At 70.2% G+C, this 56571-nt stretch carries 50 protein-coding genes and 3 pseudogenes; 25 read left to right on the top strand and 28 right to left on the bottom strand.

Annotated features, from left to right (window positions below):
• Positions 1-36 precede the first annotated feature (36 nt).
• Positions 37-1059: an Lrp/AsnC family transcriptional regulator gene (locus ACZ4UV_RS10890; protein ID WP_451017399.1), complete on the bottom strand. Its 1023-nt coding sequence runs from the start codon at positions 1057-1059 to the stop codon at positions 37-39.
• Positions 1060-1165: 106 nt separating this feature from the next.
• On the opposite strand from ACZ4UV_RS10890, the gene ACZ4UV_RS10885 reads away from it, so the two are divergent.
• The 9 genes and pseudogenes from ACZ4UV_RS10885 (at position 1166) to ACZ4UV_RS10845 (ending at position 10011) form a co-directional block, all read left to right on the top strand.
• Positions 1166-2251, top strand: coding sequence for an urea transporter (locus ACZ4UV_RS10885; protein WP_451017400.1), 1086 nt, complete (start codon positions 1166-1168; stop codon positions 2249-2251).
• Between the two features lie 44 nt (positions 2252-2295).
• Entirely contained in the window at positions 2296-3258 is a 963-nt protein-coding gene (locus ACZ4UV_RS10880; RefSeq protein ID WP_467837391.1) for a dihydrodipicolinate synthase family protein, read from the top strand.
• Positions 3259-3306: 48 nt separating this feature from the next.
• A pseudogene (gene mmsA / locus ACZ4UV_RS10875) lies at positions 3307-4312 on the top strand (CoA-acylating methylmalonate-semialdehyde dehydrogenase); the annotation flags it as partial.
• A gap of 64 nt (positions 4313-4376) precedes the next feature.
• A complete protein-coding gene (locus ACZ4UV_RS10870) occupies positions 4377-4805 on the top strand; it encodes an aldehyde dehydrogenase family protein (RefSeq protein WP_467837389.1) in 429 nt (142 codons plus the stop codon).
• 108 nt (positions 4806-4913) lie between these two features.
• Positions 4914-5198 carry a tautomerase family protein gene (locus tag ACZ4UV_RS10865; RefSeq protein ID WP_451017402.1) on the top strand — a complete coding sequence of 95 codons (285 nt, stop codon included), beginning with the start codon at positions 4914-4916 and terminating at the stop codon, positions 5196-5198.
• A 240-nt stretch (positions 5199-5438) separates the two neighbouring features.
• Positions 5439-6731 (top strand): PucR family transcriptional regulator, encoded by a 1293-nt coding sequence (locus tag ACZ4UV_RS10860; protein WP_451017403.1) that lies wholly within the window; start codon positions 5439-5441, stop codon positions 6729-6731.
• 289 nt (positions 6732-7020) lie between these two features.
• Entirely contained in the window at positions 7021-8244 is a 1224-nt protein-coding gene (locus tag ACZ4UV_RS10855) for an acyl-CoA dehydrogenase family protein (RefSeq protein ID WP_451017404.1), read from the top strand.
• 77 nt (positions 8245-8321) lie between these two features.
• The gene (locus tag ACZ4UV_RS10850) at positions 8322-8897 is read left to right on the top strand and encodes a flavin reductase family protein (RefSeq protein ID WP_467837386.1); all 576 of its coding nucleotides are present in this window, start codon (positions 8322-8324) and stop codon (positions 8895-8897) included.
• Positions 8898-9237: 340 nt separating this feature from the next.
• Positions 9238-10011, top strand: a complete 774-nt coding sequence (locus tag ACZ4UV_RS10845; protein WP_467837384.1) for an SDR family NAD(P)-dependent oxidoreductase — start codon at positions 9238-9240, stop codon at positions 10009-10011.
• Positions 10012-10555: 544 nt separating this feature from the next.
• Here the strand turns inward: ACZ4UV_RS10845 and ACZ4UV_RS10840 are convergent.
• Genes ACZ4UV_RS10840 through ACZ4UV_RS10825 form a run of 4 tightly spaced genes read right to left on the bottom strand, consistent with a single transcriptional unit; the run spans position 10556 to position 14626 of the window.
• On the bottom strand, positions 10556-11323 hold the full coding sequence (locus ACZ4UV_RS10840; RefSeq protein WP_451017407.1) for an SDR family NAD(P)-dependent oxidoreductase: 768 nt from the start codon (positions 11321-11323) through the stop codon (positions 10556-10558).
• 38 nt (positions 11324-11361) lie between these two features.
• Positions 11362-12366, bottom strand: a complete 1005-nt coding sequence (locus tag ACZ4UV_RS10835; RefSeq protein ID WP_451017408.1) for a transketolase family protein — start codon at positions 12364-12366, stop codon at positions 11362-11364.
• A complete protein-coding gene (locus ACZ4UV_RS10830; protein WP_467837381.1) occupies positions 12363-13253 on the bottom strand; it encodes a transketolase in 891 nt (296 codons plus the stop codon). Before ACZ4UV_RS10830 ends, ACZ4UV_RS10835 begins: the two co-directional genes overlap by 4 nt.
• A gap of 20 nt (positions 13254-13273) precedes the next feature.
• On the bottom strand, positions 13274-14626 hold the full coding sequence (locus ACZ4UV_RS10825; RefSeq protein WP_451017410.1) for an MFS transporter: 1353 nt from the start codon (positions 14624-14626) through the stop codon (positions 13274-13276).
• A gap of 206 nt (positions 14627-14832) precedes the next feature.
• Here ACZ4UV_RS10825 and ACZ4UV_RS10820 point away from each other — a divergent pair, with 206 nt between their 5' ends.
• Entirely contained in the window at positions 14833-15507 is a 675-nt protein-coding gene (locus ACZ4UV_RS10820; protein ID WP_467837379.1) for a GntR family transcriptional regulator, read from the top strand.
• A gap of 342 nt (positions 15508-15849) precedes the next feature.
• On the opposite strand, the gene ACZ4UV_RS10815 is transcribed toward ACZ4UV_RS10820, so the two are convergent.
• The 3 genes from ACZ4UV_RS10815 to ACZ4UV_RS10805 form a co-directional block, all read right to left on the bottom strand.
• Positions 15850-16551, bottom strand: coding sequence for a LuxR C-terminal-related transcriptional regulator (locus ACZ4UV_RS10815; RefSeq protein WP_451017411.1), 702 nt, complete (start codon positions 16549-16551; stop codon positions 15850-15852).
• Positions 16552-16689: 138 nt separating this feature from the next.
• A complete protein-coding gene (locus ACZ4UV_RS10810) occupies positions 16690-18198 on the bottom strand; it encodes an MFS transporter (RefSeq protein WP_451017412.1) in 1509 nt (502 codons plus the stop codon).
• 107 nt (positions 18199-18305) lie between these two features.
• A complete protein-coding gene (locus ACZ4UV_RS10805) occupies positions 18306-19355 on the bottom strand; it encodes a lipocalin family protein (protein WP_467837377.1) in 1050 nt (349 codons plus the stop codon).
• 251 nt (positions 19356-19606) lie between these two features.
• Between ACZ4UV_RS10805 and ACZ4UV_RS10800 the strand changes: the two genes are divergently transcribed.
• Positions 19607-20272 carry a TetR/AcrR family transcriptional regulator gene (locus ACZ4UV_RS10800; protein WP_467837375.1) on the top strand — a complete coding sequence of 222 codons (666 nt, stop codon included), beginning with the start codon at positions 19607-19609 and terminating at the stop codon, positions 20270-20272.
• An 89-nt stretch (positions 20273-20361) separates the two neighbouring features.
• Here the strand turns inward: ACZ4UV_RS10800 and ACZ4UV_RS10795 are convergent.
• The 4 genes and pseudogenes from ACZ4UV_RS10795 to ACZ4UV_RS10780 all read right to left on the bottom strand — a co-directional run.
• Positions 20362-20649 (bottom strand): annotated as a pseudogene (locus ACZ4UV_RS10795) (carboxylesterase family protein); the annotation flags it as partial.
• 74 nt (positions 20650-20723) lie between these two features.
• Positions 20724-20858, bottom strand: coding sequence for a hypothetical protein (locus tag ACZ4UV_RS10790; protein ID WP_451017414.1), 135 nt, complete (start codon positions 20856-20858; stop codon positions 20724-20726).
• A 130-nt stretch (positions 20859-20988) separates the two neighbouring features.
• The gene (locus ACZ4UV_RS10785; RefSeq protein WP_316769071.1) at positions 20989-22233 is read right to left on the bottom strand and encodes a DUF3500 domain-containing protein; all 1245 of its coding nucleotides are present in this window, start codon (positions 22231-22233) and stop codon (positions 20989-20991) included.
• 24 nt (positions 22234-22257) lie between these two features.
• On the bottom strand, positions 22258-22953 hold the full coding sequence (locus ACZ4UV_RS10780; protein WP_316769073.1) for a FadR/GntR family transcriptional regulator: 696 nt from the start codon (positions 22951-22953) through the stop codon (positions 22258-22260).
• Positions 22954-23028: 75 nt separating this feature from the next.
• On the opposite strand from ACZ4UV_RS10780, the gene ACZ4UV_RS10775 reads away from it, so the two are divergent.
• A complete protein-coding gene (locus ACZ4UV_RS10775; RefSeq protein ID WP_316769075.1) occupies positions 23029-23898 on the top strand; it encodes a fumarylacetoacetate hydrolase family protein in 870 nt (289 codons plus the stop codon).
• Positions 23899-24075: 177 nt separating this feature from the next.
• Here the strand turns inward: ACZ4UV_RS10775 and ACZ4UV_RS10770 are convergent, their stop codons facing one another.
• A complete protein-coding gene (locus ACZ4UV_RS10770; RefSeq protein WP_316769077.1) occupies positions 24076-24204 on the bottom strand; it encodes a hypothetical protein in 129 nt (42 codons plus the stop codon).
• Positions 24205-24621: 417 nt separating this feature from the next.
• On the opposite strand from ACZ4UV_RS10770, the gene ACZ4UV_RS10765 reads away from it, so the two are divergent.
• Entirely contained in the window at positions 24622-25395 is a 774-nt protein-coding gene (locus ACZ4UV_RS10765) for an IclR family transcriptional regulator (protein WP_316769078.1), read from the top strand.
• A 437-nt stretch (positions 25396-25832) separates the two neighbouring features.
• Here the strand turns inward: ACZ4UV_RS10765 and ACZ4UV_RS10760 are convergent, their stop codons facing one another.
• The 5 genes from ACZ4UV_RS10760 to ACZ4UV_RS10740 form a co-directional block, all read right to left on the bottom strand.
• Positions 25833-26273 carry a type 1 glutamine amidotransferase domain-containing protein gene (locus ACZ4UV_RS10760; RefSeq protein ID WP_451017415.1) on the bottom strand — a complete coding sequence of 147 codons (441 nt, stop codon included), beginning with the start codon at positions 26271-26273 and terminating at the stop codon, positions 25833-25835.
• Positions 26274-26714: 441 nt separating this feature from the next.
• Complete coding sequence (locus ACZ4UV_RS10755) at positions 26715-27332, bottom strand: TetR/AcrR family transcriptional regulator (protein WP_316769079.1); 618 nt, start codon at positions 27330-27332, stop codon at positions 26715-26717.
• Positions 27333-27341: 9 nt separating this feature from the next.
• Entirely contained in the window at positions 27342-29681 is a 2340-nt protein-coding gene (locus tag ACZ4UV_RS10750; protein WP_467837372.1) for a bifunctional 3-(3-hydroxy-phenyl)propionate/3-hydroxycinnamic acid hydroxylase, read from the bottom strand.
• A gap of 154 nt (positions 29682-29835) precedes the next feature.
• The gene (locus ACZ4UV_RS10745; RefSeq protein ID WP_316769081.1) at positions 29836-31095 is read right to left on the bottom strand and encodes a DUF3500 domain-containing protein; all 1260 of its coding nucleotides are present in this window, start codon (positions 31093-31095) and stop codon (positions 29836-29838) included.
• Between the two features lie 356 nt (positions 31096-31451).
• Complete coding sequence (locus ACZ4UV_RS10740) at positions 31452-31745, bottom strand: putative quinol monooxygenase (RefSeq protein ID WP_467837370.1); 294 nt, start codon at positions 31743-31745, stop codon at positions 31452-31454.
• Positions 31746-32705: 960 nt separating this feature from the next.
• On the opposite strand from ACZ4UV_RS10740, the gene ACZ4UV_RS10735 reads away from it, so the two are divergent.
• The 4 genes from ACZ4UV_RS10735 to ACZ4UV_RS10720 are packed head-to-tail and all read left to right on the top strand — an operon-like array spanning position 32706 to position 36612.
• The gene (locus tag ACZ4UV_RS10735; protein ID WP_316769085.1) at positions 32706-34001 is read left to right on the top strand and encodes a CaiB/BaiF CoA transferase family protein; all 1296 of its coding nucleotides are present in this window, start codon (positions 32706-32708) and stop codon (positions 33999-34001) included.
• Between the two features lie 17 nt (positions 34002-34018).
• Positions 34019-34921, top strand: a complete 903-nt coding sequence (locus ACZ4UV_RS10730; RefSeq protein ID WP_316769088.1) for a fumarylacetoacetate hydrolase family protein — start codon at positions 34019-34021, stop codon at positions 34919-34921.
• The gene (locus ACZ4UV_RS10725; protein WP_388915813.1) at positions 34918-35739 is read left to right on the top strand and encodes an enoyl-CoA hydratase-related protein; all 822 of its coding nucleotides are present in this window, start codon (positions 34918-34920) and stop codon (positions 35737-35739) included. The genes ACZ4UV_RS10730 and ACZ4UV_RS10725 overlap by 4 nt, the downstream gene beginning before the upstream one ends.
• A gap of 36 nt (positions 35740-35775) precedes the next feature.
• Positions 35776-36612: an SDR family oxidoreductase gene (locus tag ACZ4UV_RS10720; RefSeq protein ID WP_316769092.1), complete on the top strand. Its 837-nt coding sequence runs from the start codon at positions 35776-35778 to the stop codon at positions 36610-36612.
• A gap of 500 nt (positions 36613-37112) precedes the next feature.
• Here the strand turns inward: ACZ4UV_RS10720 and ACZ4UV_RS10715 are convergent, their stop codons facing one another.
• Together ACZ4UV_RS10715 and ACZ4UV_RS10710 are read right to left on the bottom strand one after the other, a co-directional pair.
• Complete coding sequence (locus tag ACZ4UV_RS10715) at positions 37113-38933, bottom strand: acyl-CoA dehydrogenase (protein WP_316769094.1); 1821 nt, start codon at positions 38931-38933, stop codon at positions 37113-37115.
• Between the two features lie 504 nt (positions 38934-39437).
• Positions 39438-40502: a lipocalin-like domain-containing protein gene (locus ACZ4UV_RS10710; RefSeq protein WP_316769096.1), complete on the bottom strand. Its 1065-nt coding sequence runs from the start codon at positions 40500-40502 to the stop codon at positions 39438-39440.
• Between the two features lie 367 nt (positions 40503-40869).
• Between ACZ4UV_RS10710 and ACZ4UV_RS10705 the strand changes: the two genes are divergently transcribed.
• Complete coding sequence (locus ACZ4UV_RS10705) at positions 40870-41535, top strand: TetR/AcrR family transcriptional regulator (protein WP_451021707.1); 666 nt, start codon at positions 40870-40872, stop codon at positions 41533-41535.
• A 135-nt stretch (positions 41536-41670) separates the two neighbouring features.
• Here the strand turns inward: ACZ4UV_RS10705 and ACZ4UV_RS10700 are convergent, their stop codons facing one another.
• The 6 genes and pseudogenes from ACZ4UV_RS10700 to ACZ4UV_RS10675 form a co-directional block, all read right to left on the bottom strand.
• Positions 41671-42348, bottom strand: coding sequence for a response regulator transcription factor (locus ACZ4UV_RS10700; protein ID WP_316769100.1), 678 nt, complete (start codon positions 42346-42348; stop codon positions 41671-41673).
• Complete coding sequence (locus ACZ4UV_RS10695; RefSeq protein ID WP_316769102.1) at positions 42345-43679, bottom strand: sensor histidine kinase; 1335 nt, start codon at positions 43677-43679, stop codon at positions 42345-42347. The genes ACZ4UV_RS10700 and ACZ4UV_RS10695 overlap by 4 nt, the downstream gene beginning before the upstream one ends.
• Before the next feature lie 90 nt (positions 43680-43769).
• Positions 43770-44612 carry an ABC transporter permease gene (locus tag ACZ4UV_RS10690; RefSeq protein WP_316769104.1) on the bottom strand — a complete coding sequence of 281 codons (843 nt, stop codon included), beginning with the start codon at positions 44610-44612 and terminating at the stop codon, positions 43770-43772.
• Entirely contained in the window at positions 44609-45544 is a 936-nt protein-coding gene (locus tag ACZ4UV_RS10685) for an ABC transporter ATP-binding protein (protein WP_451021706.1), read from the bottom strand. Before ACZ4UV_RS10685 ends, ACZ4UV_RS10690 begins: the two co-directional genes overlap by 4 nt.
• A gap of 294 nt (positions 45545-45838) precedes the next feature.
• Positions 45839-46528: pseudogene (locus ACZ4UV_RS10680) on the bottom strand (siderophore-interacting protein).
• Between the two features lie 134 nt (positions 46529-46662).
• Positions 46663-47085 carry a DUF6069 family protein gene (locus tag ACZ4UV_RS10675; protein WP_316769108.1) on the bottom strand — a complete coding sequence of 141 codons (423 nt, stop codon included), beginning with the start codon at positions 47083-47085 and terminating at the stop codon, positions 46663-46665.
• Between the two features lie 379 nt (positions 47086-47464).
• Between ACZ4UV_RS10675 and ACZ4UV_RS10670 the strand changes: the two genes are divergently transcribed.
• Positions 47465-48691, top strand: coding sequence for a sensor histidine kinase (locus tag ACZ4UV_RS10670; RefSeq protein ID WP_467837364.1), 1227 nt, complete (start codon positions 47465-47467; stop codon positions 48689-48691).
• Positions 48688-49335 carry a response regulator transcription factor gene (locus ACZ4UV_RS10665; RefSeq protein ID WP_316769112.1) on the top strand — a complete coding sequence of 216 codons (648 nt, stop codon included), beginning with the start codon at positions 48688-48690 and terminating at the stop codon, positions 49333-49335. Before ACZ4UV_RS10670 ends, ACZ4UV_RS10665 begins: the two co-directional genes overlap by 4 nt.
• A 254-nt stretch (positions 49336-49589) precedes the next feature.
• Here the strand turns inward: ACZ4UV_RS10665 and ACZ4UV_RS10660 are convergent, their stop codons facing one another.
• A complete protein-coding gene (locus ACZ4UV_RS10660; RefSeq protein WP_467837361.1) occupies positions 49590-49922 on the bottom strand; it encodes a nitroreductase/quinone reductase family protein in 333 nt (110 codons plus the stop codon).
• 535 nt (positions 49923-50457) lie between these two features.
• On the opposite strand from ACZ4UV_RS10660, the gene ACZ4UV_RS10655 reads away from it, so the two are divergent.
• Positions 50458-50832, top strand: coding sequence for a DoxX family protein (locus ACZ4UV_RS10655; protein ID WP_316769116.1), 375 nt, complete (start codon positions 50458-50460; stop codon positions 50830-50832).
• Between the two features lie 601 nt (positions 50833-51433).
• On the opposite strand, the gene ACZ4UV_RS10650 is transcribed toward ACZ4UV_RS10655, so the two are convergent.
• Positions 51434-51805 carry a CoA transferase gene (locus ACZ4UV_RS10650; RefSeq protein ID WP_467837359.1) on the bottom strand — a complete coding sequence of 124 codons (372 nt, stop codon included), beginning with the start codon at positions 51803-51805 and terminating at the stop codon, positions 51434-51436.
• Between the two features lie 132 nt (positions 51806-51937).
• Between ACZ4UV_RS10650 and ACZ4UV_RS10645 the strand changes: the two genes are divergently transcribed.
• The 4 genes from ACZ4UV_RS10645 (at position 51938) to ACZ4UV_RS10630 (ending at position 56313) form a co-directional block, all read left to right on the top strand.
• Positions 51938-53191, top strand: coding sequence for a DUF3500 domain-containing protein (locus ACZ4UV_RS10645; protein ID WP_316769120.1), 1254 nt, complete (start codon positions 51938-51940; stop codon positions 53189-53191).
• Between the two features lie 267 nt (positions 53192-53458).
• Positions 53459-54664 (top strand): acyl-CoA dehydrogenase family protein, encoded by a 1206-nt coding sequence (locus ACZ4UV_RS10640; RefSeq protein WP_316769122.1) that lies wholly within the window; start codon positions 53459-53461, stop codon positions 54662-54664.
• 114 nt (positions 54665-54778) lie between these two features.
• The gene (locus tag ACZ4UV_RS10635; protein WP_316769123.1) at positions 54779-55492 is read left to right on the top strand and encodes a GntR family transcriptional regulator; all 714 of its coding nucleotides are present in this window, start codon (positions 54779-54781) and stop codon (positions 55490-55492) included.
• Positions 55493-55608: 116 nt separating this feature from the next.
• A complete protein-coding gene (locus ACZ4UV_RS10630) occupies positions 55609-56313 on the top strand; it encodes a GntR family transcriptional regulator (RefSeq protein ID WP_467837356.1) in 705 nt (234 codons plus the stop codon).
• Positions 56314-56571 lie beyond the last annotated feature (258 nt).

The raw sequence follows: 56571 nt of genomic DNA, 5'->3' as shown, positions 1-56571 counted from the left end.
GGGGCAAGCGCTGCCTCGCAACGGAGTTCGCCCACCTCATGAGGGTCGTCCGCTCGGCGCGGCGCGTTGTTGCCGGAGCATGGGGGCGAGCACCCCGCTGCGTTTGAACGAGGTGATGACCAGGCGGGTGTCGACGGCATGGGCGGTGGCCAGCGCCGGAGAGGTCGTCACGAAGTCGTAGAGCTCGCGACGGTCGCGGGTGATGATGTCGGCGAACAGCTGGTGTTCGCCCATGATCGCGGCGGCGTACCGGATGCGCGAGTCGTCGGCGAGCAGAGCGCCGATCCGGTCGACGTCATGCGGGCCGGCCTTGATCCACAGCACCGCCTCGGTGCCGAGGCCGAGGTGGTGCGGTTCCACCACCGCGCGAATCGTCAGCCGGCCGTCGCGTCGCAGCGCCTCGAGCCGTCGGCGCGCCGTGGATTCGGCGACCCCGAGCAGGCGCGCCAGCCGGTCGGTCGGGATGCGGCCGTCCTTTGCCACGGCCTGCGCGAGCGCTCGGTCGGCGCTGCTGAGTGCCTGCGGTGCGCTGTCCGCCGACTGCGGTGGCGGGACGAAGGGACGCAGCGCTTCGATCTCTTGGGGCCGCAGGAGGTCGGGGTGCCACTGGAAGCCCGTGCGGAAGTACTTCATCACCGGCAGTGTCGACATGGCGACCAGGCCGGGCGTTCCGGGCAGGTCGTCGTGGAGCAGCGTGGGGAGAGCGCCGGGAGCGGTGCACACCTCGGTCACGCAGTCGGCCGGTCCGGTCAGCGTGTAGGTGAACGTCGTGTCGGGGCGGTGCGCGAGCGCCGTGGCGGTGAGGCGGATCGTGTGCGCGGTCCCGCTGATGCTCAGGATCGAGGCCGTTCCGGGGGTCTCCCATCCTGAGATCACCACGGTGCCCGATTCCAGGAGAGCGGTACCCCGTCGGCTGATCGTGCGTTCCGGCTCACCGAGCGCCTCGGCGATCAGGCGCCATGGGGCTCGTCCGTCGATCTGCAGCGCCCCGACGATCCGCCGGTCCAGAGCATCGAGCGTCATCGGCCAACAATATGGCCAGATTCGCGATTTCGCCATCAGTCATTGCCGGTTTGCGCCAGGCGCAGCGAGTCTTTGGCGGCATCGATGCGCCGCGACCACCCCGCGTCGCACGGCGTTCTCACTCGATCCCCGGAGACGAACCATGGCAAGCACCGCCGACGGCACAGCCGCACTCTCCTTCACCACGCTCGCCCGCGAGGCGGTGACCGGCACGATGCCGTCACTCCGCCAGACCACGGACCGCCGGCCGTGGCTGCGGTTTCTCGATTCCTGTCTGCGCGGGATCGGTCAGGGAGGGCTGGTCGACAACCCCGTCGGCGGCCTGTTCTTCCTGGCCGCGATCGCGACGTTCTCACCGTGGATCGGTGCGGCCGCGGCGGTGGGCGTGCTCGCAGCGACGGCGACCGCCGAGTTCTTCGGCCTCGACCGCGCCCACATCGGCACCGGACTCTACGGCTACAACGGAGCCCTGGTGGGCACGGGCCTGGCCACCTTCCTGGGTCCCCAGTGGAGTCTCGCGGTCCTCGGCTGCGTCGTCGTCGGCGGGGCGCTGACGAGCCTGGTGATGGCGGCGCTCGTGGTGACCCTGCTCAAGACGTGGAACGTGCGCCCGACCGCGCTGCCGTTCAACGTCGTGCTCACCTTCCTGCTGATCGCACTGCTGCACAGCTCGCGTGGGCACGCCGGTCCGTTGGTGGCCGCCAAGAACGTCGGCGCCGTCGACCACGTCGACACCGTGCTGCGCGCGGCCCCCGACGGTCCAGGCGCGAACTCGGTGGCCAACGTCTACGAGGCGGTGCTCCACGGGATCGGTCAGCTCTTCTTCCTCGACAGCAACCTCGGCGGCTACCTGATCCTCGCCGGCCTGGTGATCTGCTCGCGTCGGACCGCCGCGCTCGCGGTGCTCGGCTCGGCGACCGCCGTGCTGACCTCGATGGCGCTGGGCATGGACGGCTTCCGCATCTACCTCGGCGTGCCCGGTGTCAGCGGATTCCTCACCTGCGCCGCGCTGGGCGCGGTGTTCCTGCGCCCCTCGATCCGTTCCTACCTGATCGGCACGGTGGCTGCCGCCGCCAGCGCGGTCTTCCTGGCCGCCCTGACTCCCGTGGTCACCGCCTGGGGACCGCCGGCGGCGTTCTCCCTGCCCTACTGCCTCGTCACCATCCTCGTCCTCTTCGCCAGCGGCGCGCAGCGCACGGCCTCGACGCCCTTGGCTCAAGCCGCGTGACCACCCGCCCCAGCCAGCCCCACCGACCTGCGAAGGAAGCCGCCGTGACCGACACCCCCGCCGACCACATCGACCTCTGGGTCGCGCTGCCCACGCCGTTCCTCGCCGACGGGGAGGTGGATCACGCCGGTCTCCGGCTCAACGTCGAGAAATGCGTCGAAGCGGGCCTGGACGGCGTGTACTGCAACGGCCTGATGGGCGAGGTGTGGGCCCTGGACCCCGACGAGCGCAAGGCGGTGCTCGAGACGATCGTCGAGGCCGGCTCCGGACGCGTCATGGTCAGCCCGGTCACCCGCGGCCGGACACCCGAGGAGACCCTGGACTACACCCGGCACGCCCAGCAGGCCGGCGCCACGCACGCCGTGCTGAGCGTCCCCGCGGACGCGGCTGGGGACGGCGAGCTGGTCGAGTCGCTCACCGCGGTGATCGGCGCGGTCGACATGCCGTACGTCCTGTTCAACCCCGGCCGCGACGGCAGCCGCGAAAGCCTCCTCACCCCAGGGGCCTTCGCGCAGCTGTGCCGGATCGAGAACATCCGCATTCTGAAGACGACCGCCACCGACGCCGAGAACAACCGGCTCCGGGAGATCGCGGTCGGCACCCACGTGCTCGTCTCCGACCCCCTCGAAGAGCACCTCTTCACCAACATGACCCGGTTCGGTCAGCGGGTCCTCTACTGCGACCCCGAGGGCTACCTCTACCAGTCCGCGCACAACCGGCCGATCCGCGAGTACGTCGACCTGTACCTGGCGGGCCACCATGACCTGGCCAGGCAGCGGTTCGACTCGCTGGCCCCGCTGCGCACGGTGTACCGCAAGTGGATCATCGGCCCGCTCGAGCACGGTGCGATGCCGAACGCGGCACTCAAGCGCTGGTGCGAAGCCGTCGGTATGGCCGGTGGACCGGTGCGTCCGCCCCTGACCGAGCTGAGCCCGGCCCAGCGCGACGAGTTCGACCGAGACCTCGCCGCGGCGACCCAGGCCGTCGCCGGACCGGTCCCTTCCTGACCCATCCCCCATGACAACCAGCCCCCGGAACAAAGGGACACCCGCTCGATGACGCACACCATCACGCACTGGATCAACGGTCGCTCACGGGCCGGCACCTCCTCGCGCTCCGGCGAGGTCTACAACCCGGCAACCGGGGAGGTGACCGCCCACGTGGCACTCGCCTCGGCCGACGAGGTCGACCACGCCGTCACAGCGGCGGTCGAGGCGTTCGCGACCTGGCAGCGGGTCTCGATCGCGAAGCGGTCGGCCATCCTGTTCCGGTTCCGTGAGCTGCTCGACACCCACGCCGACGAGCTGGCTCGATCATCGTCAGCGAGCACGGCAAGGTGCACTCGGACGCGCTCGGTGAGATCGCCCGCGGTCTTGAGGTCGTCGACCTCGCCTGCGGCATACCGCAGCTGCTCAAGGGAGACTTCAGCGAGCAGGCTTCGACCGGGATCGATGTCTACTCCTTCCGGCAGGCCCTGGGCCCGGTCGCCGTCATCTCGCCGTTCAACTTCCCGGCGATGGTGCCGCTGTGGTTCTTCCCGATCGCGATCACGGCCGGCAACACCGTCGTACTCAAGCCCAGCGAAAAGGATCCGTCGGCGGCCGATTTCCTGGCCGCCTCTGGCACCGGGCCGGACTTCCGGACGGTGTGTTCAACGTCGTACACGGCGACAAGGTCGCCGTCGACCGGCTGCTCGAACACCCCGACATCGCGGCCGTCTCGTTCGTCGGCTCGACCCCGGTGGCACGGCACGTCTACGAGACCGGGACGCGGCACGGCAAGCGCGTCCAGGCGCTCGGCGGCGCCCAGAACCACATGCTCGTCCTGCCCGACGCCGATCTGGACCTGGCCGCCGACGCCGCGGTCAGTGCGGGCTTCGGTGCGGCCGGTGAACGCTGCATGGCGATCTCCGTCCTCGTCGTCGTGGACCCGGCCGGTGACGAGCTGGTCAGCCGCATCCGCGAACGGATGGCGCGCATTCCGGTCGGTCCGGGCAACGCCCGGGAATCCGAGATGGGCCCACTGATCACCGCCGCGCACCGCGACAAGGTGGCGTCGTACCTGGAAGCAGGGCTCCGCGACGGCGCGACCCTGGCCGTGGACGGCCGCGAGCATCCCGTCACCGGTGCACTGCGACGCCGGTTTCTGGCTCGGCCCGACCCTTTTCGACAACGTGGCGCCCGGGATGCGCGTGTACGACGACGAGATCTTCGGCCCCGTGCTCTGCGTGGTCCGCGTCGGCTCGTACGACGAGGGGCTGGCGCTGATCAACGCCAACCCCTACGGCAACGGCACCGCGATCTTCACGAACGACGGCGGTGCCGCCCGACGCTTCCGCAGTGAGGTCCAGGTCGGCATGGTCGGCGTCAACGTGCCGATCCCGGTCCCGGTCGCCTACCACTCCTTCGGCGGGTGGAAGGCCTCGCTCTTCGGCGACACACACGCCTACGGCGAGGAGGGCGTGAAGTTCTTCACCCGCAACAAGGCCGTCACCGAACGCTGGCCGGATCACCGCCACCGCGGCCTGAACCTCGGCTTTCCGACCCACGCCTGATCCGTCATCGAGGCGAAGAGGGAGCCCCATGCCCTTGATCTACAACACACCCACGACAACCGGACCCCGGACGAGATCACAACTCTGCTCGGCGCCGTCCACACCGCGGTGGTCGACGCCTTCGAGGTCCCCGAGCGCGACCGCTACCAGATCGTCACCGTCCACGCCCCCGGTCACCTGGTCGTCCAGGACACCGGGCTCGGCATCCGCCGCACGCCGAGGGTGGTGGTCGTGCGGGTGGTCAGCAAGAGGCGCGGCCCCGAGAAGAAGCAGCGGCTCTACGAGCTGCTGGCCGCGAACCTGCGCGCTCGCGGCCTCCGACCTGGTCGTCGCCATCACCGAGAACGAGGCGGGAGGACTGGTCCTTCGGACACGGCCGCGCGCAGTTCGTGACCGGGGAACTCCCCAGCTGACCGGCCTGCACTCGGTCCCCGTATACCGAGACGGCCGTTCCGTCGACGGCCGCTGTCCGCCGACGCGCTCGACGTGGGGGATGCCGGTGACCGGGCTGCCCTGGATGCTGCGCGCCGGCGGTCGAGATGGTCCAATCTTCATATTCATACGAGAGCCGGCAAGCTTGAGCCACCTGGACTGGCACAGTCTCGTCGCAGGACGGCCGGACGGGAGGCGGCGTTGGGCGAGCACATCGGAGCGTGGGCGAGGCGGTTGCGCCCGGCCGTGAACGCGGGGGAGCCCACCTGCACGCGCGAAACGGTACGCCGTGCGACCGACCAGGTCGGTGACCTGCCGGTCGCGTGGGCGGTCGGGGTGGCCGCCGACATCGTCCAGGGCAACGCGTTCCCGGATCTGACCGGCGGCGGCCTGAAAGGCCCGCAGGTGCTGCGCTCCGCCATCGAGTCGATCGTCGTCTCGACGCTCCTCGCCATCGAGGCCGACGGCCACCCACCGGCCCGGCTCCCGCCCGAGGCGGAGGCGCAGATCGTGGACCTGGTCCACCGCCGGGTTCCTCTCGACCTGCTCCTCACCCATCAGCGCAGGATCCACTCACAGCTGGCCGACCACTTCATGGGCGGCTGCCGCTCCCTGGTACCGGTCCCCGATCTCGCGGCGTCGCTCGAACACGTGTCCCATGTGCTCTTCGAGTTCGCCGACACGTTCGCCACCATGACTGCCGAGTCGTACACCGCCGAGAACGAGCGGTTCCTGAGAAGCACCGCCGCAGCCAGGTACGAGACGGTTCTGGCGCTGCTGGCGGGAGAGGGCTCCGTCGACGCGGCGTCCCGGCAGCTGGCCTACCCCCTGACGAACGCCTACCACATCGGCCTGGTGCTGCATCCCGCGACCTCGCCGAGCCGTACCGCGGATCACCTGGACAAGGTGGCCCGGTCCCTGCTGCGCGGCATCGGCGCGGACGCTCACCTGGTGGTGCCGGTGGACCGGACCGAGGCATGGGCCTGGGGAGCGTTCAAGGCGAGGCCACCGCGTGAACAGCCGCCGCTGTCCGACGGGTCCGACGTGATGGTGGGCATGGCGTCACCACACCGAGGCGTCCAGGGCTTCCGGCGCACCCACGAGGAGGCCCTCGACGCGGCGCGGGTGGGGGCTTTGGGCATGCCCTCGACGGCGGACGCGAGTGTCGTCCGGTACGACGAGGTCCGGCTGCTCTCGCTGCTGATCGCGGACCCCGACAAGGCCGCTCGCTTCGTACGGGCCGAACTCGGCGCACTGGGATCGAGCGCGGGTTCCGCGCAGGTTCTCCGCCGGACGGTGCGGGTCTACCTCGACTGCCAAGGCAGTCCGCAGGAGGCCGCGAAGGAGCTGCAGGTCGCGAAGAACACGGTCATCTACCGGCTCAAGCGGGCCGAGGAGCTGCTGGGCCGCTCCGTCAGGGACTCCCAACTCGAGCTGCACGCGGCGCTCCGCCTCGCGGAGCTGTTTCCCGATCCGGACGACACCGGTCACTGACCGGCACACGTCACACATCCCGCCCGCCGCCACGGCCGTCGGGCACTTCGCCGCGCACGGGAGGTTCGGGCTGATCGGCCTCCGGCTCGCGCTGCTCGACCCGCGAGCACAGCGAGCCCGGCGACCGTGCCACCTTCTTGGACCCCGTTTTGGACCCCGGGTCCAATCGGCGTCGAAACCTTGGCGGGCCAGGCATAGAGGCCTGCGTCACACGCGGACTTCAATCAACAGCAGGACGACACGACCGGCCACCGCTTCGGCAGGTGAGCCACCGAGGCAAGGAGGCCTCATGACGACTCTCGATGACGTCACGACTTTTGGACCGCAGGCGCAGGCCGAAGTTCGCGAACGTCTCCTGCAGACCGCTCGCGACCTGCGGCCGCTCCTGCGTGAGCACGCCGACGAGTCCGAGCGCAACCGCCGCCTGGCCGAGAACACGGAGCGGACCCTGCGCGAGTCCGGGTTGTTCCAGGCCACGACGCCCCGCCGGTCGGGCGGGGCGGGCGGAGACGTCCGGACCCTTATCGAGCTTTCGGCCGAGATCTCTCGGGGGGACTCGTCCGCGGGCTGGGTCGCCTTCATCGCCAACACGACCGCGTTCGGTATGGGCCTCTTCCCCGACGACGTGCGCGAACTGGTGTACGGCCCGGACCCTCGCAACGTCGCGATCAGCCAGTTCGCGCCCGCCGGGACCGCCGAGAAGGTCGACGGTGGATACCGCATCAACGGCAAGTGGGGTTTCGCCTCGGGTTGCTACCAGGCCCAGTGGACGCTGAACGCGTTCCTGGTCCTCGACGCGGAGGGGCAGCCCTCGGAGGTGCGGTGGGCGCTGATGCCGCTGGCCGACATGCGGATCGAGGACACGTGGTACGTCGTCGGCATGGCGGGGACCGGCAGCAACACCCTTGTGGCCGAGGACCTCTTCGTCGAGGACCGCTGCACTCTGGACTACGAGACGTTCATGGGCACGGCTGTCTTCCCGATCTGGCACGAGGACGAGAGCAGCTACCGGGCGTCGCTGGCCACTCTCGCCTGTCTCGGCCTGTGCGGTCCGCTGTGGGGGATGGCCGAGGCCGCCTGGGACTTCACCATGGAGAACATCAACAAGGGCCGCCCCATCAGCTACTGGACCTACTCGGACCGCCGGGACGCGCCCAGCTACCGCCTCGCCCTTGCCGACGCGCGGGTCGCGATCGACGCAGGCAAAATGCACCTGCTCAGGTCCGCCGACGAGATGGACGACGCCGCCCGCGAGGGCCGGGTCCTCGACACGGCGGCCCGGGCGCGGATCCGCGGCGACTCCGAGATCGCGACGCGCAACTTCCGCCAGGCCGTCGCGCTCATGCTCGACATCGTCGGCACGAGCAGCTTCGCCCAGTCCAACCCACTGCAGCGCGTCTGGCGTGACCTGACCGTCGCCAGCGGCCACGGCCTGAACAACCCCCTGCTGAACCGGGAGGTCTACGGCCTGAGCCTCGTCGGTCGCGACACCGCGGAGGTCGGTCGGCTCTGAGGCCCAAGGGCCCGGCCCTCGCGGCCTGCCCTTGGGCCTCCACGGCGCGACTCCAGACGTCGAAAGGAACTTCCGCCATGACGACATTCGCCATGCCTTCGCCCGCCCACCCCCCGATCCACCTGACCGCGGCGGAGCGGGCAGAGTCACTGCCGGCCGAGACCTTCAGGTCGGCGTTCCGGATGCACCCCTCCGGCGTCGCCGTCGTGACCGCCGACCTGGGTGGGCGGTCGGTCGCGATCACGGTCAGCTCGCTGGCCTCCGTCAGCGCCGATCCGCCGCTGATCGTCTTCTCGGTGTCGTCGAAGGCCTCCAGCAGCTCGGTCCTGCGGCGAGCCGACAGCGCCGTCGTCCACATGGTGGGCAGCGACCAGCTCTGGCTCGCGCAGCTCGGGGCCACCAGCGGGGTCGACCGCTTCGCCGACACGAGTGCCTGGACGCGGTTGGCCACGGGGGAACCGGTCTTCACGGCGGCTCCGGCGTGGGTGCGGGGGAAGGTGGTCTCCCGTATCGAGGCGGGAGAGGCCTCGATCTTCGTCGTCCACGCGGTGTCGGCGGCCGTGCCCGCGGGCGCCGCCGAGCCCGGGTCGGCTCCGCTCGTCTACCACTCCCGTTCCTGGCACCGGCTCGATGAACGCTCGAAGCTGGCGTGACCCGGGCTGCGGTTCCCATGCCATGTCCGACGGACCCGCTCGCTCCCGCCGCGCCGGTTCACGGCGTGCCGGTGCGGCTGCGCGTCACCCCGCACGCTTGCTGCGGGGTCGGCGGGCGGCCGGGAGCGGACGGCGGCTTCGGTGCACAGGGCGTCGAGAGTGAAGGCGACGCCCCGGCGCTCGGGGGCCGCGCCCGTGAAGCCTCGGGCCAGCAGATCATCGACGCGCCTGGGAGCTTCCCGAAGGACCAGGCGGCCATTCTCCACCAGCCATCAAGGGCGAACGCCCCGTCAGCCACACCCGGTCCTCCTGGACCCCCCAACCTTCTTGAGGAACTCTCATGTCCAAAGTGATCGCCGTCTTCGGTGCCGGTACCGGCCTGGGCCTGTCCGTTGCCCGCCGCTTCGGCCGCGAAGGCTTCCGTGTCGCCCTGGTGGCCCGCCGCAAGGAGCGGCTCGACGCCCTCGTCGCACAACTCACCGACGAGGGCGTCGAGGCCGCCGCCTTCCCCGCCGACCTCTCCGATCCCGCCGGGATTCCCGCCCTGGTGGACGCCATCCGCGGCCACTTCGGCCGGATCGACGTCGTCGAGTACGGGCCGATCGGCGCCGACCAGGCCTTCGCCCCGGCCGCCCAACTGGACGCGGCCACCCTGGAAAGGATCTCCCCGGTGCTCCTCCTGACCCCGGTGGAGCTGTTCCGCGCCGTACTGCCGGAACTGACCGACCGAGGCGACGGCGCCCTCCTGATGACCACCGGCTACTCGGCCGTGCAGGGCGTGCCTCACCTCAGCGGCCCGGGCCCTGTGATGTCCGCCGCCCGCAACTACGTGTACTCACTCAACGGCGAACTCGCCGGCACCGGCGTCTACGCCGGCACCCTCACCATCGCCGCCGTGATCACCGGCAGCGAGGCGGCCGAGGCAACCGCCAAGGGCGACATCGAGCTTCCGAACGCCGGTGTGGGGGTCCCCGTCGTCCACCCGGACGAACTCGCCGGGTACTACTGGGACATGTACACCCGGCGTGACCGCGTCGAGCAGGCCTACCCGGCGGAGTTGACCCCGAAGTCGGTCGCGCCCGCGTTCACTCCGCAGGCCGACGCCACCGCGTAACCGCCAGGAACCGCACGGCGGTCACCGCCCGAAGCCGAGCAGGCCATGGGATCCTTGCGCGCCGGCCCGGCGCCTGCAGGGCGCCGATGGTCACGTGCCCCAGCCGGAGATCGTCACGAACCATCAGCGTCGCCTGTCCGCGTGGACGAGATGGTGCTCCCCTCCACTAAGGGGCTCACCCGCGGGAAGATCTCCGCGCACGTGGCCGAGACCCGCCACGACGAGGTTCCGTACCTGTTCCACGGTCACCAGACGGATCCCCAGGCGAAGTCGAAGCAGGCGAGCGGCGCCGGGACCATGCGCGCCCTCGCCTGCAGCCGCTGGCGGCCCCGCTCGGCCCGAGACCCCACTGCACGACGCCCTCGGCGACCGACCGGCCCGGTGACGGAGTGGGTGCCGCCGTCGTCCCGTGCGGCGGTCGGCGTCGGCGCGAACGCGTTCGCCAACATCGCCCCGGAGTCGGCCGAAGGGGTCTTGCCCTGGCGACCGTCGGCCGGAAAGTGCGCGCGGGGTCCGCGGGCCGGCCTTCCCCGTCGGGGCTCGGTCAATGGATGTGGGATCCGCCGTTGACGTCGTACGTCACGCCGGTGAGGTAGCCGGACTCCGGCCGGGCCAGGAAGGCGATGACGTCAGCCACGTCCTCGACCGCGCCGATGCGGCGGACCGGAACATCCGCGATCATCGCCGTCTTGCGCTCCTCGTCCAGCTTGCCCTGGGTGATGTCGGTGTCGATCAGGCCCGGGGCGACGGAGTTGACAGTGACTCCGGACGGGCCGAGTTCGCGGGCGAGAGCGCGGGCGAAGCCCAGCAGAGCGGCCTTGGCCGCCGAGTAGGCCACTCCCCCGAACACCCCGCCCCCGCGCTCGGCCGAGACGGACGACAGGAAGACGACGCGGCCGAACCCGCGCTCGGCCATCCCGCCGGCCACCCGGTGGGTCACCAGGAAGCTCCCACGGACGTTGACCTCGAGGATGCGGTCCCACTCGGCGGGCGTGACGTCGAGGAAGCGGGTCGGGGACGTGATCCCCGCGTTGTTGACCAGGGCGCCGACCGGCGGCAGCGCCGCTTCGACCGCCCCGATGGCGGCGTCGACGGCGTCGGCGTCGGTGACGTCCGCCGGAAGGCCCAGGGTTTGCACGCCGTGCCGGACGGTGACTTCCCGGGCGGTGTCCTCGGCAGCCTCCTTGTCCAGGTCGAGGACGGCGATGTGGTAGCCGGCGGCTGCCAGGGCGTGCGCGGTCGCGCGGCCGATGCCGCGGCGGGAGCCTGCGCCGGTGATGACGGCGGTGCGAGGGGTGGGGGTCGTGGCCATGCGGTGCTCCTGAGAGGGGGGATGGGAAGTCGACGGGTTCAGAGTTCGCGGCGGACGCGTTCCTTGATCGCCGCGACGGAGAGGCCGTAGCGGTCGTGGAGCGTCGGCAGCGCGCCCGCGGCGAGGAACTCGTCCGGCAGCCCGATCGGGACGATGCGTGCCGTCTGCTGGGCGAAGGCCAGGCAGGAGGCCACGGACTCGGCGAGGCCTCCGATGACGCTGTGGTTCTCGAGGGTCACCACGAGGCGTCCCCGGGCGGTCTCCCGCAGTACCGTTTCGCGGTCGAAGGGTTTGATCGTCGGTACGTGGAGGACGGCGACGTCCACCCGGTCGTGCGCGAATTCCTCGGCCGCGGTCAGGGCCCGTACCGTCATCAGGCCGGTGGAGATGAACAGCACGTCCCGTCCGCCGCGCAGTTGCGCCGCCTTGCCGAGTTCGAACCGGTAGTCGTACTCGTCGAGGACGGTCGGTACGGCTCCGCGCAGCAGCCGCATGTAGGTGGGGCCGGGGTGGGCGGCGAGGGCCGGGACGGCCTGTTCGATGTCGACGGAGTCCGCGGGGTCAACGATGGTCAGGCCGGGCATGCCGCGCAGGATGGCCAGGTCCTCGGTCGCCTGGTGGCTGGGTCCGTAGCCGGTGGTCAGGCCGGGCAGGGCGCCGACGACGTTGACGTTCAGCCGCGGCTCGGCGATGTCGAGGCAGAGGAAGTCGTAGGCGCGGCGGGTGGCGAAGACGGAGTAGGTGGAGGCGAACGGCGTCAGGCCCACCTCGGCCAGGCCCGCGGCCGCGCCCAGCATCGCCTGTTCCGCCATGCCCATCTGGAAGAAGCGGTCGGGGTGGGCCTCGCGGAAGACGTGCATGTCGGTGTACTTGGCGAGGTCCGCGGAGAGTCCGACGATGTCGGGGCGTTCGTCGGCGAGCCGGGCCAGCGCGTGTCCGAAGGGCGCCTTGGTGGTGCGCCGGCCCTCCTCGGCGATCGAGGCGATCATCGCGGAGGTGGTGAGTTTGCGCTGCGGCGCCGGGGCCGGGGCTGAGGTGCTCATCGGGCGGTTCCCTCCTTCTGGGCGGCGTTGTGGTGACTTTCCGTCAACTGGTCGCGGGCGAGCTGCCATTCGTGCTCCTCGACGCGCATGAAGTGGGCCTTCTCGCGCGTCTCCAGCATCGGTACGCCGCATCCGATCCGGGTGTCGCAGATGACCACGGCCGGCGATCCGCGGTGCCCGCGCAGGCCGTCGAAGGCGGCGAGGAGCGCCTCGATGTCGTTGCCGTCCACGCGGACCGCGTGCCAGCCGAACGCCTCCCACTTGGCCGTGACCGGTTCGGTGCGCAGTACGCCCTTGGTGGGGCCGTCCGCCTGCAGGGCGTTGACGTCGACGATGGCGGTGACGCTGTCCAGGCCGTGGTGGGCGCAGGCGAGCGCCGCCTCCCAGGTGGAGCCCTCGTCCAGTTCGCCGTCGGAGAGCAGGTTGTAGACGCGTGCGTCGCTGCCCTGGTGGCGCAGGCCGAGCGCCATGCCGGTGGCCACGCCGAGGCCGTGGCCCAGGGAGCCGCCGGAGATCTCCATGCCGGGTGTGTAGGAGGCCATGCCCGACATGGGAAGGCGCGAGCCGTCGCTGCCGTAGGTGGCGAGTTCGGCTACGTCCAGCACGCCTGCCTCGGCGAGCGCCGCGTACAGCGCGATGGCGTAGTGGCCGATCGAGAGCAGGAACCGGTCGCGCTGCGGCCAGTCCGGCTCGGCGGGACGGTGGTTGAGGACGTCCTGGTAGACGACGGCCAGGATGTCGGCCACGCCCAGCGCCTGTCCGATGTAGCCCTGGCCCTGGGTCTCCCCCATCTCCAGCGCGTGCATACGGATGCGGTGGGCGGAGTCCGTCAGGGCGCTGACGCGCCGGGTCGACAGCACCGCTGTTCCGGGTGCCTGAGTGGACATCACGTTGATCCTCGTCTCTGTCAGGGGGCGGCGGGGAGCGCGGCTTCCACGGACGGGTTCACGGCACGGTCTGCTTCCCGGCGCTCGTCGGCACCCCACGTCTCGCGCGTCACCAGCGTCGCGACGAGGCCCAGCAGCCCGTAACCGCTGAAGAGAATCGCCGGCCCGGTCCAACCGGTGGCGGAGTAGAGCGCGGTGGCGATCATCGGCGTGAACCCGGAGACCACCGCGGACAGTTGGTAGGCCAGGGAGGTTCCGGCGGTACGGGTCCTGGTCGCGAACAGCTCGCAGAACCAGGCTCCTTGAACACCCGCGAGGGAGTTCTGGCAGACGGCGTAGCTGATCAGGAAGGCGATCAGGACGAGTGCCGCGGCTTCGGTGTTGACGGACAGGAAGAGCGGGAAGCCCCAGGCGACGCTCACCGCGCAGCCCAAGAGATAGACCGGGCGGCGACCGATCCGGTCCGAGAGGCGGCCCCAGAGCGTGGTGGCGGCGATCCCGAGCGCCGCGGCCATGACGAGGGCGGTGAGGGTGGTGGTGCTCGAGACGTCGGGGGCGTCGCCGTCGTCCAGGTAGGACAGAACGAAGGTCACCGAGACGGCGTACCCGGCGGTCTCCGTGATCCGCAGGCAGAAAGCCCGCAGGACGTTGCGCCAGTCCTCCCGGATCACCTCCAGCAGCGGGTTCTTGACGACTTCGCCGGACTCTTTGAGCGCCTCGAACTCGGGTGATTCGTCGATCTTGAGCCGGATGAAGATGCCGACCGCGATCAGGACGGAGCTGAGCAGGAACGGCACGCGCCAGGCCCAGGTGGCGTTCAGGGTGTGCCGGCTGAACAGGAAGGCGAGGTTGGCGAGCAGCAGCCCGACCGGGAAGCCTGCCTGCGTGATGCCCGTGTACAGGCCGCGCCGCCGCCAGGGTGCGTGCTCGAAGGTCATCAGGATGGCGCCGCCCCATTCGGCGCCGAAGGCGAGCCCCTGGATCACGCGGACGACGACCAGCAGGATCGGCGCCCAGATCCCGACCATCTGGTACGTGGGCAGACAACCGATCAGTACGGTCGCGATGCCCATCAGCAGCAGGGATCCGACCAACACGGGTTTGCGGCCGACGCGGTCGCCGAGGTGTCCGGCGATCACACCGCCGAGCGGCCGTGCGGCGAAGCCGATCCCGAGCGTCGCGAAGGACAGCAGGGTGGCCGAGAGCGGATCGGAGTCCGGGAAGAACACATCACCGAAATAGAGAGCGGCGGCCGTTCCGAAGCCGATGAAGTCGTACGTCTCGATGGTCGCGCCGACTCCGCACCCGACGGCGACCCTCAGACGTTCGGGCGACCCGTGCGCCGCCTGCTGCGTCGTCGTGAACTCAGCCATGCCGATCCTCCTTGATCGTGGGCAAGCGAGCCGTCCCGAGCTCACTGTTGGCTGTCGACTGTTAACAGTCGAGACGATGCTGGGCCCGACAAAGGAACGTGTCAACCCTCCCGAGCGGTCGAACTGCCGACTGTCAACAGACGACAGCTGGTCTACAATGATCGCTCGCGGCGTTGAAAGGGGTTTCGACCGTGTCCGGTCAGGCTTTGACCAGTCTCACCCGTTCGACGACGCTCCGGGAGCGCGCGCTCGTGGCCCTGCGGACGGCCATCACCACAGGCCAGTACCGCCCCGGCGACCATCTCGGAGAAGTGGAGATCGCCGAGCACCTGTCGGTGAGCCGCGGCACGGTACGCGAAGCTCTACGCCACCTCCAGCAGGAGGGGCTCGTCACCGCGGGCGCCCGCGGTATGCTGCGCGTGTCCCGGCTGACCCCGACCGAGGTGCGGGAACTGTTCCAGGTCCGGGAAGCGCTCGAAGGCCTCGCGGTAGCGCAGATCATCGCGTCACCCCGCAGACAGGACGCGGCCGAAGCACTGCGCAGGGCCCTGGCAAAGCTCCACGACGCCTTCGAGTCAGGAGAGGATCTGGCCGCGAAGGTCGAGGCCGATCTCGGCTTCCACCTCCTGTTGTGCGAGCTCTCCGGCAACTCGATCCTTCTCAGGACCTGGCGACAGCTGGAGGGGCCGATGCGGGTGGTGATCATGAGCGCGGCCGGCGAGCGCCGCGATGTGGCCATGTCCGCGACATCCCATTCCCCCATCGCCGACGCGATCGCGCGCGGGGACGCGGCTGCGGCCCAAGAGGTCCTGCACAGGCACATGACCTCGGCGATCGAACAACTCGGCATCGGGCCGGAAGCCACCGACGAGACCGCCTGACCAACGACCCGGCGGGCGCGCCTCTCTGCGGACAAGCACCTGCGGACGGTCGAGCAGCACCAGCGCTCACGAGGTCGTAACGACAACGGCCACTGGTTCCCTCACGCGTGCGTGAGGGAACCAGTGGATGACGGGATGATCGTTGCCGCACCCGCCGACGCCGTCATCGCCATCCCGTGCCGGCACGGCTGCCCCAGCTCGCTCGACCACGCCGACGTCGGTCAGCACCCGCTTGCGCGAAATACCGGTACGGGAGGTGCCCTGCCAGGTCAACACCTCACGCCGGATGGGTCGCAATGGCCAAACATAACGGTCAGGACGGCCCCGGCGCCGATTCATGTGTCAGGCCGCCGGTTGTACCAGGCCGCACTCGTAGGCGTAGGTCACCGCCTGGACGCGGGAGCGGGCCTGGATCTTGGCGAGGATGTGGCTGACGTGAGACTTGACGGTGGTCGGCGCGATGGACAGCCGGGCGGCGATCTCGGCGTTGGACCAACCGGAGGCGACGGCGAGGAGGACGTCGCGTTCGCGTCCGGTGAAAGTGTCGGACCTGGTGTGCTGCTCAAGGGGGTGGGGGGTGCGCTGTTGGCGGACGGCGTCGATGAGTGCGCGGGTCAGGGCGGGGGTGATGACGGCGTCTCCGGCGGCGACGATGCGGATGGCGGCGGTGAGTTGGTCCGGGCTGGCGTTGTGTGGGAGGAATCCGCCGGCTCCGGCGCGCAGGGCGGCGTGGGCGTGTCCCTCGCGGCTGGTTGAGGCCAGGACCAGGACGCGGGGCGGGAACCAGTCTGCGCTGGCGGAGCCGGCAGAGTCGAGGAGAAGGCGTACGGGTCGGGTGATGCGTCGGATGGCCTCGATGCCGTCCGTGTCGGGAGAAGGGGTGGCCATCAGGACGACGTCGGGACGGAGTGCGGTGCTCATTCGGACCGCCTCGGCTCCCCTGACTGCTTCGCCGACGACGGTCAGGTCGGGCTCGGCGGTCAGGAGCATCCGGAGGCCGAGTCGCTGCAGGGACTGGTCGTTGACGATGAGCACGGAGACCATGCCGGTCGTTCTCCTTGCCGGGTGTGGGGGATGCGACGTCATCGACGACGGTGCTTGGGGCGCCGGGCCGAGACGGCCCGCCGGGTTTGCGGCGGACTGTCTCGGAGGGTGGGGGCGGTCGCGGGCCCGGTCGGGGTCCTACATGTGGACGACGGGTGCTGCGTCGGGATCCTGAGTGGGTAGGCCGCGGCGGTACAGGACGATGCTGATGACCAGGCCGACGGCGAAGAAGACGGCCGACCACCAGTAGGCGGTGGAGTAGCCCTCCAGGCCGGCCTGGGCCTGGACGGCCGGGTCCGCCGGGTTCCTGCCGTCGAGGTAGTCGGTGACGGCGCTGGAGAAGAGGGTGTTGAGCAGGGCGGTGCCGAGGGAACCGCCGACCTGCTGCATGGTGTTGACGGCGGCGGAGGCGACGCCGGCGTCCTCGGCACCCACGCCCGCGGTGGCCAGGCTCATGGCCGGGGCCATCACCAGGCCGAGGCCGAGACCCGCCACGACCAGCGGGGGCATGATGTCGGCGGCATAGCTGCTGTTCAGGTCGAGGGCGGTCAGCCAGGCCATGCCGGCGGCGGCCAGGCCCATGCCCAGCGGCACGATCACCTTGGGGCCGACACGGGGGATCAGCACGCTGGTGGCGAGAGTGGAGGAGACCATCAGTGCGGCGACCATCGGCAGGAAGGCCAGCCCGGTCTTGACGGGCGTGTAACCCAGGCTCTGCTGCAGGTAGTAGGTCAGGAACAGGAAGACACCGAACATGCCCGCGCCGGTGATCAGAACGGAGATGAAGGAGGCGCCGCGGTTGCGGTCGAGCAGGACCCGCAGCGGCAGCAGGGGGTGGGCGGCGCGCGTCTGCCACCAGGTGAAGACGGCGAGCAGGACGGCTCCGGCGAGGAGGAAGCCCCAGGTCTGCGGGGAGCTCCAGTCGTGGCTCTCGGCATTGGAGAAGCCGTAGACCACGCAGAACAGGCCGCCGCCGACCAGGACGGCGCCAGGGATGTCGATGGTGGCGGACTTGTCGCGGGTGGTGCGCTGCAGCAGGAGCACGCCGCCGACGAAGGCGACCACGGCGAAGGCGAGGTTGACGTACAGGGTCCAGCGCCAGTCGAGGTACTCGGTCAGCACGCCGCCCAGCAGCAGCCCGATGGCTCCGCCGGCGCCGGCGATGGCGCCGAACACGCCGAAGGCCTTGGCGCGTTCCTTGGCATCGGTGAAGGTCGTGGTCAGCAGGGACAGGGCCGCCGGAGCGAGCAGGGCACCGAAGACGCCCTGTGCGGCACGCGCGGCGACGAGCACCTCGAAGCTGCCCGCGGCGCCGCCCAGGGCGGAGGCACCGGCGAAGCCGACGAGACCGACCAGGAAGGTCATCTTGCGGCCGAACAGGTCGGCTATGCGGCCGCCGAGCAGGAGCAGGCTACCGAAGGCGAGGGCGTAGGCGGTGACGATCCACTGCCGGTCGCCGTCGGAGAAGCCCAGGTCCTTCTGGGCCGAGGGCAGGGCGATGTTCACGATCGTCGCGTCCAGCACCACCATGAGCTGGGCCACGCCGATGACGGCGAGGATCCACCAGCGATGGCGAGGCGGTGCGTCGGCGGACGGCAGGGCGGACACGGTGGCCGCACCCCTCGTGTCGACGGGGGTTCGAGGCATGAAGAAGACTCCAGAGCCGGAAGAAGGGAGAGGGCGGTTGGACAGTGCGCGGCACGGGCGGGAGGGTTTGGTGGCGGGGGGTGGTGCGGGGGCCGTTGCGTGGACGGTTACTGTCCGCCGGTGAGTTCGACGTAGGTGGTGCCGGTGACCGGGTGGTGGTCGTAGGTGCCGGTGACGGCGGCGCTGCCTTCGTAGCGGGGTCCGGGGACGGTCAGTTCCTGGTCGTTGGCGTAGACCTTGACGTTGAGCTTGGCGTGCTCGCCCGGGATGGTGATCTTCCAGCGCGTGGGGTACTTCTTGCCGGTGTGGGGGCTGGTCCACAGGGTGGACTGGTCCGGTGTGAGGGTCGCCTCGGCGAGGGTGTGGGTGCCGTCGGGCTTCAGGACGGTGGCCCAGGTGGTCTGCTTGCCGCTTTCCTTGGTCTTCCACAGGCTGATCTCGTCGCCGTTGGACAGGTCGAGGTTCGTCCAGGACCACGAGGCCTTGCCGGTGGAGACGTCGGGAAGGGGGCCCCACTGGCGGTCCAGCCAGGACTTTCCGCTCACCTTGTCGGTGCGGCCGCCCAGGGTCAGCGTGCCGGAGGTGTCCATGGTGGGGAAGGCGTACTCGTAGTTCGGGTACTTCGCGTCGCCGAACATGGGGAAGTAGCCCGTGCCCATGTTGTAGAGGACGTTGCCACGGGGGTGGAAGGTGACGTCGATGGTGCCCTCGGGGACCTTGGCGCGCAGCGTCTGTTCCTTGGTGTCGCCGGTCCAGGTGATGTTGTCGGTGTGGATGTCCACGCCCTGCTTGTCGGACAGGCCCGTCCGGGGCGTCAGGGCGAGCTCCGACTTGGTGTGCCAGCCGGTGTCCTCGTTGATGATCGACACGGAGGAGAGGGCGGTCCCCTGCTTCGCGTCGCCGGACGTCAGGTAGTTGGCCATGAATCCGTACCGGTGGCCCCCGGCCCTCACGTGCGCGGTGACGTACCAGGACTGGGTGGCCGGGTCGGCGTTGGGGGTGAGGCCCGCGGCGGGGTCGACGGCGACCGGAAGACCGGTCTGCCTCAGCCCCCGCCCGGAGGCGGTGGTCGCCGTGGCCGTTCCTCCCGCGGCGAGGGTGAGCGAGGCGATGAGCGCGGCGGCGACGGCTGCCGCCCCGACGGTGGTCTTGCGCATGATGACTCCTGGTGAGGTGTCGCCCTGAAGGAACGCAGGTGGCGACTGGTGAACGAAACTGTTTCGTACTCTCGCTACTTATAGTGACAACCCGAGTGGGAGCTGTGGCACGGGAGGGGATGCGCGACGATCGCCCGGTCGAGGCACACGACAGGCCGACCGGCAAACTGGAGAACTTATCTCCGGTTGTGCATTCACTGTAGCACTAAAACTGGAGAAGTCATCTCCGGATACGGGGATACAGTGGATCCATGAGCCGCAGGACCGATCCCACACCATCCCCGGAACCACGCCCGAGCCCCCTTCGGGCCGACGCGGAACGCAACCGGCTGCGCATCCTCGCCGCTGCCCGGGAAGTTTTCGCCGAACGTGGACTCGATGTCACGATCGACGACATCGCGCGTCACGCAGGCGTCGGCGTCGGCACCGCCTACCGCCGCTTCACCAACCGCGAACAACTCGTCGAGGCCGTCTTCGAAGAGGGCGCGGGACATCTCATCGCACTGGCCGAACAGGCACTCACCCACGAAGACCCCTGGGACGGATTCGTCCAGTTCTTCCTGGCTACCGCCGAGGACTTCGCCGAAGACCGCGGGCTGAGGGAAGCCTTCCTGGAGGGCTTGCACGGCAAGATCCGTGTGGCCGCGGCCCGGGACCGCCTCATCCCCGCGGTCAGCGCCCTCATCGCACGCGCCCAGCAGGCCGGCCAGCTCCGCGGCGACCTCGAACCCACCGACTTCCCCCTCCTCCAGCTCATGCTCGGCGCCGTCACCGAGCACAGCCGAACCGTCGCCCCCGCCGTATGGAGGCGCTACCTCGTCCTCCTCCTGGACGGTCTGCGCCACGACCGGGACCATCCGACTCCTCTGCCGCACCGCGCACTCGACAAGGACGAGTTCGACCGAACCATGGAGTAAGGACCGAGCGAAACCGCACAAGGTGCTGGCGACCAAGCCAGACACAGCCCGCCGGTAACGCCGGGCAGGAGACCGCGCGTCGCCCGGGGTCACGCTCGGCTACGCCCGTCCAAGAGTGCGCCAGAAGGCGCAGTGGTGTTGGGCCGCGAAGTCCGGCATCGTCGAGACGTTGTCCGGGCGAGCTGCACGATGCCGTTGCCGCTGCCCTGGTACGCCGGCCAGTCGGGTTGGCCGTGGCCGTTGGGGTCGCCCCGCCCGGCGAACGTGACCCAGTACCGCATGATCCTGTCGGACGACGCCGTCTGCGCGGGGGTGAACCGCGAGGGCTGCTGGGCGAAGCCGTCCTGGAAGAGACAGGCCGGCTCGGCGCTGTGCGCCGAACATCTGGGAGCCCTTGGGCGGTTCGGGGACCGTCAGAGGTGGCGCGTTCGGGTCGTACAGCTCGTAGAAGTTAGGTGGCGGTGTGCGCGGCGAAGATGTCGGCGGCCGCGAGTTGGCCGCAGCCGCCCAGGCTGCCGGGCGTACCGCTGTCGGTGAGGACCGCAGCCGGGCGTAGGCGGGGTCGGCGTAGTCGGAGGCCGGGCATTCCGCGAGGGTCTTGTCGGCCTGGTCGCCGAAGAAGGAGCGGATCACGCGTGGTATTCGTCCTCGGACTGCGGGAACGACACGCCGATGTAGTGCAGCATCGCGCGCCTCCGCTCAGAGTGCAAGGACCCTCAGGCGTTCCGTGCCTGCCAGGCGCGCACGTAGGCGCGGCCGTAGTCGTTGCCGTGCGGAGTACGCAGCACGGTGTGGACGTGGAAGGGCTTGGGGGTGTCGTAGTCGAGGAAGACGCCGCAGTGGTGGTCGAGTTCGGCGATGAGCACCGGCGACTGGAGCCGGTAGTAGAAGACGTCACCGGCCTCGTGCCCGCCGATCCAGCTGAACCATGTCTCGTCGAGGTGGTCGCGGATCTCGCGCATCCGGGCCGCGCGCGGGCCGTCGGGCAGCAGGGCCACGAACGACTCGGCGATCGCCAGGAGGATCTCCTTGGCCCGCTGGGGCATGTCCGCGACCCTCAGGCCTTCGACCGGGATCACCCGGTTGTCCTGAAAGGCGCCGGCGAGGTGCCGTTCGTCGCCAGGGTGGATGCGGCCGGGCGGCATGGCGGGGTCGACCATGTGCCGGTACACGGTCGCGGTGGCGCGCTGGTCCTGCGGCAGCGCGGCCATGAGGTCCGTGCCGAGCCGGATCCGGTCGGTGAAGGCCACCGTGCCGCCGCGGGGGCCGTCGTCGATCTCGTTGGGTTCGGCTCCGAGGAAGACAGGGCTGACGACCATGCGCCCCTCGACGACGAGGCAGTGGACGGCGCAGTGGTGGCCGAACAGCTGCCAGCCCCACGGGGCGGTGGGGTCGGGGTCGCCGTAGAGCGCGACGTTGTAGCTGAACTCGTTGAGGATGGTCTCCAGGCCCACGACCTCGCCGAGAAAGCCGTTGATCAGCATCATGTCGTGCACCAGCCGGAAGCCCTCGGGGCTCAGCGACGCCTCGACCAGGGCGAGGGCCTTCCCGCGGACCTCGGGTGGCTGGAACTCCAGGCGGACGCCGGTGTCGATCTGCAGGAACTCCGGGTTGGCCCAGGTCTGCCACTCGACCGCGTCCACCGGGTGGAGCAGCTTCGCGCGGCCCTCGTCGTCCAGCGCCGTCAGCAGGTCCCGCGCCGCGGCGACCATGTCGGCGACGGGAGCCTCCTCACCGGGGCGGGCCGGCTCCCAGGCGTGCACCTCGGGCCGCGGCCTGCCGTCCTCGGTCACCCCACGGAACTCGGCGAACTGCAGGGGTTTCCAGCCGCGGATCAGCGCGCCGGTGAACGGGCCCGCCTTGGCGGCCTCCCGGTATTCGTAGGCGTCCATGCCTCTGATCGAGGACAGCCGCGGCGAGTTGGACGGGTAGAGGTACCTGCGGTACTCGGCTGATGGCATGACGGCTCCCGTGACCCCGTACGTTCAGTCGGTGTGGTTGTGGCGCGCGACGGCCGCTCCGACGGCGTCCTCGTCCCCGGAGGCGATCGCCTCCACCAGGTCGGCGTGGATCCGCAGCCGCCTCGCGCGGTAGGCCTCGGCGTCCCGGTCGGCGGCGCGTGCGGTGGACGACGTGAGGTGCCCGAGCGTGCCGACGTAGACCGCGCGGGCCATCGCGTTCGGGCACAGCTGCGCGATGCGCTCGTGCAATGTCCAGTTGGCGCGCAGGAAGGCGTCCCAGTCCGGCGCGGCCGCCATGTCGTCCAGGCAGGCCCGCAGCGCCTGGACGTCGGCCTCGCCCGCGCACCGGGCGGCGCCGACGGCGACGAGTTCCTCGAGATGGTTGCGCAGCTCGATGGCGTCCGCGACCGTGCCCGGCTCGCCCGCGACGCTGAGCAGGGTGTGGCGCAACCGGACCACCGGGCTCTGGTCCGCGACGAACAGCCCGCCCCCGCGACCAGGGCGGATTTCCAGCACCCCTCGGTCACGCAGGAGCCGGATCGCTTCGCTGACCGTGGCGCGGGCCAGACCGGACTCCTGACGGATCTCCTCGATGGTGCCGATCGCGGAGCCGGGACTCAGTTCGCGGATACGGCTCTGAAGTGCCGCGGCGAGCTGCTCGGCCCGCGTGCCGCCGGGAGCGCTGAGGCCGGCCAGCAGGGCGCGGTTCTCGGTTACCATGCCGACATTCAATCATAAAGGTTGTAACCTTTAGAAGGTATGGCGACCGTGTCGTCTCCGAGCCGAGGAGTGCGGATGCAGATCGTGGGAGTGGCGTACGGCGACGAGGTGCAGGTGGCGAACCTGTCGCCCGACGGCGGACCGCTCACCCTGATGACCGGGCTGCGGGACTTCTGGGCCGACCCCGAAACATGGCTGGCCCGCCCGCCGGACGGCGAGGTGGTGGCAGTGGGTGAGGCGCGCCTGGTGCCGCCGGTGCTGCCGGAGGCACAGATGCTGTGCGTCGGCCTGAACTACCTCGAACACGCCGCCGAAGGGTCCTACCGCGACCAGGAACTGCCCGAGCACCCCACGCTGTTCGCGCGGTGGACGCGGTCGCTGACGGTCGGCGGGGCCGAGATCCCCGTGCCATCCACCGAGGATGGTCTCGACTGGGAGGGCGAGATCGTGGCCTGGGTGGGCCGACGTCTGGTGGACGCGGACCCCGCCGAGGCGCTCGATGCGGTGGTCGGTTACTCGACGTTCAACGACGTCACCGCACGGCGGGCGCAGAAACTGACCTCACAGTGGACCCTCGGGAAGAACGCCGACCACTCCGGCCCGCTGGGCCCCCTGGTGCCCGCCGGCGAGGTGGGTGACCTGCGGGACGGACTGCGAGTGCGGACCCGGGTCAACGGCACGACCGTCCAGGACGCCTCCACCAGCCAGATGATCCACCACGTGGGCGAGACGCTGGCCCACATCTCGCGCACCCTCACGCTGTGCCCCGGTGACCTGCTGGCCACCGGCACCCCGGCCGGTGTCGGCTACGCCCGCACACCACCCTGGCTGCTGCGGCCCGGCGACGCGGTGGAGGTCGAGGTCGAGCGTCTCGGAATCCTCCGCAACACGATCGCGGGCGGGGACCACCGCCGAAAATCCCCTCCCGGGGGTCCGCTCGACTGAGGACGCACGGTGTTCCTGTGGTTGTCGTCGGCAGGAGCACCGGGGGCCGGGCCCGCAGGCGACAGACCGCCCTGACCGCTGAGGGCATGGCCGGTGATCAGGGGGCGGGCTCAGCTGCTCGAGCCCGGGATCCGAAGTCGCGTCGAAGGACGTGAGCGCCGTCGTCCGAGCGGGAGCTCACGACATGGGCGCCTCTTCGGCGTCGTAGCCGTACGTCCAGCCGGTGCCCACCAGGGGGTCGGAGCCGGCGAGTTCCGTGTCGCAGTCCTGCCGGTCGGGGCCGTCGGGCAGGTGGTTGATGTCCACGGCCCCAGTCCACCGGCACGGCCCGGCGAAGGAACCGTTCTGTGGCGCCGAGACGGCGCAGCAGCTGAACGGCCTTCGCGGCCGGCTCCTCATTGACGGCCGAACCCGAGCTCGTAGCCTCCAACGGTGACCCCTCGTAGGCGGAGATGAAACCGACGACGAGCGGCCCCCCTCGCTCCGGTCGAAACGCATGGCGTCCAGCAGCGGGCGCGGGCCGGTGCCTGCGGCCGGTCAGCCGGACTTTCTCCGGCTGACCGGTGGTTCCTCGTCGGCTCCCTGGGCACGAGTTCAGCGTAGAATCGACCCATTATGCGGTTAAGTGATCCACGATACGGACCGAAGGGCTCACGGCTACGATCAGAAGCACTCCATGGCGCCCTCACTACGATGACGGGGTCCACCACCGAAGGAGAGAGCGTGAGTGAGTCGTCGGGCACACGGCAGGGAATGCAGTCGGTGCTGCGATCCCTCGATGTCCTCGAAGCCGTCGCCCGGTCACAACCCGTCGGAATCAGCGCCCTCGCGAGGTCGCTGGGAATCCCGAAGGCGACGGTCCACAGGATCTTGCGCACTCTGGGCGAGGCCGGCTGGCTGGCCCCGCAGGGAGCGCCGGGAGAACAGCGCTGGGTCCTGACCGCCCGGGCGCTCGCGGTCGGAGCGAGGGTCATGACTCAGGACGACCTCCGAGAACGAGCCCGCCCCGTCCTGGAAGACCTCGGCCGGCGAACGGACGAGAACATCCACCTTTCCGTCCCGGACGGCGAGTCGCTGGTCCTGATCGACAAGGTGCCGTCGACCCGGCCCGTTCAAACGGTCGCGCAGGTCGGGGAGCGGGTGCCCATGGTCCTTACGGCGTCGGGCTGGGCCTACCTCTCCCGCCTCCCGCTCTCGGAGCGGGCCGCCCGCATCCCGCCCGTCGTCGATCTGGCCACCGGCGCACGCCTCACCCGCAAGGAGGTTCTCGCGGAGCTGGAGGCCGTCGCGGCACGGGGTTTCGCCGTCAACCCCGGGCGGTGGCGACCGGACGTCTCCGCGGTCGGTTCGGCCATCAGCGATCGCCAGGGACAGCCCGTGGCCGCCCTGTCGATCTCGTTGCCCAGCTACCGACTCACCGACGATCTCCACGAACCCTACGGACAGATGGTGACGGAGGCGACCGAGCGGATCTCGGCGGAACTCGCGCGTCGCTGACGAACGCCCGACGACTGGCAGGTGCGTTCCGGAGGCGCTTGGCCTTCCGGCCGGTGTGGCGAGAGCGCGCCGGGGGCGCGACACGGAGGAAGTCGCCCGGGTGGGCTCGTAGACGCCGTCGAACGGGCCCGGCTCGCGCGCCGTCGGCAGTCGGGACCGCATCCCCTCGCCCACCGGCAACGTCGTCGCCTGCGCGAGACGACCAGCATCTTTGCATCGGCTGCAAGAGGTGCGGAGTCCCCCGGTACGACGACTCGGCCAACCGCTCTCGACGGTGGTCACCGTCTCGGGGCTGTGCGGGAATGGATCGGCTCTCCTGCTCTTCGGGCAGGCATGGTGTCACCGCGTGCCCGCCCGGGCCGCCCCGGCCGCGCCGGCGTAAGGGGCCGCCGCGGCCGGGCCGGTCACACGCTCGCGGAGCATGACGACGTAGGCGCTCACACGCCGCCCGTGTTGAGCAGTCCGATCAGGGCGTCGGCCGCGGGAGCCGAGGAGGCCGGGTTCTGCCCGGTGATCAGCAGACCGTCCTTGAGGACGTAGGGCTGCCAGTCGCCGGTCTTGGAGTAGACACCTCCGAGCTTGGTGAGTTCGTCCTCGACCAGGAAGGGGACGATGTCGGTGAGCTGGGCGGCCTCTTCCTCGGAGTTGGCGAATCCGGTGACCTTCTTACCCGAGACCAGGGGGGTGCCGTCCTCGTTGACGACGTGGCGCAGGACCCCGGGCGCGTGGCACACCAGCCCCACCGGCTTGCCCGAGCGCAGGGTCGACTCGATCAGCCGGGCGGACACGGTGTCCTCGGCCAGGTCCCACAGCGGCCCGTGCCCGCCGGAGTAGAAGACCGCGTCGAAGTCGCCGGCCGAGACCGAGTCGAGGCGCACGGTGTTCGCCAGTGCCTTGGTCGCTGGTTCAGCTCGGGATTGAAGCCCACGCCTTCGCCGGAAATGAACGACGCGTGATCCGCCAACGCGGCTTTCACCTCGGCGTAACGCGTGACCGCGTACGCGTCCGGTTAGCGCAGCCTGACAACAGGACCCAGCTCGCGCAACTGTCGGTACTGCTCGTAGCTGGTGCGCTCATCCGACGTCGCGAACATGTCGACGTCCGTCACGGGCGGGACGGTCACGATTCCTCCTCGAACCACGCGGCGACGCGCGGCAGACCTGGCCAGATGTCATTTCATGCGTGTCCTGGCGACGTTCTCCGACGAGTTCACCGCTCGCCGGGAACCGCTACTTGCACCAGGTTTTTCGCCTCCTGAAAGGATCTTTCGATAGGTCAGCTCGGCAAGACTGATGTGCCACAGTTTCAAGGGGACATGCTCATGACTCGAAAGCGGGAGGAACGACAGGGCGGTCGGCCAGCAGCGCGGGCATGATCGCCAGGTCGATGTAACGCGTCGCGTAGTCCATGTCGAGGAAGGCCCCCTCGGTCAGCGGCCGGGCCATCAGCGCGACGAACAGCAGCTGCGGCAGGAACTCGACGGCGGCCGGCCGGGCGGTCAGTTCGCCGCGCCGGACGGCTCGTTCCACGAATCCGTCCAGCGCGGCGGACTCGGGTTCGACGAGCGACGTGCGCATGGCCGAGGCGAGCTCCGGGTCGATGAGCACGGCGTGGGCGAGCGCCGCCAACAACTCGGTGTCCCGCTGCACATCCGCCACCAGTTGGCCGCACAGGGCCAGCAGGTCACCGCGCAACGTGCCGGTGTCGATCGCGCCTATGTCCACCCGCCGCGTGGCGTACAACGCCGCCACGATCATCTGCGGTTTGCCGCGCCAGATGCGGTACAGCGTGGCCTTGCTGCAGCGGGCCCGGACCGCCACCGCCTCCATGGTCATGGCCTCGTAGCCGACCTCGCGCATCACGTCGAGGGCGGTCGTGAGCAGTTCGACCCACCGCTCGGCCGTCATTCGCTTGCGGCGGATCGGCTGGTCCGGCATACGAAGGCCTCACCGATTGCTCGTGGCGGAACCGACCCGGTCCGCGACGAAGGTCTCGACGAGATCGACGAATTCCTCTGGTGTGGTGTTCTGCAGGTCGTGCCGGCCACCGGGAACCAGCCGGAACTCCCCTTCGGGCAGGACGGTGCGGAAGGTCTCCTCCTGGGACGGCTTCAGGATCTCGTCGTCGGTGCCGAGCAGCCCCAGTACCGGGATCCCACGCTCACGCACGACGGCGATCGCCTCGGTGGCGTCCGTGTCCGGTGGTGTCAGCTGGATCATCCGGATCCGGTTCGCCATCTGGTGCGCGACGTACCCGGGGGTGGCCCACGGCTTGTCGGGGTGGATCGCAGGAGCGCTTGCCGCCAGAGGGCGCTGGTCCTCGGGTCGGCTCGGCGCCATGGACGCTTCGAGGATGATGCCCTGCACCCTGTCCGGGATCCTCGCGGCCATGTGCAGCGCGTTGGCGCCGCCCATGGAGGTCGCCAGCAGGACGAACGGGCCGTCGACGAGGTGGGCGACCGCCTCGGCCAGCAACGCTCCGATCTCGCTCTGGGACATCGGCCGGGACACATCCGTCTGGTCGCCCCAGCCCGGGGGGTTGATCTCCACGACCCGGTACCGCTCGGCCAGGCGGTCCTTGGCGGTGGACATCTCCAGGCCGGCGGAACCGGGCAGTGACACGAAGGTGCCGAGGGGGGCCGCGGGGGCGGCTTCGGCGTAGTGCAGGGTGAATTCGCCGGCCGGGACCGTTGCCCGGGTGAAGGCGGCTCCGGGCTGCGGGACGGGTGGCTGCGTGGCCGAAGAGGCAGGGAGTTCGGTCCGTGCCAGCGCGGCGGCCAGGGCGTCGATCAGTGGGGGGACATCCTCAGCCGTCGCCGCGGTGCCGAAGAGGTAGAAGTCCGGGCGGCTGAGGTAGGCGACCAGGCCGTTCTCGTCCAGGAAGGTCCGGTAGGTGCCGTCGACGTCCTCGACGCGGTCCGGACCGAGGACGACGACATGAACGCCCAGTCGCTCCAGCAGGCCGGTGTGGGCCGGCGTCAGCAACTCCGCGACCGGGACCCGGCTGACCAGTTGGAAACCGAAGCCGACGAGATCGTCGAGCAGCCCGCTGCGCTCCCCGATACGGACGCGCCCCTGCGGACTCAGCGAGCCGGCCAGCGGAGCCAGGCCGCCCTCGGGCGTGTCCCGCAGGAGTCCGGCCGTCAGCGTCGGCACCGACGGGAGGGACACCTCGCCGGCGCGCAGGAAGGCGTCGCGGGCGGCGGCCTTGTCCGGGTCCGTCTCCGCGGCCAGGGTCCACGCCATCAGCGAAGCCTGGACGACGGGGGCGACGTGGGCGAGCCGCTCCGGCCCGTAGCTGTCGAGAACCGAGGCGGAGGTCCGGCCGTCGAGCACGAGGTCGAGACGCCACGCCAGATTGATGGCATCCCGCATCGCGCTGCACGATCCCTGCGCCCCGGAGGGGGTCATGAGATGGGCGGCGTCACCGCCGATGAAGACGTTGCCCACCCGCATCCGGTCGGCGATCTCGGAGCGGAACCGGTAGTTGACCTGCCGTGTGATGCGCACGGACTGCGCTGCGATGCCGGTCTTGTCCCGCAGGAAGCCCAGTGCGTGTTCATGAGTGCGGACCTCGGCGGGGTCGTCGGGCAGCAGTCTCATGTCGATGCGGCATCGCCGGTCGCCGTTCGGTCCCCAGTAGTAGGCACGGGGAACGTCCAGGTGGATCTCGGTCGGCGGGGTGGCGACCTCGGGATCGATGATGTCGTAGTCGGTCAGCAGCCACTCGTCGTCATGGCGATGGATCACGTCCATCCTGATGCCGACCGCCTGCCGGACGAAGCTCGAGCCCCCGTCCATGCCGACGGCGTAGCGGGCGTTCACGCGGATCTGCTCACCGTCCGCGTCCCTGACGGCGGTGACGACGACGCGGTCACCGAGGTCCTCGACGCCGGTGGCGGGCGTACCCCAGTGGACCTGCACCGAGGGGCAGGCGTCCACGCGGGCGTGCATGGCGGCTTCGATGTTGGGCTGGTGGAGGCTGAGGCGCAGGGGGTGGCCGCACACCGTCCTGCTCCAGTCGTCCACGAGGGCCCGCTCGCCGTCGGCGCCGTAGAGGCTCCCGGTCGCCTGGGGCACGGAGTCCTTCAGCGCTTCGCCGGGGTCTGCGGCGTGTTGCAGGACACGGGCGATCTCGCCGTCGAGCGTGCTCATCCGGGGCAGGTTGTAGGGGGACGGGAACTTCTCCAGCACGGCCACCTTGTGGCCTCGTTGTCCCAGAAGGGAAGTCAGTACGGCGCCTCCCGGCCCGTACCCGACGATGACGACGTCGACGTTGACGTCCATGGCGGCTCCTGATGTGGCATGGGCAGTCAGGCTTTCGCTGCTGCCCGGGGGGTTTCGCGGCGTGCGGCTCAGTACCCGCCGACGCCTGCGGTGTCCGGCTGAGTGCGGGAGGGGGCAGGCGGTCGGCGAGGGGTTCAGGTCGGAGTCGGTCTTCTCAGGTACGGGGCTTCCACAACAGACGGCCGTAGTCGTTGCCGTTGGGCAGCCGCAGGATGGTGTGGATGTGGAAGCGGGCCGGGACCGGATTGGTCAGAAACATGCCGGCGTGGTGGTCGAACTCGATGAGCACCACCGGGCTCTGCACCCGGTAGTAGAACGGCTGCTCGTCGTCGACGCCACCGATCCAGGTCAGGTACGTCTCCGGGAGGTGCGCACGCACCTCGCGCATCCGGGCCGCCCGTGGGCCTTCGGGCAGCAGGTCGCTGTACTGCTCGATGACGGCCAGCAGCAACTGCTGCTGCTCGCCGTCCAGTTCGGTGGCGCGGATGCCCTCCACCGGGATCACACGGTTGTCCTGGAACGCACCCGCGAGGAACCGCTCCTCCACCGGGTGCACCCGTCCTTCCGGCATCCGTGGATCGCGCACGTCCGGGTAGCTGCGGGCCAGGGAGAGCTGTCGCGGAGTCAGGCTGTTGACGAACGACAGCCCGACCTTTTCACGGACACCCAGCGGCCGGACACCGGCCTCCGGCCCGACGTCGGTGCTGTCCGGCTCGGCACCGAGGAAGACCGGGCCGATCACCATCCGGTCCCCGGCCACCAAGGCGTTGACGCACACGTGGTGCCCGTACAGGTGCCATCCCCACGGCTGGTCCAGGAACGGTTCGCCGAAGACGGCGAACTGGTAGCTGCCGGTGTTCATGACCCCGCTCATGCCGGTGAGCTCACCGAGGAAGCCGTTGAGCCGCATCAGATGGCGCACCACGGTGTAGCCGTCCTCGCCGAGGGTCGCCCTCACCAGCCCCAGCAGCGCGTCCGCGGTGCGCTCCGACACCTCCTCCAGACGAAGGCCGTTGTCGTACAGCAGCACCTCGGGGTTGCTCCAGGTCCGCCACTGCGGGGCGTCCAGTGGATAGGTCAGCCGCTGCCACTGCTCCTGCGTGGTGTGGCGGCGGATCTCCTCGACCGCGCGGAGCATCGCCTCGGTGGGCGGGCGTTCGGCCTCGGAGACCGCCCCGAGTTCGTAGACGCCGTGGCGGACGCGGCCGTCGGTGGTGATGCCGACGTACGGTTCTTCCGCGCTCTCGCGCCACTGGCGTGCCACCTCGCCGAGCACCGGAATGCTCAGCCGGGCGTCGGCGTATGTCCGAGCCGTGTGCTCGTGCAGGCCGGCGACGCGCGGGTCGTCGGGGGCGGGAACGTAGCGACGGAACCGCGTGGCGTGCTGCACGTCGGTCTCAGGCGGTTTCGGCATGATGACTCCCTGCGACGATGCCCAGGCCAGCGAGGAGGACGCGTACGCGACGCGGGAAGGCCCGGCCGGGCTCGGCGGACTCCGTTGTCGCCAGTCATGACGCCCTTCGTTTATGTCGGTCCGCATGATGGATCGACGGACCGCGATAAGGACTTCAGGCAAACTTAGGTCTGGTATTCCGGAAGCGTCAAGCAGGTGTGTCAAGCAGGTGGGAAGGACGCCCGTGACGCCTGCGAGCCCGGGGTCTCGCGCCGGATCCCGACCCGCCCGGCCTGCTGGGCGCCGACCCTGGTCCGCCAGGTCGGCTCGTGATCGCCGGGACGTCCGGGAGCACACCCGGTTCGCGGCACTGCGCGTCAGAGATCGAGCGCGGTGGTGAACTCGTGAGAGCGGTCCGCCAACGCCTCAGCCGCCTGGCCCACCGCGTACTTCGTGAAATGCGGGTAGTTGCCGTGCGCCTTGACCACGTCCTCGTCGCCGTAGATCTCGAAGAACCTGAAGACGGTGGGCCGCTCAGGGTCCTGATGGACGAAGTACGCCTGACACCCGGGTTCGGCACGAGTGGCCGGGACCAGGTTGGCCAGGGCGTCGCGGACGATGTCCCCCTTGCCGGGGTGAGCCGTCCAGATGGCGGAGACGGCGATGGCCATGGGAGGTGCTCCTCAGCGTTTCCTTGCGGACGGGGGCGATTACGGCGGCGTCGGCCGGGTCGTCGACGGGCGGACGTCGATGGCGGAACCCGCGGGGGCGTGGTGGCGTCGCACCGGCCGGGGACCCGTGCCACTCGCCGGTCCGGTGAGGGTTTGCCGCGTGGGGCACGAGGCACGCGATCTCGCCGGCCGGCGCACCTCCCCGGGCAACCGGTAGGGCGCGGGGAACTTCTCGAAGATCGCCACGCGGTAAGCGGCCCGGCCGGCCAGAACGCCAACATCTCTGCGCCCGGCCCCGAGCCCGTCGACCGCGAGGTCAGCATCCAACATGTATCCGCGCTCCTGATCTTCGCGGGGTGGCCGGCGGATGCGTGTCCGCCGGCCACCCCCAGAACCCTCTCGGCGGACGTCCGAACCCACGGAGGCGTTCCAGAAACTATCCCCAGCACCCCATGGACCGCTAGTAGGTCTCCTGGTCCGGAACGCGGTCCACCACCGGTTCCCGGGCCGCCATTCATCCACCGCTTCCAGCGGCACCGGCCCGCCTCGAGCCCGTCGGCACCTGGTCCCGGGGCATCCCGGTGGAAGCCGCCCTCGGCCGGGATGCTCTGTTCGTTTCCGGGCCGGCCGCCCTTGGGCGCGGAACGGCGCGGGGATGGGTCGACTCCGCCCCCGGCACGGGAGCGAGGCCGCCACCACCCGCCGGATTCGGCTGCCCCGGGCTCACCGGACGCGGGTCCGTCCGGTGGCGCCGAGCACATCCAGGAGCGAGGCCACCGGACTCCACCCGGCGGTGAGCCGACGGTGTCGCGATGCCCGGCTCGCGGGCCCCACGAGCATCCCTCCCACCTGCTTGACACACCTGCTTGACGCTCCCGGAATACCGGGCCTAAGTTTGCCGGAGGTCCTTATTACGGTCCATCGATCCACGATACGGACCGACACCAGCTGAAAGGCGCCATGACAGCGACAACGGAGTCCGCCGGGCCCGGCCCCGCCTTCCTACGAGGCGTACGCGTCCTGGATGTGACCGGGGCCCTGGCCGGCCCCTACTGCACGACCATCCTGTCCGACCTCGGCGCGGACGTTCTCAAGATCGAACCGGTCGAGGGTGACGGCATGCGCGCCCGGCGGATGGGCCCGGAGCGCAGGTCGATCCCCTTCGACCTGACCCACCGCGACAAGCAGAGCCTCGCGGTCGACATGAAGTCCCCCGCCGGCGCCGACATCGTGCGCTCCCTGGCGCGACGCAGCGACGTCCTGGTGGAGAACTTCCGGGTGGGCGCGATGGCGCGGCTCGGACTGGGTTACGAGGATCTGCGGGCGGAGTGCCCCGACCTCGTCTACTGCTCCATCTCCGGCTTCGGGCAGTTCGGCCCGATGCGCGACGCGAAGGGCATCGACCTGATCGCACAGGCCTACAGCGGGCTGATGTCCGTGACCGGGTCGGTCGACGGGCAACTGGCCAAGGCGGGCTTCCCCATATCCGACGTGGGCACCGGCATGTGGGGAGCGATCGGCGTCCTGGCCGCCCTGCTGCGCGCACGCGCCGGTGGCGGCGGCGCGTACATCGACGTCGCGCTCGCGGACTCGGTGGCCGCCTGGTCGCTGTGGGAGGTCGCCGACTACGTGGCCACGGGTGTGGAACCGGCCCCGCTGGGCACGGCACACCGACTGGCCGCCCCCTACGAGGCGTTCACCTGCCAGGACGGCGCCACCCTCGTGCTCGGCGCGGTCGATCGGGCATGGGAGACGCTGTGCGCCGTCCTGGAGCTCGATCTGCGCGACGACCCACGCTTCGCCACCGAGTACGAACGCTTCCAGCACCGGGCGCCCCTCGCGGAGATCATCCAGGCACGTTTCGCCACGGCCCCCCGGGATCACTGGATGGGCGCGCTGCGAGCGGCAGGGGTGCCCTGCGGTCCGGTCAACGGCATCAGCGACATCCTCACCGACGACCAGTTCGCCGCGCGCGGCCTGTTCGTGCACGACGAGGAGCGCTTCGCGGAACCGACGATCGTGAACACCCCCATCGTCGCCGACGGGGCGCCGCGCGCCCGTGGCCGCGCACCCGAACTGGGCGCGGACACGATCGCGGTCCTGGCCGAACTGGGATACGACGACGACCGGATCGCCGCCCTGGTCGAGGACGGCGTCGTCGGCGTGCACGATGCCGACACGTCCACGGCCCATGCCACGCACGCGAGGGCGGAGGCGGCCGCCCCGGCCGCTCGCAGCGCCGAGGCGCAGAAATGACACAGGAGGGCACCTTCATGACCACTGCGACGCCCGCTTCACCGGCGGACTGGACGGACGGGCTCGGCCTCGCCCGGGTCCTGCACGGCGGTGGCCCCGTGGTCGCCCTGAGGCGGGACGGGGCGGCGAAGGCACGCCTCGCCCTGGTGGAGGGCCAGGTCTTCGACGACCTGCCCCCGCTGCTGGAGGCGGCTGAGGGCGACCCGGGGGCCATCGAGGCCGGCCCCGTGATCGACGCGCCGGACCATCGGCTGCTGAGCCCGGTCGGACGCCCGGGCAAGGTCATCTGCATCGGCCAGAACTACCTGGCACACGTGCACGAGGGCGGCCGCGACACAGGACCGGCTCACCCCGATCTCTTTCCGAAATGGCACACCTCGCTGACAGGGCCCTTCGCCGAAGTGGCCCTGCCACCGGAATCGGACCAGATCGACTACGAGAGCGAGCTCGCCGTGGTCATCGGTACCCGTGCGCGTCGGATCGCGGCCGAGGACGCGGAGAGCGTCATCTTCGGGTACACCGCGGCCAACGACGTCTCCGTGCGCGACTTCCAGTTCCACACCACGCAGCGGGTCGCCGGAAAGGCGTGGGACGGCCTCACCCCTGTCGGGCCGGTCGTCGTGCCCGCCACGCGCCTCGGCGGCGCACGGCCCGACCTCTCCATCAAGGGCACGCTCGACGGTGAGGTCCTCCAGGACGACCGCACCTCCTCACTCCTGTTCGGTGTACCGGAGTTGCTGGCCTACATCACCACCGTGATGACCCTGGAGCCGGGTGACCTGATTCTCACCGGCACCCCGTCGGGGGTGGGATTCGTACGCGAGCCGAAGGTGCTCCTGCGCGACGGGTCGGAGTTCGAAGTGCGCATCGAGGGGATCGGCGCGCTGCGCAACCGCTTTGTGGCCGAGAAGGTCGGATGACCGCGGCGACCGGCACATCCTCGCCACGGATCCGCACCGAGGTACGGGACGCGGTCGGCACCGTGGAGATCAGCAACCCGACCCGGCGCAACGCGCTGTCAGTGGCGATGATGACCGAACTCGCCGCCGCGCTACGGGCGATGGACGAGGACCAGGACGTACGTGTGGTCGTCGTGCGCGGCGCGGGCGAGCAGGCCTTCGTCTCCGGCGCGGACATCAGCGAGTTCCCGGGCCGCCAGGACGAGGCCGCACGGCAGGCGGCGGACGACGCCGCCACGACGTTGTTCACACAGCTGTCGGCGCTCTCGGTGCCCGTCATCGCCCGTATCCACGGCTACTGCCTGGGCGCGGGCATGGCCCTCGCCCTGGGCGCGGACCTGCGCTACGCGGACACCCGCAGTGTCCTGGCCATACCGGCCGCACGCCTGGGCGTCGGCTACCCCTTGGCGCAGACCGCCGCGCTCGTCCAGACCGTGGGGCCGTCGGTCGCGAGCGACCTGCTGTTCACCGGACGCCGGCTGCCGGCCGCCGAGGCGCACGCCGTGGGCCTGGTCGACCGGGTCGTCGAACCCGCCGAGTTGGGCAAGGTCGTCGACGAACTCGCGGCCACCATCGCGGCGAACGCCCCCCTTTCCGTCCGCGCCGCCAAGGCTTCCGTACAAGCCGTCCGCCGCCTGAGCGAGGGCGACGAAGCGGCGGGCAGCGCCGCGCTGGTTCACGCGATCGAGGCCGTCGCCCGCTGCCGCACCTCCGACGACCTCCGCGAAGGCGCCCTCGCCTTCCTGGAGAAGCGGCCCCCGCGCTTCACCGGGTGCTGACACCCGATGCACGACAGACGACAGGAGCACCCCGGCATGGGGACATCACTGAAGGGCCGGACCATCGTGATGTCCGGCGGCAGCCGTGGCATCGGGCTCGCCATACTCACCGCCGCGGCCCGCGAGGGCGCCAACGCGGTGTTCCTGGCCAAGACCGACACGCCGGATCCGAGGCTGCCGGGGACCGTGCACACAGCGGTCGCCGCGATCGAGGCCGCCGGCGGATCCGCCGTCGCGGTGGTCGGTGACGTCCGTGAGGAGGCCGACGTCGAGCGCGCGATCGCCACCGCGGTGGACCGGTTCGGGGGCGTCGACGTCTGCGTCAACAACGCCAGCGCCCTCGATGTGCGGGGCACCGAGGAACTGCCCGTCAAACGCTTCGACCTCATGCAGTCGATCAACAGCAGGGGCACCTTCCTGCTGACCCGGGCCTGCCTGCCGCACCTAAAACGGTCCGACCACGCCCACATCCTGACCCTGTCACCGCCGCTCAACCTCGCCCCGCGCTGGCTCGGCGCCCACCCCGCCTACACCCTGTCGAAGTACGGGATGACGCTGCTCACTCTCGGCTGGGCGGCCGAGTTCGCCGAGGACGGCATCGCCGCGAACTGCCTGTGGCCGCAGACCCTGATCGCGACCGCCGCCGTGGCCAACGTCCTGGACGGCGAGAGCCTCACCTCCCGGTCACGCGGCCCCGAGATCATGGCGGACGCGGCCCTCGCCGTGCTCTCCCGCCCACCGCGCGAACAGACCGGCCAGACCCTCGTCGACGCCGACGTCCTGACCGAAGCCGGTCACACGGATCTCTCCGGGTACGGCGGGGGCCGGGAACCGGAACTCGACTTCTTCGTGGATCCGCCGCAGGTGGGATGACCGTTCGGGTGTGAGGGCGGAGCAGGGGAATCGGTCACGCGCCAGGGGCCAGGGCGCTGCCCGCGCCTCCTGTACCGGCCGCGTTCGATGACCTGCCGATGATCACCATCGGCAGGTCATCGGCCCGTGCACGGCGCCTTGCCGGGGCCGTCGCGGAGGAACGAGGCGCAGGTGGGGCCGGCGGCGACGCGGTGCGCGGGCTTGCGCGCGGCTTCGGCGACGCCTTCCTCGGGAAGAACGCGGTTCGCCGCGCTCCGGCGCTCCAATGTCTCCGCCGACAACGCTCCCCTGTGTGGATCGGCCCGCTCGCTCTGGTCGGCTCGGCTCCCTCGGCCCGGCGCTGGGGCCCTCCGCTCAGGGGCATCAGCGCTTTCCGCGGTGGCGACGAACACCGCCACGTCGAAGAAAGGTTCAGCACCGGCCGGGCCAGTACGACGACCGCGAGGGCACCGTCGCCGTGGTACTGGCTGCGGGCCGGTGGGGTCGTCGGTGTCATCCCCTCAGAACCATGTGTCACCGGTGTCCAGCGTCGTCGTGTCCAGGCGCGCGAGCAGGTCGAACTGCACTGTGGTACGGGGTAGTTCGTAGCGGTAGAAGTAACGGCAGGCCTGCCGCTTGCCCTGCCGGAAGGCGTCGCCGCCGTCGCCGGTGGCCAGGAACTGCTCCAGCCAGATCCAGGCCACGACGACATGCCCGGCCGCCTCCAGATACACCGACGCGTTGGCCAGGCGAACGCCGACGGGCACGTCGGCGGTGTGGATCGTCCGGGTCACCTCGACGAGCCGGGTGAGGGTCCGGTCGAGAGTGGCCGCGAGATCGCGTGCCTCCCCGCCGACGGCACAGGCCCGCGCGACAGCGGACCGGACGAGCACTTCGAGCGCGGCAAGGCCGGCGCCGTCGTCCATGACCACCTTGCGGCCCAGCAGATCGAGGGCCTGAATTCCGTGGGTTCCCTCGTGGATGGGGTTGAGCCGGTTGTCCCGGTAGTGCTGCTCCACGTCGTACTCGCGGGTGTAGCCGTAGCCGCCGTGGATCTGGATCGCCAGGTCGTTCGCCTGCAGACACCACTGGGAAGGCCAGCTCTTCGCGATCGGTGTGAGGACCTCCAGCAGCAGGCGGGCCCGCGCGCGCTCCGTCTCGTCGGTCGCGCTGCGCTCCTCGTCGAGCAGCCTGCCGCAGTACAGGACGAGCCCCAGCGCCCCTTCCACGTAGGACTTCTGAGCCAGGAGCATCCGCCGCACGTCGGCGTGCTCGACGAGGGGCACCGGCGGTGCGGTGGGGTCCTTCGCTCCCGCCGGGCGTCCCTGGGTGCGCGTACGGGCGTACGCGAGGGACTTCAGGTAGCCGGTGTATCCCAGCGCCGTCGCCCCCGCTCCGACGCCGGTCCGCGCCTCGTTCATCATGTGGAACATGGCGACGAGCCCCTGGTGCGGCGCGCCGACGAGATGCCCGACCGCGCCCGGCTCGCCGCCGGGCCGGTAACTGCCCTCACCGAAGTTCAGCAGCGTGTTCGTCGTACCGCGGTAGCCCATCTTGTGGTTCAGCCCGGCGAGGACCACGTCGTTGCGCTCGCCGAGTGTGCCGTCGGCCTTCACCAGGTACTTGGGTACGAGGAGGAGTGACAGGCCCTTCACTCCGGGCGGACCACCCGGAATCCTCGCCAGGACCAGGTGGACGATGTTCTCCCCCAACTCGTGGTCTCCTGCGGAGATCCACATCTTGTTGCCGAAGATCCGGAAGGTGCCGTCGTCTCGGGGCTCGGCGCGGCAGGTGAGGTCGGCCAGCGAGGACCCCGCCTGCGGCTCGGACAGACACATGGTGCCGTGATAGCGACCCTCGACCATGGGGCGGACGTAGGTGGCGACCTGCTCGTCGGTGCCGTGGGCGAGCAGCAGGTTGGCGTTGGCGACCGTCAGCATGGCGTACGCCCACGTGCCGATGTTCGCCGCCTGGAACCAGAGGAAGCAGGCGGTCTGGACCACCTGCGGGAGTTGCAGGCCTCCGACGCGGGCATCCATGCCGCCGCTGAGCAACCCGGCGTCCGCGACCGCGTCGAGGGCGCTCTTGATGTCGGGCGGCACCACCGCCCGGCCGTCCACGATCTTCGGCTCCTGCTGGTCGTTCAGCCTGTTGTGCGGAGCGAAACGTTCCTCGGCGATCTGGGCGCAGAGGTCCAGGACGGCGTCGAACGTCTCCCGGGTGTGATCGGTGTACCGCTCGCGCTTGGCGAGTGTTTCGACGTCGAGCCAGTCGTAGAGCAGGAACTCCAGGTCACGGCGGGACAGCAGAAGTGAGCGGGGTGCAGAGGATGAAACCGTCATGGAGCGCTCCCGAGGACAGGGCCGATGACAACGGAACCGCGCCGCATGTGAGCCGCCGCCGAATGCGGCGGCACCGCTTCGGAATGACGATCGACGTCCACTGACGCAGTCCTCGCTCGTTGACGGGAGGCACTCGCTCCTGTTCGAGCGCCGCCAACCCGGAAGGAGAGACGGTCCGTCATTCGGACCATCGAACCGAAATGCGGTCCGAAATAAAGCTATGTTCCATTCCGCAGGCGGTCAAGAAGCGAAGGGGGCGCCGGAGCCGGCCGACGAGCCGACCGATGAGGGCTCGCGCACAGCCGAAGATCGATCGCCTCACTTCCCCCTGGTCGGCGGGATGCCGGCCGCCCAGTGCCCGACCAGGTGGGACTCAGGGCGACGAGGGACGGCGATGCGCTCACGGCCACGCGGGCGCTGGTGGAGCGCCCGCGTGGCCGTGGTCTTCGCCGTGGTGCCGGGAGTTGGCTGCGGGGCAGGCAGGAGGGCTCGCCCCGTCGCCGTTCAGCGGCCGGTGACCTCGATGTAGGTGGAACCGGCGACCGGGCGGTGTCCGTAGGCGCCGGTGACGGCGGCGCTGCCTTCCAGGCGGCCCGTCACCAGTTCCTGGTTCTTGGCGTAGACCTTGATGTTCAGCTTGGCGTGCTCACCCGGGATCGCGACCTTCCAGCGCGTGGGGTACTTCTTGCCGGAGTCCGGGCTGGTCCACAGGGTGGACTCGTCGGGCGTGACGATCGCCTCGGCGACGGTCTCGGAGCCGTCGGGCTTCAGGACGGTCGCCCAGGTGTTCTCCTTGTCGCCCTTCGTCTGCCAGAGGCTGACCTTGTCACCGTTGGACAGGTTGATGTTCATCCAGGTCCACGAGGCCTTGACCGCGGAGAAGTCGGGAAGGGGGCCCCACTGGCGGTCCAGCCAGGACTCTCCCCGGACCTTCTCGGTGCGGCCGTTGAGCGTCAGCGTCCCGGAGGTGTCCACGCTGGGGAAGGCGTACTCGTAGTTCGGGTACTTCGTGTCGCCGAACATCGGGAAGTATCCCGTCCCCGCGTTGTAGAGGACGTTGCCCTGGGGCTTGAGCGTGACGTCGATGGTCCCCTCGGGGACCTTGGCGTGCAGCTTCTGCTCCTTGGTGTCACCGGTCCACGTGATGTTGTCGGTGTGGATGTCGACGCCCTTCTTGCCGGACAGGCCCGTCCAGGCAGGCAGAGCGACGTTCGACTTGGTGTACCAGCCGGTGTCCTCGTCGGTGATCGACACCGCCGAGATGGCACGCCCCTGCTTGGCGTCACCGACGTTCAGGTAGTGGGCCAGGAGTCCGTAGTGGTGGCCCCCGGCGGTCACGTGCGCGGTCACGTACCAGGACTCGTTCTGACGGTCCGGGGTGGGGGTGAGATCCGCGGCGGGGTCGACGGCGACCGGAAGACCGGTCTGCCTCAGCCCCTTCCCGGAGGTGGTGCTGTGGGCGGCGGCCGGGCCGGCGGTGGTCGCGGTGGCCGATCCTCCCGCGGCGAGAGTGAGCGAAGCGACGATCGCAGCGGCGACGGCGGTCGCCCCGACGGTGGTCTTGCGCATGATGACTCCTTGATGTCCTGCGGGATGCAGGCGACCAGTAGGTAAACGAAACTGTTTCGTACTATCCCTGGATGCAGTTATGGGGCGGCGATCTTTGTGACGACACGAGAGATGGGCGCGTCGGCGTCGCCCGCTCGATGGCCGGGCGGGCCCCGATTCGCAGTGCGCGGGGGCCGTCCGCCGGAATATCCGACACCTGTCAGATTACGCCCAGTCCGGCCTGTGTCAACTGGGAAACGCAGTGACGTCCGCGTCAGGTTCGCAGCAGCGACGCTCACCAGGCGCAGCGCTCGGATGCGCCTGCCCGGGCGGTTACGCTGGGCCGACCGGCGGGCGCGCGCCCGTACTGTGGGGCCGAGGAGGCCACTTGGGAGGCAAGACGAGTACCACCCGACGCCCGGGGCGCCCCAGCGGGGGCTCCCCAGCGGTACCCGAGGAACAGGACGTCCTGCGGCGGGGCCTGGAGGCGTTCGCGGAGCTGGGATACGACCGGGCGTCGGCACGGGAGCTCGCACGTCGCCTCGGGGTCAGCCACACCTTCATCAACGACCGCTACGGCTCCAAGGCTGCCTTCTGGCGCGCGGTGGTGGACGCCGTGCTAGGGGCTCAACTGGAGCGGATGGCACCGGCCCCACCCGGGAGCGACGACGAGGACGTGGTACGCCAGTTCGTCACGGAGTTCTACCGCGTCCACAGCGGCGAACCGTACCTGGCCCTGCTGATCGCGGACGAGTCCGTACGGGACACCGAGCGGCTGGACTACCTGTGCCGGCGCTACATCGAGCCGACGCTGGCCCTCGTCGCGCCCAGCATCGAGAGGCTGATGGCATCCGGGCGCATGGCACGGGTGCCGAAGGACCTCCTGTTCTCCGCCATCATCGCCCCCGTGTCAGGACTGGTACAGAAGCCCCTCGCCCGACGCCTGGGCCACCCCGAGCACCTGTCACAGACGGACGGTCTCGCCAGGGCGGAGGTCTTGGCCTCACTGGTGGTGGACGGCCTGCTGTCTCCAGGGGACACAAACCGCCGGTAGTGAGGCGGGCTGGGTCCCTTGCCCCTCGTTCGGCACCTCCGGGTGATGGTCTGCCGCCCGGGCGGTGTGAAGCCGCCCTCGGCCGGCGCCCGTTCGCCACTGACCGTTCGGCCGGCGCCACAGGTCCCTCGCGCCTCATTCGGGTGTGCTCGGGCGGGCGAGGCCCAGGTCGTAGGCGAGGATGACGGCCTGGACGCGGTCGCGGGCTCCCAGTTTCGCCAGGACACGGCCGACGTACGTCTTCACGGTGGACTCCGAGAGCACCAGACGTTCGGCGATCTCGCCGTTGGTCCAGCCCTGACCGATGGCGACGAAGATCTCGCGCTCGCGTTCGGTCAGTGAGCGGACCCTGGAGTCGTCGTCGGGCCTGGTGCTGGGCGACGCCCCGGGGAGGTGGTGGGCGTAGGCGTCCAGCAGTCGGCGGGTGAGTGCCGGGGCGATGACGGCGTCGCCACCCGCGACCGCGCGGATCCCGGCCAGGAGTTCATCGGGGTGGGCGTCCTTGAGGAGGAAGCCGCTGGCTCCGGCGCGTAGGGCCGCGTGCGCGTACTCGTCCAGGTCGAAGGTGGTCAGGACGAGGACTCGGGAGCGGCCGCCGGAGGCGATGATGCGCCGGGTGGCCTCGATGCCGTCCATCCCGGGCATCCGGACATCCATGAGGATCACGTCAGGGCGGAGTTCGGCTGCCATGCGGACGGCCTCGCCGCCGTGTTCGGCCTCACCGACGACCTCGGTGCCCGAGGAACTCTCCAGGAGCATCCGGAAGCCGAAGCGCTGCAGCGACTGGTCGTCCACGATGAGCACGGTGGTCACTCCGCGCCGCCCGCGTGGGAAAGACGGGGGAAGCCGGTGATCGGGGTGAGGTCGAGGGCGGCTCGCACCGCCCAGCCTCCCCCGGGAGCCGGTCCCGCGGTGACGGTCCCGTTGTACAGGGCGGCACGTTCTCTCATACCGGTGAGACCTTGTCCTTGGTCACGGGGTTGTTCCGGCCGGGCTGCTCCCTGAACCGGGCCGGTGTCCTGGACGTCGATGCGCAGTTCCATGTCCCGGGCGGTCACCGTCAGTTCGATCCGTGTGTCGCGACCTGCGTGTTTGAGGGTGTTGGTGAGCGCTTCCTGGACGATACGGTAGACGGTCAGCTGGACACCACGGTCAAGGCTGTCCAACTCGCCGCCGGTGCGGTAGACCACCTGCGGACCGGCGGCGCGGATGCGGGCGCACAGGGCGTTGATGTCCACGATGCGCGGCTGCGGGCTGAGATGGGCGGAGTCGGAGGCGGCTCGCTGGTCGCGCAGGACGCCGAGCGTGCGGCGCAGTTCGCCCAACGCCTGGCGCCCGGTGTCACCGATCATGAGCAGAGCCTGCTTGCCGCGTTCGGGGGTGATGTCGGCCGCCCGTGCGCCGCCGTCCGCGAGGGTGATGATGACGGAGAGGTTGTGGCCGACGATGTCGTGCATCTCGCGGGCGACCCGGGTGCGCTCGGCAGCGGCGGCCAGTTGGCTGCGCTGGTCGCGTTCGATCTCCAGGCGGGCCGCGCGGTCGTGCAGGGCCGCCAGCTGGGCCCGCCGCACGCGTACGACGAGACCCAGCGCGACCGCGGCGACGACGGTCGTGAACAGGAAGAACAGCCCGTCCACGATCGACACGTCGCCCGGCAGGCGCAGGGCGACCAGCCCCAGGGCAACCGCCAACACGCCGCAGGCCACGGGCAGATGGCGCGGCCGTCCGCGCAACGCGAGGTGGTAGAGGGCGATCAGCACGGCCATGCCGGCGCGTAGCCAGACCCCCAGAGCGCACTGGATGAGAAACACCGCGGCGATCACGGTGAAAGTCGGGGCCGGCCTTCTGCGCCGCCACAGCAGGGGCAGCAGCAGGCCCGCCTGCAGCGCGATCGTCCCCGGCCAGGGCAGGCGGGTGAAGGAGACGTCGAATTCCAGCGGGCGGTCCTGGGACATCACGTCGGGCACGCACAGCAAGGGAATCAGGACGACCACCAGGCCGGCGTCCAGCAGCCACGGATGGCTCCGGTCGATCTGCCTGAGGCGCTGCCCGACACAGGACACCCGCCTGACCAGCGGGTGGTCCCACATGGCCTCGATTCCCGCCGGTGACGGGTGGGGCGGAGTGGCGTCGTAGGTGCTCATGGGTGTCCCCTGTCCATCGTGGCTCACTACGGCCGGGCGGAACGGTGACCGACCAGGTCGGTACCGCACCGCCCGAGCGGAAGGGCCGCGTCACGCATCCGTGCGCGCCAGACGGTACGCGGCGCCTGCCAGTGCGAGCGCGGTCCAGCCGAGCAGGACCAGGAGTCCGGCCGTGGGCGAGAGACTCGCCGCGTCGTGGGTCAGCGAGTACATCGACTCACCCGCGTTGCTGGGCAGGTACTTGCTGACGTCGTCCTGCCAGGAGTGGGGCAGCAGCGAGGTCAGGCCGGGCACCAGCACCAGCGCGCCGACCAGAACGGAGATGCCGCCCGCGACGGAGCGCAGCAGCGCGCCCAGTGCGGTGCCGATCACGGCGACCAGGCCGAGGTACAGGCCGGCGCCCAGCAGGCTACGCACGACGCCGGCGCCGGACAGGGAGAGTGCGGCCGCGGTGCCGGACACCAGGTGGTTGGCGATCGGGAAGGTGACGAAGGCGCCGATGGTGGCGATGGCGAACGTGACCAGGCCGAACACCGCAGCCTTCGACCACAGCACCGGCAGCCGGCGTGGGACGGCGGCGAGCGTGGAGCGGATCATGCCGGTGGAATACTCGCCAGCGGTGACCAGCACGCCCAGGATGCCGAAGGCCATCTGCGCGAGGAAGACACCGAACAGGGAGAGGCTGAGTGCGGTGGAGTCCTTGAGGTCCGGGCCGTTGCCGCCGGTGTGGTACTGCCAGGCGGAGATGACACCGAAGGCGATCAGGAACGCCAGGCCCAGGGCCAGGGTGATCCAGGTGGAACGCAGGGTCCACAGTTTGGCCCACTCCGAGCGCAGCACCCGCAGCCCGGTGACCTTGTACCGGGGGCGTGCCGGCCGGGCGGCCTCGGGCGCCGACGCGGGCGCGGTGCGGGTTTCGGTCATCGTGGTCATGCCGCCCTCCCAGGGGTGTCGATCGCGGAGGCGCCGTGGTACTCGACGGCGTCGTGGGTCAGTTCCATGAACGCCTGCTCCAGGGAGACGGTCCGGGAGCTGAGCTCGAACAGGGCGATGTGGTGCTCGGCGGCCCTGAGGCCGATGGCACGCGCGGACAGGCCGACCACGTGCAGCTGCTCGGAGCCGACCTCGCCGGTGATCTCGACACCCGGTCCGGACAGGACCTCCCGAAGGCGGGCGGGCTGGTCACAGGCCACGGTCACGGCGTCGCCGCCGTTCCGGCGCACCAGCTCCTGCACGGTGGTGTCGGCCAGCAGACGTCCGCGGCCGACGATGATCAGGTGATCGGCGACCAGTGCCATCTCGCTCATGAGGTGGGAGGAGACGAAGACGGTACGGCCCTCTGCGGCGAGCTGGGTGAGCAGGTTGCGGATCCACAGCACGCCGTCGGGGTCCAGCCCGTTGACCGGTTCGTCGAGCATGACGGTGGCCGGATCGCCCAGCAGCGCCGCGGCGATGCCCAGCCGCTGGCCCATGCCGAGGGAGAAGGCGCCGGCGCGCTTCTTGGCCACGGCCTGCAGTCCGGTCAGCTCGATGACCTCCTCCACCCGGCGGCGCGGAATGCCGTGGGTATGGGCCTGCACCATCAAGTGGTCGAACGCGGACCGACCCGGGTGGATCGACCTGGCCTCCAAGAGCGCGCCGATCTCCTGCAACGGCGCGGAATGACGGTCATAGCGCTTGCCGTTGACCGTCACACTGCCGCCGGACGGTGCGTCCAGGCCGACGATCATGCGCATGGTGGTGGACTTGCCGGCCCCGTTCGGGCCGAGGAACCCGGTGACGGTACCGGGCCTGACGACGAAGTCCAGACCGTCGACCGCCGTCTTCTCGCCGTACCGCTTCGTCAGTTGCCGTGCCTCGATCATGGTCACTACCTCGCATTTGGCTACTGGCCCCGGTGGGGGCCTCGTTCACCACAAACGCTAGGAGCCCGGCAACGGCGAATCCTGGTACCCAGGGGAGCAATGACACGGACGCGGTGGTACCGCGGTACCACCCACAGCGGCACCTCCGTACCGGCCTCCGTCCATCCCGCGCGCGGGAAGGGGGCCCCGCCAGGTCCGACTTGGTCCGCGAGTCGGTCACGACCGCGGTGCGGTCCGTCTGCCCGGACAGCGCCTCGTGTCCGTGGACCTTGAGGCTCGCGCAGGGCCCAGTCGTCACTCCAGCCCGCGCCTGCCCGGCGCCCAGAACGGCTTGGTGAGGACCGAGCGCCGGTTCCAGCCCGCCTCCCGCACGAGCACCTGCTTCACCGCTTGCACGGTCCGCGCCGCCCGGCGACATACGCGACGCCGCCGGGCGGCGGAGCGAGCCGTCGTACCGAGGCCGGCAGTGGTGTGTCGCCTCTGACCAGCCAGTCGAGGCGGTCGCCGTGGGCCAGTGGGAGCCGGTCCGCCTCGGTCGCCGTCTCCACGCAGCCCGAGACCCGCGAGCCCTCGGGCAGCGAGGCCAGCATCGCCCCGAAGGCGATGGCCGCGGTCTCGTCCCCGACGAAGAAAATGGTGCGTGGCGTCCGGGCGCAGCACGAAGGATCCCTCCGGCCTGCTCAGCCGAACCGGGTCCCCCACCGCGGCGGTCCGCCCCCACCGGGCGCCGGGCCCCGCGCCCGGATGGTCCAGCACGCACAACTCGACGGCACCGGCGGGTTCGTAGCGCCAGACCGAATACGTGCGCCGGGTCAGCCCGTTGCCCACCAGCACCCGTACCTGCTGTCCGGGCCGCACCGTCTGCCCGGCGAGCGCGTCGCCCTCGATGCGGAGCCGGCGCATACGGGCGGCGATCGGTTCGGTGGCCGTGACGGTTCCGCGCAGCATCAGCAGGTCCAGGACGGGATCCAGCAGGGCGGGCAAGGCGGGCTCCAGGCGGGAGAGGGACAACCGGGCGACGAGGGAGGGGAGTTCGGAGGACATCGGGTGGAGAGGGCCTGGACCGAGTGACCGCGCGGCCCGACCAGCGGGGCGAACGTGGCCGGGCCGGCGCGTGATCACCGCTCCGAGCTCAGTGGCATGACCCTGCGGTACACCGACACCGCGATCACCGCGACCGCGACATGCATCAGGAGCAGCGCCACCACACCGGTCGCCTTACCATCGGAGAACTCGAAGAAGTCCGGAACGAACGACAGCACGACGACGGACGGGACGAGTCGGCGCAGCAGCCGTACGGGATCGCGGGAGAACCTGCGGACGAGGGCCCATCCGGCGGATCCTCCCAGCACCCCCAGCGCGGTCAGAAAGACGTACGACGAAGGCTTCAACGGGCGGAAGTCATCAGGTGCACCCAGCGCGTGCGCCAGCACGGCGATCAACGCGTTCGCCAGCGAGGCCAGCAGGATGGCGCCGAACACACCTCCCGCCACCACGAGCGGACCCCGACGTGCGGGAAGGGTCTCAGAGACAGAAGACATGGCAACTCCGGATCGTGAGAGGGATCATGGTCGTTCCTGGGGCTACGCCGCACGGCGCGAACTCCCGGCCTGCCCCGGTCTCGCCGGACACGGCGATTCGCCCACACGACCAGGGCGAGCCCGCCCGGACAGCCGCGCGGCGGCGACGGACCCTGGTGGACCTCGGCGATGGGCGGGCGGGGCTTGAAGGCCGGTGGCACTGGCGGTTCCTCACAAGTGGCCGGTGGAGCGGCAGGCCGTCGGCCGTGGGCCGATCGTCGCCGCCGGCGCCCCTCCCACGCATCGACCGATCGACGCGCCCTTCGTCCACCGATCGGTGGACCCGCCCCCACTGGCCGGCTGATTCTGCCGTTACGCGGCTGCGCCTACTCTGAGGGCCATGGCACCGCAGCAGGCGTGGGAGTGGGAACGGTGGAAGGTCATGGGGCAGCACGCCTTCTTCGCCACCGTGCTCGCCCTGTCCATGCCGGGGGCGCTGGCCGGGGCGGACATGACGACGGGCACGGCTCTGGCGCGGATCGGCCCGGCGCTGGGGCTCGCCCTGTGGTACGTGTACTGGATCGCGCTGCGCGGCGGCGCCGACCGTCCGCCGCTGCCCTACCTTGTCGGAGCCTTGGCAGGGTGGGCGGTCATGGCCGTGGTGGACTCCGCGTTCCTCCCGGTCGCTGTGGCAGTGCTGAGCCCGTACTGGCTGCGGCGACCCTGGTGGTCGGCCGGCGGTGTACTGGTGCTGGGCGCCGCCTGGTCGTTGCAGAGCTTCGCCACGCACGGCTCCGTCGACGTGCGGGAGCTCACGGGCTGTGTGCTCGGCACCGCGGTGGCGGTCACCATCACCTGCTACGTCGCCACCCTCGACCACGAGAGTCACAAGCGGCAGCGACTCCTGGACGAACTCACCGCCACCCAGGCCGAACGAGCGGCGGCGGAGCGCCAGGCGGGCACCCTGGCCGAACGCCAGCGCCTGGCCCGGGAGGTCCACGACACGCTGACCCAGGGGTTCGCGTCCATCGCCATGCTGCTGGACGCCGTACGTGACGATCTGCCGCCCGCCTCCCCCGCGGCCCGCCGCGTCGAGCAGGCCATGCGGACGGCTCGGGACAACCTCGTCGAGAGCCGCCGCCTCGTGCAGGCCCTGCGCCCGGCGCCGCTGGACCGCACGCACCTGGCGGACGCGGTCCGCGAGCTCACCGCCCGGTCGGCGGAGGAGACCGGCATCGAGGCCTACACGGTCGTGACCGGTCGGCCGGTCGCCCTGCCTCCCGCTGCCGAGGGCGAGTTGCTGCGCGTCGTGCAGGAGGGACTGACCAATGCCCGGCGCCACGCCCGCCCGGTGAGCGTGTCGGTCACGCTCTCCTACCTCGGCGATGTCCTGGCCATCGACGTCCAGGACGACGGCTCCGGTTTCGCACCCGCTGCCCGGCACACCGGCATCGGGCTGATCACCATGCGCGAGCGCATCACCGCCCTGGGCGGCACCTTCGCGGTGGAAAGCGCCCCGGGCGAGGGTACGACCGTCGCCGTCACGGTGCCACTGCCGGTCGGGTCCTCGGCCTTGGAACCCTCCGCCACCGTGTCGAGCACCGAACGTATGGCCCCGGCGTCATGAAGCCTTCGACCGGTCCCACGATCCGGGTCCTCCTCGCCGACGACCACCCCGTGGTCCGGGACGGGCTTGCCGCCATGCTCTCCACCCAGCCCGACCTCACGGTTGTCGGCGAAGCCTCCACCGGTGCCGAGGCACTGCGCCAGACCGCCGCACTCGCACCCGACGTCGTGCTGATGGACCTGCAGATGCCCGGCATGGACGGCACCGCCGCGACCGCCGCCATCCGTGCCGCCCACCCCGAGGTGCGGGTACTCGTCCTGACCACCTATGACACGGACGCCGACATCACCGCCGCCGTCGACGCCGGCGCGGTCGGCTACCTGCTCAAGGACACCGGACGACACGAGCTCTGCGAGGCCGTCCGAACCGCCGCCCGGGGAGGTGCGGCACTGTCGCCCACGGTGGCCGCCAAGGTCCTGGCCCATATGCGCGGCGACCGGGGGGCGGGCCTGTCCGGCAGGGAACTCGAAGTCCTGTCCGCCGTGGCCCAGGGGCAGAGCAACAAGCAGATCGCCCGCACCCTGCGCCTGTCCGAGGCCACGGTCAAGACCCATCTGCTGCACATCTACGCGAAGCTCGACGTCGGCGACCGGACCACCGCGGTCACCGCCGCACTGGGCCGGGGAATCATTCGCATGGACTGAGCGTCGGCGACGTGGTCGTGCTGGTCGCCCACGCCGCTCCGCGAACGTCGCCCGCTGACAGGCGTGTTCGCGCATCAAAACCGCCGGACCTGTGACTCGCCCGCGCTGTCGGCGAGTGGACGTGCGTACCGCTGTGCACCCGAGCCGACAGCGTCATGCCCGCCGAACACGCTGCCCTGCCATGGCCGTCTGGGTCTGGACGGCCACCAACTCGCCTTCGGACACGACGTTTTCACAGCGACATCGGCGGCCGTTCACGACCGCGGTGCGTCGTCCAGCCGTACGGTGACGAGGACGCGGCCCTTGTCGCCTCGCTGGGCGACGGCATGTCCTTCTCGATCCGCCCCGTCCAGCTCGAGCGATATCGGGCCACCGTCTCCCGTGAAGTTGCGCCACCAGTTCTTGGCGTCCGGGAAGGCCACGACGATCGTGACGATGTCGCCTTTGCGCTTGTAGGCCACCGGAGTGCTGAACGTTCGCCCCGACCGCCGCCCCGTGTACGTCACGACGGTGAGATGGCGCCGGACCCACCTCCCCCACCGGTCCGACGAGCGGAGTCGCACGACCAGGCCGTTGAATCCGTTCACTGCTCGTTCCCTCAGTGCCCCACTGTGCCGCACAATGCCTCCCTGCTCGATTGCTGATGGTGATTGCGGTCGCAGGCCACCGGGAGCGTACAAACTCTCCCCTGCCTCGACAGCGCGACCCCAGGTGCCGTCCGCCGACCACAGCCGGTGCCGCTCTGGGCGCGGTGGACGACCAGAGGGTTCCGGTCGTGACCGGTCGGCCAGTCGCTGGTGGAGCGCAGACGTTGCGGTTCAGAGCTGGTCGAGTCTTCGCGCGAGTTCTGCGTACCTCCGCTTGAACACCTCCGCCCGCACCGGGAGGTTGGCGTCACAGCGGCCACCGAGTTCCGCTCCCACGTCGAACTGGCGGAGCGGTTCGTGGAGCCGTCCGCGGCTGAGCGACGACCTGGATCACTGTCGCCGCAGCAGTGTTTGAAATGCAAATCAAGTGCTAGTGTGCGGTTGTCCAATTTTGAATAAGTCGCCGCACTGCTGGTTGTCCTGTGCCGGGCGGCTCCTGTCGGCGCATCGGCATTCCCGTCCCCCTGGGGTACTCGTGAACGTGCTGCTGTGGGTTTTCCAGTCCTATCTGGCCGCCTCCTTCGTGCTGTTCGGAGGCATGAAGATCCTGCGAGACAGAGAAGAACTCGCCAAGACCGCCTTCGGCTGGGTCGAAGAGTACTCGGACACCTCCGTGAAGCTCATCGGGCTACTCGATGCGCTGGTGGGCCTCGGCCTGGTCCTCCCGGGTGCCACCGACATCGCGCCGGTCCTGACCCCCTTGGCGGCTCTCGGCGGTATCGTGCTGGCCGGGGGTGGGTCCGTCGTCCACCTCCGTCGCTCCGAAACCGCGAAGGCCGCCGTGAACCTTCACTTCATAGCCATGCTGGCCGTGGTCGCGTGGGGACGATTCGGGCCGTACCAGTTCTGACCACTCCGGCCCACCGCGCGCCCGTGGCGCCGGTCGACGAGGTGGGTGACCCGCGGGACGGGCTGTGCGCGGGTCAGCAGGACCGTCCAGGACAGCTCCAGCAGCCAGATGATCCATCGCGTGGGCGACTCGCCGGCCCACATCTCACGCACCCTCACACCGCACCCCGGTGACCTGCTCGGCACCGACACCTTCCTGACTAGGGCCTGTCTGACAACTCCCGCCTGCCTCGCGACGCCATGCACGCACTCTCGCCGCGCCGGGCCCTGACCCAAGTACGTCCAGTACGTGGATCAGGGCCCGGCACACCGAGAGCATGCACCTGACGCCGCGAGGCCGCCCTCCGGGCGACGACGGGAATTGTCAGACAGGCCCTAGGCCCACCAGCCTCCCTGGCCGCTACGGCCCGGCGATGTGGCGCAGGTCGAGGTCGAGCACCTCGGGATTCCCCGCAACACGATCGCGGGCGGGGACACCACCGAAATCCCCTCTCGGGGAGCCGCTCGACATGGACGGCGCCGTTCCTGCCGCCTTCTCCCGGCAGGAGTAGTCATCTTCCCCGCACGGAACAGGCTGGCCGCCTGACCGATGAGGCTGCGCTTCACGGACGTTGATGAGCTTGCCGTTGCGCCGCGACGGTCGTGACGACGGCGTCGGCGACCTCCTGCCACCGGAGTCGCGCGACGGCGCGTGACTCGGTGTCGACCACGAGGCTCTGCTTGTCGGAGTGGGCCAGGTCGAAGGGGATCGACCCGCACTCCGGGCCCATCCGCCGGGCGCGCATGCCGTCACCCCTGACCGGTTCGCCCTTGAGGACGTCCGCGCCGAGGCCCGGACAGCATGATCGTGCAGCGGGGCCGCGGCCATGGCCCCGGTCACATCCAGGACGCGTACGCCTCGCAGGAAGGCCGGGCCGGGCCCGGCGGACTCCGTTGTCGCTGTCATGGCGCCTTTTATTTCCTCTTCGGTCCATTGAGTGGACCAGTGGACCACGAAAAGGACCTGTGGCACAGTTGGGCCCGGCGTTCCGGGAGCGTCAAGCGGGTGGGCCGGATACTCCTGGGCGCGAGCCGGCGCTGTCTCGCACCCCCCTCCCGGAGGCGACATGTCCAGCGACTTCCGCGACCACCTCTTCCCTCTCGACCATCCACGACTGAGCGCGTTCCGATCGTGCGATGCGTACACCTACCTCGACGCCGTGAGGCAGAACCCGGTGGCCGACGAAGTCGTCTCGGCATGGACGGCGCTGTTCGAGAACACGGAATTCCGTGGGATCACCACGGACGGCCGGACCGTGCCGGACCTCTTCAGCACCGAACCCGACGAGGGCGCGGACAACGATGCGGCGGTCGACGCCGCCGTCGGACTCCTCGGCATGCTCAGCGCCGGCGAACGGACCCGCGCCCTACGTCCCCTCCATAGCCGGGTGTGGAGGGCCTGGCTGAACCCCGAGTTCTGCCTCAACCCCTTCGGGATCCGACTGGAGGAGGTCGACGAGAAGATGCGCGATCAGGTGTTCCGGCTCGTCGCGGCGTGCCTGAGCCCCGCGGGTTACCGGAAGGTCCGGGACATCATGAGGGTCAACGGGTTCCTGGGCGAGCTCGTCGATCTGCCCCGGATCCTCAACGAGCACAGCTACAACATCAACATCTTCGGCACCCCGTCCGTGACCGAGCCGTGGGGCTGGAACCTCTGGGGACACCACCTGGCCGTCAACTGCCTGCTGATCGGCGGCAGGCAAGTGCTCACGCCGGTGTTCTTCGGGTCGGAGCCGAACCATGTCGACCGCGGTGAGCACGAAGGACTGTCACTCTTCGATGAACAGGAACGGGCAGGGCTCGCTTTCGTCAGGGACCTGACGCCCGGCCAGGCCGAGCGGGCAGTGCTGTTCCACCGGAAGCGGGACCCGGACCTGCCCCCAGGGCGGCTGCACCCCGCCGACGAACTCCACCTGGCCGGAGCGTTCCAGGACAACCGGGTCATCCCCTACGAAGGGGTCTCCGGCGCAGAGCTCCACCCGGCCCAGCGAGATGCGCTCATCGATCTCGTGGCCCTTTTCCTCGACTACCAGCCCGACGGGCCCAGGAAGGCACGGATGGCGGACGTCCGCCGCCATCTCGACGAGACCTACTTCTGCTGGATCGGCGGGCGCGGTGACGAGGACGCGTTCTACTACCGCGTACAGAGCCCGGTCGTCCTCGTCGAGTTCGACCATCACGCGGGCGTGTTCCTCGCGAACACGGAGCCTGAGAAGTTCCACACCCACACCCTCGTCCGAACACCGAACGGCAATGACTACGGAGCCGAACTCGTCCGGCGCGCGACGGGGACTCCGCACCGTCTCCAAGGGCCCGTCTAGGGAAGGGAGTTCGCGGTGCGCTGCCCGGCTGATGTGGGGCCGTCGCGGGGACAGGCGCCCAGCCACATGCCCAGTGACGAGGACAGAGCGATGAAGAGGTCGAGGAGGGTGTCTTCTGTGTCGGCGCCGTCATCCCCCCGGACACCGCTGACGAATCGCCTCACTGTCGGTCCCGGGCCCGAAGAGCCGTATGACAACTTCGCGTCAACCCGCCGCAGGCAGGCGCCGGCCGCCGAGCGCGCGACAGAGAGGACAGACGGAACAGCCATGGATTTCACGGAGACCGAGAAGATCCGGGATCTCAAGCAACGAGCCACCGAGTTCCTGGACGAGTTCGTCATCCCCGCGGAACCGGTCTATGCGCAGCAGAAGACCGAGATCGGGCCGTGGGACACCCCGCCGGTCATGGCGGAGCTCAAGAAGGCCGCCCGGGACCGTGGCCTGTGGAACCTCTTCCTCCCCGGAGAGCGGGGCGCAGGCCTGACCAACCTCGAATACGCCCATGTCGCCGAGATAACCGGTCGAAGCCCGTGGATCATGGCGGAAGCGCTGAACTGCTCGGCGCCCGACACGGGCAACATGGAGATCCTCGCGCACTTCGCCACGCCGTCGGTTCAGAAGCGGTGGCTCAACCCCCTGCTCGACGGTGAGATCCGCTCCGTCTACTCGATGACCGAGCCCCTGGTCGCCAGCTCCGACGCGAACAACATCGACACCCTGATCACCGAGGACGCGGACGGCTTCCGGATCAACGGCCGCAAATGGTGGTCCAGCGGCGCGATGAGCCCCGCCTGCAAGGTGGCCATCGTGATGGGCCGCTCGAATCCGGGCGGAGAACACCACCGCACCCACAGCATGGTCGTGGTCCCGCTCGACACCCCCGGGGTGAACGTCCTGCGATCGACCAGTGTGTTCGGATACTCCGACAGCGGCCACGGCGGTCATGCCGAGATCCTGTACGACGACGTCCGGGTCCCCCGGGAGAACCTCCTGGGTGAGTTGCACGGCGGCTTCGCCATCGCCCAGGCACGCCTCGGTCCCGGCCGGATCCACCACGCCATGCGCCTCGTCGGCATGGCCGAACGTGCCTTCGACCTGATGTGCGCCCGAGCCCACGAGCGCACCCCCTTCGGTAAGCCGCTCGCCGAGCAGGGCGTCTTCCAGGACTGGGTGGCGGAAGCGCGCATCCGCATCGAGACGACCCGTCTGCTGGTACTGAAGACCGCATGGCTGATGGACACCGTCGGCAACCGCGGCGCGGCGATCGAGATCTCGGGTATCAAGGTGGCCGCACCGCGAATGGCCACATGGGTCATCGACCGTGCGATCCAGGCCCACGGCGGCGGTGGCGTGAGCCAGGACTTTCCCCTGGCCGAGTTGTACGCCCAGGCCCGCATGCTGCGTATCGCCGACGGACCGGACGAAGTCCACAAGATGTCCCTCGCACGCCGCGAGCTCCGCCGGTTCAAATAAATGTTCTTGACTCGCGCTATGACACTTCAGAGATGCCGTCGTAGCATCACGATCGATTGGCCACGCCGGTGTGGCACTGCGCACCGGCGTGGCGTTCGGCCGAAAGGCGGGACCATGGTGGACAGACGTGTGTTGGCGACGGGCGCTCGGTCGTCCGAGTCCGTGTACCGCTCGCTGCGGACCCGGATCATGACCTGCGAGCTGGTACCCGGCCAGCCGCTGACCGAGCGCGCCAGCGCCGTCGAATTCGGACTGGGGCTGCCCCCGGTCCGCGACGCGTTGACCCGCCTCGTGGGGGACGGCCTGGTCCAGGTCGTCTCGCCCCACACGTACCGGATCACCCCACTCACCCTGAAGTCGGTCGACGATCTGTTCGCCGTCTGGGCTCTGCTCGGCCCGGAGATGGCCGCGCTGGGCACCAGCCGGGCCGACTCGGCGCAGGCCGCCCGGCTGCGACAACTGATGGTCGACGGGAACGCGGTGCTCACCGGCCCACTGGACCAGGATCGGGTCGTCCGGTTCATCGACATCACCGAACAGACCTTCGACCTGATCGCGAGCGCCTCCCGCAACGACCGGCTCATCGAGGTCTACCGGTCGCTCTCCTGCGAGATGTGGCGTGTCCTGACCTTGATCCTCAGCTCGGCCGACTGCGTCGACACACTCCAGGCCGCAGGCGTGACATGGCACTCGGTTATCGACCGTCGCGACGCGGTCGCCGCCACGCGACTGACCCGCCATGTAGCCGCGGCGACCCGCGCGTCGGCTGTGCGCTTGCTGACCGACCGGACAAGCGGCGACGGCGTGGTACTTCCGCTGCGGCACTGACGCCATGTCACACCGCGTCGCCGGATGAGGCATGGGACCGCTTGGTGTTCGCCAGTGAGCGCTATCATCGGCTCGCTGGTATATCACCGAGTTCCTCGACCGCGGGAGCGAGCAACGTGTCAGTGCCCTCGTCCGAACCACTGTCCCTCGGCGACGCCGCCTACCGACAGCTACGGGCCGACATCGTGTCCTGCCGGATCGCCCCAGGCCGGCGCCTCACCGAACGCTCGCTCGCCGAGACCACCGGCTTCGGCATCTCGCCGATCCGCGACGCGCTCACCCGCCTCAGCCACGAGGGCCTCGTCCGGACGTCGCCCCGCAAGGGCTACCAGGTGACCCCTCTCACCCTGAAGTCCGTCGACGATCTGTTCACGCTCTGGCGGATCGTGGGACCCGAGACCGTCCGGCTCGGCGTGCAGGACGCCACCGCCGAACAGCGTCGGCAGATCGTCGCCGCGCTCTCCATGGCGATACCGGGCAGCGACGAGGCCGACGAGCAGCCCATGCGGCGGGTCGAGGCGGTCGCCGCGGGCTTCGCCTGCCTTGCCGCGGCGACCGACAACGACTACCTGATCAGGGTCCACGACCGGCTGCAGAACGACATCACCCGAGTCCTGGCGCTCATCATCGCCGGGTCCGACACCTCGATGACCGGTCCCTCGATCGACGCGGACTGGGTCGGGTTCGTCGAACGCCGCGACAGCGATGCCGCCGCCGTGCGTGCCCGCGACTACATCGGCGACCTGCACGCGCGCGTCCTGAGAATCCTGACCCGCTGGCCGTCCGTAGTCGCCAGCGAGATCACCTCGGCACGCGACTGACCCACGGTCCGGCACGCCTGACGTGCAGACGGCACGGTCTGGCCACGCTCACTCGCTGCGGCTGGCTGGCTGGCTGAAGAGCGAGCCGCTGGGTCCGACGCGCCGTGTGCTCGCAATGGACCACGTCATCGCAGTTGGGGGGGGGGGGGGGGGGGGGGGGGGGGGGGCGCGCCGCCCCCCCCCCCCCCCCCCCCCCCCCGCGCCCCCCCCCCCCCCCGCCGCCGCCCCCCCCCCCCCCCCCCCCAGCGCCCGCGCCCC

This window comes from Streptomyces sp. NPDC028289 (assembly GCF_055565975.1).
Note: the sequence above shows the minus strand (reverse complement) of the source record. Positions and strands in the feature narration are given on the sequence as shown.

Excerpts from the sequence above, each read along its gene's own strand:
- ACZ4UV_RS10890 (WP_451017399.1), bottom strand. The coding sequence starts at position 1,059 with ATGGCGAAATCGCGAATCTGGCCATATTGTTGGCCGATGACGCTCGAT.
- ACZ4UV_RS10885 (WP_451017400.1), top strand. The coding sequence starts at position 1,166 with ATGGCAAGCACCGCCGACGGCACAGCCGCACTCTCCTTCACCACGCTC.
- ACZ4UV_RS10855 (WP_451017404.1), top strand. The coding sequence starts at position 7,021 with ATGACGACTCTCGATGACGTCACGACTTTTGGACCGCAGGCGCAGGCC.
- ACZ4UV_RS10850 (WP_467837386.1), top strand. The coding sequence starts at position 8,322 with ATGACGACATTCGCCATGCCTTCGCCCGCCCACCCCCCGATCCACCTG.
- ACZ4UV_RS10845 (WP_467837384.1), top strand. The coding sequence starts at position 9,238 with ATGTCCAAAGTGATCGCCGTCTTCGGTGCCGGTACCGGCCTGGGCCTG.
- ACZ4UV_RS10840 (WP_451017407.1), bottom strand. The coding sequence starts at position 11,323 with ATGGCCACGACCCCCACCCCTCGCACCGCCGTCATCACCGGCGCAGGC.
- ACZ4UV_RS10835 (WP_451017408.1), bottom strand. The coding sequence starts at position 12,366 with ATGAGCACCTCAGCCCCGGCCCCGGCGCCGCAGCGCAAACTCACCACC.
- ACZ4UV_RS10830 (WP_467837381.1), bottom strand. The coding sequence starts at position 13,253 with ATGTCCACTCAGGCACCCGGAACAGCGGTGCTGTCGACCCGGCGCGTC.
- ACZ4UV_RS10825 (WP_451017410.1), bottom strand. The coding sequence starts at position 14,626 with ATGGCTGAGTTCACGACGACGCAGCAGGCGGCGCACGGGTCGCCCGAA.
- ACZ4UV_RS10815 (WP_451017411.1), bottom strand. The coding sequence starts at position 16,551 with ATGGTCTCCGTGCTCATCGTCAACGACCAGTCCCTGCAGCGACTCGGC.
- ACZ4UV_RS10810 (WP_451017412.1), bottom strand. The coding sequence starts at position 18,198 with ATGCCTCGAACCCCCGTCGACACGAGGGGTGCGGCCACCGTGTCCGCC.
- ACZ4UV_RS10805 (WP_467837377.1), bottom strand. The coding sequence starts at position 19,355 with ATGCGCAAGACCACCGTCGGGGCGGCAGCCGTCGCCGCCGCGCTCATC.
- ACZ4UV_RS10800 (WP_467837375.1), top strand. The coding sequence starts at position 19,607 with ATGAGCCGCAGGACCGATCCCACACCATCCCCGGAACCACGCCCGAGC.
- ACZ4UV_RS10790 (WP_451017414.1), bottom strand. The coding sequence starts at position 20,858 with ATGCCCGGCCTCCGACTACGCCGACCCCGCCTACGCCCGGCTGCGGTC.
- ACZ4UV_RS10785 (WP_316769071.1), bottom strand. The coding sequence starts at position 22,233 with ATGCCATCAGCCGAGTACCGCAGGTACCTCTACCCGTCCAACTCGCCG.
- ACZ4UV_RS10780 (WP_316769073.1), bottom strand. The coding sequence starts at position 22,953 with ATGGTAACCGAGAACCGCGCCCTGCTGGCCGGCCTCAGCGCTCCCGGC.
- ACZ4UV_RS10775 (WP_316769075.1), top strand. The coding sequence starts at position 23,029 with ATGCAGATCGTGGGAGTGGCGTACGGCGACGAGGTGCAGGTGGCGAAC.
- ACZ4UV_RS10755 (WP_316769079.1), bottom strand. The coding sequence starts at position 27,332 with ATGCCGGACCAGCCGATCCGCCGCAAGCGAATGACGGCCGAGCGGTGG.
- ACZ4UV_RS10750 (WP_467837372.1), bottom strand. The coding sequence starts at position 29,681 with ATGGACGTCAACGTCGACGTCGTCATCGTCGGGTACGGGCCGGGAGGC.
- ACZ4UV_RS10745 (WP_316769081.1), bottom strand. The coding sequence starts at position 31,095 with ATGCCGAAACCGCCTGAGACCGACGTGCAGCACGCCACGCGGTTCCGT.
- ACZ4UV_RS10740 (WP_467837370.1), bottom strand. The coding sequence starts at position 31,745 with ATGGCCATCGCCGTCTCCGCCATCTGGACGGCTCACCCCGGCAAGGGG.
- ACZ4UV_RS10735 (WP_316769085.1), top strand. The coding sequence starts at position 32,706 with ATGACAGCGACAACGGAGTCCGCCGGGCCCGGCCCCGCCTTCCTACGA.
- ACZ4UV_RS10730 (WP_316769088.1), top strand. The coding sequence starts at position 34,019 with ATGACCACTGCGACGCCCGCTTCACCGGCGGACTGGACGGACGGGCTC.
- ACZ4UV_RS10725 (WP_388915813.1), top strand. The coding sequence starts at position 34,918 with ATGACCGCGGCGACCGGCACATCCTCGCCACGGATCCGCACCGAGGTA.
- ACZ4UV_RS10720 (WP_316769092.1), top strand. The coding sequence starts at position 35,776 with ATGGGGACATCACTGAAGGGCCGGACCATCGTGATGTCCGGCGGCAGC.
- ACZ4UV_RS10715 (WP_316769094.1), bottom strand. The coding sequence starts at position 38,933 with ATGACGGTTTCATCCTCTGCACCCCGCTCACTTCTGCTGTCCCGCCGT.
- ACZ4UV_RS10710 (WP_316769096.1), bottom strand. The coding sequence starts at position 40,502 with ATGCGCAAGACCACCGTCGGGGCGACCGCCGTCGCCGCTGCGATCGTC.
- ACZ4UV_RS10695 (WP_316769102.1), bottom strand. The coding sequence starts at position 43,679 with ATGAGCACCTACGACGCCACTCCGCCCCACCCGTCACCGGCGGGAATC.
- ACZ4UV_RS10690 (WP_316769104.1), bottom strand. The coding sequence starts at position 44,612 with ATGACCACGATGACCGAAACCCGCACCGCGCCCGCGTCGGCGCCCGAG.
- ACZ4UV_RS10685 (WP_451021706.1), bottom strand. The coding sequence starts at position 45,544 with ATGATCGAGGCACGGCAACTGACGAAGCGGTACGGCGAGAAGACGGCG.
- ACZ4UV_RS10675 (WP_316769108.1), bottom strand. The coding sequence starts at position 47,085 with ATGTCTTCTGTCTCTGAGACCCTTCCCGCACGTCGGGGTCCGCTCGTG.
- ACZ4UV_RS10670 (WP_467837364.1), top strand. The coding sequence starts at position 47,465 with ATGGCACCGCAGCAGGCGTGGGAGTGGGAACGGTGGAAGGTCATGGGG.
- ACZ4UV_RS10665 (WP_316769112.1), top strand. The coding sequence starts at position 48,688 with ATGAAGCCTTCGACCGGTCCCACGATCCGGGTCCTCCTCGCCGACGAC.
- ACZ4UV_RS10650 (WP_467837359.1), bottom strand. The coding sequence starts at position 51,805 with ATGGACCGAAGAGGAAATAAAAGGCGCCATGACAGCGACAACGGAGTC.
- ACZ4UV_RS10645 (WP_316769120.1), top strand. The coding sequence starts at position 51,938 with ATGTCCAGCGACTTCCGCGACCACCTCTTCCCTCTCGACCATCCACGA.
- ACZ4UV_RS10640 (WP_316769122.1), top strand. The coding sequence starts at position 53,459 with ATGGATTTCACGGAGACCGAGAAGATCCGGGATCTCAAGCAACGAGCC.
- ACZ4UV_RS10635 (WP_316769123.1), top strand. The coding sequence starts at position 54,779 with ATGGTGGACAGACGTGTGTTGGCGACGGGCGCTCGGTCGTCCGAGTCC.